Source organism: Nonomuraea sp. NPDC050540, from assembly GCF_044457485.1.
GTDB lineage: Bacteria > Actinomycetota > Actinomycetes > Streptosporangiales > Streptosporangiaceae > Nonomuraea.
The window spans coordinates 1-57,671 of the sequence record NZ_JBITHA010000016.1; the positions used below are offsets into that span (position 1 = coordinate 1).

Consider the following 57,671-nt stretch of genomic DNA (forward strand, 5'->3'; position numbering starts at 1 on the left):
AGCGAGAAAGGCCTCCGCTGGGGAGGCCGGCCCCTCGCATGGGCAGCCTGAAACCGTCCCTCAACCCGGCGATCATTTCCGGTCACAGCACTAGCCCCGTTTTCCGCACATGAGCGATCTTCAGCGGAGGTCTCGTGGATCGATGTCGAGGAGGTCCAGGAGATGGAGTTGGAGGTCGGTGGGTTGTGGGATGGCTGGGGGTGACTGGCCGGTGCCTGGGATCAGCCGGATACCGGCCAGCGCGTCGAGGATGAGCTTGCCGGTGGGTATGGCGGGTCGTCCGGCGTACAGGCCGTTGATCTTGGTCGCGCCGCGAGCTGCCAGGGCCTGACGGATCTGGCGTTCGATCAGGCAGAAGATGAGCAGGGCCAGGCAGATCACGGTGATCAGCGCGGCGATGCGGCGGTTGCTTTTCAGATACAGGCCGGTGACGGCCAGCGGCCCCTTGAAGGCCTGGTAGCGGTGCTCGACCGCTTCCTGGCCTTTGTAGTGGCGCAGTACCCGTCCGGCGTCGGCCTGATCCGCATCAAGGTTGGTCAGCAGGGCGTACCAGCCGTCGGTGGCGGCTTCGGCGTCCAGTACCTGCTGGTCGAAGTGCCGGCTGAGGGTGGGTTTGCCGGTGTCCGGGCTGGTAGCGGTGACCGCGCTCAGGTAGGTGCTCACCCGCCGGGCGCGGCCGATCGCGGTGATCCGGTCGCTGACGGCCTGCTCGTCGGGGTAGTGGCGGCTGCCCAGGCCGCGCTCCAGCCGGGCTGGATCCTCACCGGCCCGCGCCAGCTTCTTGGCCCGGGCGGCCTCGGCCGCGCGGGCGCGGGCCGAGGAGTGCACGAAGATCCTTCGCAGCCTCAGCACCGGATCCTTCGTGCGCGGCCCCGCCAGCGTCATGACGTCGTCACACACGTGCCAGACGCCACGCCGCTCGACGGGCTTGCCCGTGTCCCGGGCGGCGACACCTACACCTCGGTCTTTCCCCAGGTGGCGATGGCGGCGGCAGAGAAGACCGCGGCGCTGCTGCTGGGTGACGATCACAACGGGGCCACTGTTCGGCAACTCCACGCCTGACCAGGGCAAGTGAGAGGGCGGCCCCGTTCCGCTGAAATATCGGCGTAGCGGGGCCGTTCGTCATATGACGGAAGGGATGAACGGCATGATGATCATGGTGTGTACGGGGTTGGTACGGGCGAGCACGGTTGGAGCACGGAATGGCCGGAACTATGTTCTGTTCTGGTGACCAAGCGCATGTTTCCTTAGGTCAGCGTCATGATGTAAGCGCGCCCTGCAGGATTCGAACCTGCGACCGTCGGATTAGAAGCAAGATCGTCTAGTGTCTAGCCGTGTCCGATCGTGATTCTTTGTCCCGGTCCATGGTGATTGCAGTGTCGGGTCGTGACGCGCCCTGTCCCTAGGTGCCGGGACGGACGAGCACGGGCCGAGCACGGCGACCTACCGTTGGGGGTGTGGGGGGCGTTAGCCGACGTCGGCGTGCTGATCGGGCGAGTCATTCATGCGACAGGAAACTCGCTGGCTGCGTGATGTTGCCCGCGGGGCGGTAAACACGCCGACCGGGCCAACACTCGCCGGGCGGTGTAGCGTTCACGGTCGTGACCACCGTGTACCGTCCCGACACCGTCGGGGCCGATGATGCTGCGGTCAGTGACCTGGTCGATATCGTCTTCGCCGTCAGCACCCGCTGCGCCTGTCAACTGCGACTGCTGAGCGCGCCACTCGGTGAGGCCGATTTAGGCGACGGCGAGCTCCGGCAACTGGCCGTCGCGGCCGCCGAGCTTAGTGACGTGCTACGAACCCCCGGTCAGTCGATGAAGTTCAAGGAGAACGATCCCCGCGTCCCGCCTGCTTGATCAGATCTGGATCCGGAACGTTCTCCGTTGTCAGCCGTACCTCTCCGGCAAACATCGCGTACACGGCATGAACATCCAGGTCATCGCCACACGAGGCAGGAAGATCCTGTGGACCTCAGGCGCGCTACCGGGCAAGTCCCACGACCTGACCGCCGCCCGCATCTGGGGCATCCCGCGCGCACTCGATCACGCTGGGATCATCACCCTGGCCGACAAGGCCTACCAAGGAGCCGAAGGCCCGGTCCACTCCCCGTACAAGGGCAAGAACAAAACCGCGTCCCAAAAACGGGGCCAACCGCTTCGACGCCAGGCTCCGCGGCCCCGGAGAACACGCGAACGCCCAGAGGTGGAGCTGGAAGATCCTCCGGAACGACGCTGCAGCCCTTCCAAGGCTGGACACCTGTGCAAGCCATCGCTGTCCTGCGGAATCACCGAGTTGCGCAGGCAGCGTGAGGATGAAAAGCGTTCAATCTACTTTAAGGTCCAGTCTTTCCCAGTATGTGGCGCTCCTACCTTTGCAGGGAGGTTGCATATCGGGGTTTAGTGTCCAGTAGCAGTGCCCATACTGTCTCCCACACCCTCTGCACACTCCCACCCGAGTCCGAAGTCACCACCCAGCTACACAAAGCAACACAAGTGGTGACCACGCGACTCGAAGCCAGCTCACTAGGTCGCCACCGGCCCGGCCAGCGACGGTCATGGCATCGTCACAAGCTTGACTGCCCGGCTTCAGCGGTCTCGTCCGGCAGACGCAACCACCGATCCGGCGGGCCGACGACGGCTCGGGCGTCGGGCGGGCGCAGCCCGGTCTTGGCGCACATGTATGCCACGGCCTCGCCCTGGTAGAGGTATTCGGCGAGAATCTCGTCGGCCGTCAGGTGTCCGCCCGCGTCGCCGCCGCCGGGAAGTGTGTCGGAGTCCTCGATCTCCCCATCGCGGCTGACAAGCCCCTGGTCGCCGCTCTTGGGGTTGGCGAACAGGCTGTAGCAGACGGTTCCCTCGGACAACGGCAAGGTCACTTCGGGAGTGGAGGGGACGTATCCCCAGGGTTGGATGACGACGCATCCACCGGGTACGTCGGTGACGCCGACGATGCCCAGGTGGGCGTCGGGATCGGCCCAAGGATCCATGGTGGTGTCGTCCACCGGCCAGGCTTCCAGCCGCCGCGCAGCCTCGGCCGCGGTGAGATCCGCGACGCACGCCACCCCCATGTAGTCGTCGATGTCGGCCAGCGCGGCGATCAGCCGATGCGCCTGCGCCGCCGTCGCGGCCTCGTCCGGGGTCAGGCCGGGGTGCCCGGCGGGGACCGGGAACAGATCCGGGTTCGGACCGGCGAGCGCGAGCCGTCCAGGAGACCACCCGGCCATCATGGGCCGCCAGGGGTCCGCCCCGGCGGCGACCAGGGCACGGGCGTTGTCCAGGCGATGGGTGAACACCGCCGTCCACAGGGCGGTCCGGTCGTCGAACTCGGCGTCGACGTCAACGACGCGACGGGCCAGCTCGGCCACCGTCTCAGGCGTCCCCCATTCGGCCGCGAAGTGCAACGGCCTTCCCTCGTAGCCGCCGAAGGCGTAGACACCCGAGTCGGGGTCGGCGCCCGCTTCCAGCCTGGCGCGGATCGCTGCGAGGTCAGCCCATCCGTGCCCATCGATTCCGGACCAGCCCGCCGGTAGAGGCTCGGACATGACGCTCCCTCGGATCGGTATTTCATGGACGGGCACGATTATTCCGTATCAGAACGGTCCGCCTCGGCCCTCTGTCGAGTGACAGAGGGCCGAGGTCGGGGTTCAGCTTCTGGTTCTCACCAAGAAGGGGTCCTTGTCGGCGAGCCTATTTCGTGAATAGAACGTTCTGAGCCAGGTCCATCCGTGGTTCCTGTTCTGCAGGCCATTGATAGGTCTGACGGAGTAGTCGTTCCCCACCTTTCCCTGGTACGTGCTGGCGAAGGGGAACTCGTCACACTGCAGACCGGCCTGGGTGTAGTGCTGCACCCACTTCAGGCTCGGGTTCAGCTCCCAGTAGTACAGGTCGCATTCACCCTTCGTCAGATGGCCGTTCACCTGCCTCTCCCAGTTGAACTTCTTCCGGTTCTCATCCGCGTTCTTCTTGCCCAGGAGGCGGGTCAGCGGATGCGATCCCGCGACGTCGGCGTTGCCCGGGATGGTCTTGACCTGGCGCACGTTGTTCACCAGTTTGTAGGGCCAGGTGTTCTTGTTGTCCGGTGTCTTTAGGGCGTCGGCGATATGGTCGATGACCGCGTCCATGGGTTTCCCTGCCGCCGTCGCCGCGCTCTTCGACATCGTGAAGACGGGGGTGACGGTGAAGATGCAGGCGCCGGTGTGCACGCCATAGGTGTTGTTCGCCGCCGCTCTCACCGTGCTCGGTGGGTCCTCGTCCTCCTGCCCGAGGGTGAGCTCGTCACAACGGGTGGTCGGGGCGTACGCGTGGCTGGGACCACCACAGACGCGAGTCGTCCCGATGACCTTGCCCACGTCCAAGCCCATGTCGTCGAAGCAGCCGGTGTTCCACAGCGGGATCGCCTGCTTGTCCCAGGTTGTGTCGACCTCACCGTCCGAGTCCCACTCGTCCAGGGTGTTGTACAGCCGGGGACGAAGGGTGCAGGTGCTGACACGGTCGCTGTCGGGGTCGGAGTAGAAGCGGAAGAAGGTGTCACCGCTGGCCTTGAACTTGGCGATGCTGTCCCGGAACGTGTAGATACCGTCCGCGTACTCCTGCCAACCCTTGGCCCTCATCTGGTTGAGGACTGCAGGCGTGAGGTTGCACGTGGAGCCGCTTTCGCCCTTCGAGCTAATCACCAGGCCGATTCGGTACTCGTCGAGCTTGTCGGCCGGGATCTCCTTCCCGTCGAGGTACGCCACGATATTGCCCAGCCGGGTCCACATCGAGATCGTCTGCGGAGTAAGGCCCGTTCCGCCGACCACGCCCGTGCCGTCGGCGGTCCCCAGATAGGTGTGGTAGACGGTCGTGGCCTCCACGAGATAGCCGTCCTCCACCTGCGGCCGGACGTACTCTCCCTTCTTGATGTAGTCGCCTACGCCGATGAGCTTGCTCCAGCAGGCGTTGTAGCGGGAGGACTTCTGCCAGCCGAAGCTGGCGTTCGGTTGGGGCGCGTTACGGCGACCCTCCGAGCACATTTCCAGGCTCATGTGCTCATAGTCGAAATCGGCGTTCTGTACGGCGGCCGCCGCCTTCTTCGGAGTGCCTGCCTGGCCGGAGTCACCGAGATCGATCTTGACCGGCTGCCATTCCGTCCACGAGGACGCCGCGAAGGCCGACGCGGCGCGAGCACGCCATCGCACCCGCCACCCGTCCTTCAGCTTCCCGCCGGGCACCCGAGCGATTCCCACAGACCCAGTGGCGATCTCCGTGCTGCCGGACCAGATCCGGCCCTTGCCCTGCGACCGGGCGCCGGGGTCGTGCTCGACCTCGACTTCCACCTTGGAGTGCCGCGCCAACCGCCCGGACACCTTGACCATGAGCTCCGGAGCCGTGGTCGGTACGACGGCCTCCTCGGCCTTCGAGGAGCGGGTCCACACCTTGTCGATGGACAACGAGGCCTTGGCCGTACCACGTAGTTGCCGCGGTTGCACCGACCCGGCCAGGAACGTCCACCCGTAGGGCTCCTCGATGGCGTTGCCCGCCGTGTCCGAGGCGGCGGTGACCTCAGCCCAGTAGTAGAGGTCCAGCGGTTCGTCCGGGGTGAACGTCAGCACCGTGTTACGGGCGCTCATCGTGACGCTGCCGGGAACCACCTCGTCGTCGATGTCGGTCAGGACGAAGTTGACGCCGGTCACCGGCTCGCTGAAGGTGACCTTCACCGTGGCGTCGGCCGGCACGTCCTCGGTGCCGTCGGCCGGTTCCACAGCGAGGATCGTCGGCGGTGTCGTGTCCGAACCGGGAGGTGTCGTGGGAGTCGGGGTGGGACCGGCGTTGTCGGTGTAGGTCACCTTCAACGTCGGCGGATGGGCCTCGGCCTCCTCGGTTTCCGACGCGTGGAAGCCGCGGTCGTACTGCGGGGCGCTGGTGGATTCATCAACCCCGCGCACCATCAGGCCATGGTTGTCCTGGCCCGCTGCCCAGCCCCGCACGATGTCGGTCACCGGCCAGGTCCACGCGACATCGCTCGGCGGCGAATCGCCCACGCATCCGCCGGGGTCCTTGGCGAGCGCCTCGCCGTTGGTGGTGGTCTGCGGCTGATTGCGCCAGCTCAGGGTTTCGGCACTCCACGCCCCGGTGACCTGCTGCGCCTTGAGACCCGAGTCGGCGGCGCCACAACCGAAGGAAGCCGAATTCCACAGCTCCAGCTTGGCCTCGGTGATCGCCTTACCCGCCAGCGCCGAGGTATCGAACTTCAGATAGGTCCGCTCAATGGCCCTCGGAGCGCTGCTGCCGTACGCACCCGCCCACACCGTGGGGCCATTAGGGCCGACCGTCCCTTGGTCATCGAGCCAGGTGTCGGTCTGCACCGGCAACGTGATCGTCTTCGGAGCCGACGGCGCCTGGACCGTGGTGAAGGACCAGACGTGCGGGGTGGTCATGATGTTGCCCGCGGTGTCTTTGGCTTGGGTCGCTTCGGCGGTGTAGGTGGCGCTGTGGGCCAGGGGTTGTTGTGGTGTGAGGGTTAGGACTTTGTTGGTGCTGTCCATCGCCGTGGTGCCGGTGATGGTGGTGCCTTGGGAGTCTTTGAGGGTGATCTCCGCCTCGGACACCGGCTCGCTGAAGGTGGCCCGAACGGGTGTGGCGACCGGTACGTCGGCGGCGTTGTTGGCGGGGTCGGTCCCGGTCACCGTGGGTGCAGTCGTGTCGGGTGCCGCCGTGGTGAAGGACCAGACGTGCGGGGTGGTCATGATGTTGCCCGCGGTGTCTTTGGCTTTGGTCGCTTCGGCGGTGTAGGTGGCGCTGTGGGCCAGGGGTTGTTGTGGTGTGAGGGTTAGGACTTTGTTGGTGCTGTCCATCGCCGTGGTGCCGGTGATGGTGGTGCCTTGGGAGTCTTTGAGGGTGATCTCCGCCTCGGACACCGGCTCGCTGAAGGTCGCGCGCACAGGTGTGCTTACCGGTACGTCGGCGGCGTCCTTGGCCGGGTCGGTCCCGGTCACCGTCGGCGCGCTCGTGTCAGGTCCCGTTGTGGTGAACGACCAGGAATGCGGAGACATGGCGTTGTCCCACAGGTCCGTCGCACCGCTGACGGTCGCGGTGTACACGGTGCCGGCCCTCAGCGGCTGACCTGGTGTGAAGGTGACGGTGGCGTTGCCGTACTCACCGGTTTCGCCTGTCGTGGTGGCCACGACACCGCCGTCGGCGTCCTTCAGGACGAGGTCGGCGCCGCGTACGTCCTCATTGAAGGTGACGCTAACGGCGGTGTCAGTCGGTACGTCGCTCGCGCCATCAGCCGGCGTCGTTTCGACGACGGACGGCGGAGCCCCGTCACCGACGTCAGGGTTGGTGGGAGACTCGTCAGTCTCCCCCTCCAGCGGCAGCAACTCGGGGATGGTGTTGTCCGTCTCCGCGTACCGCTGGGTCTCGATCGCCCTGATCTGTTCGGTGCTGAGGACGCTGTTGTCGGGGGTGGCGAGCAGGACCTCCTCCATCGCCAGGGCCTCGCCGTACGTGGGGAAGGACGTCAGATCCCCGCTGGAGTTGAACACCACCCTGACGCGATCCGCAGGCGTGTAGTCGATGAACAACACCGGACCGCGTCCGTCTCCGCCGGTGTACTGGTCGGAACGGTATTGGCGCCAGTTGGCTCCGGCGGCGCCCTCGGTGGCGGCGCGGATCATCAGCCCGTAGTCCGACGTCCCGTCGGCCCACTGCTGCACGATGTCCTGGATCGAGTAGTACAACTCGCCGCTGCCCGAGCAGCCTGCCAACGTGGCGCTGTAGCCGCCGGTGTTGACCACCGCGTTGGTGCCGGTGCTGGACGGCTGGTTGGCCCAGGTCAAGGTGGAGTAGTGGTAGGCCGAGGTGAGTCGGCGCGCGACGATGCCCACGCCCACGCTGGTGCCGCACCCGTTGGCGTGGTAGTTCCACAACCGCAGGTCGGCGTCGTGGATGGTGGCGAAGTCCAGATGGGTGCCATTGATCACGTAGCGCAGGTAGGTGCGCCACAGTTCTCCATCGGCCGACTTCCCCGCCCGAAGCCAGGTGAACAGGGTCGCCGAGTTGGGGTACTGCACGCTGGAGACGAAGGTGTCGGAGGAGTCCCCCGCGCCGATCCACTCCCCGCTCATCGGCACAATCACCGGGTAGGCCACCGACGGATCGGCCAGGAAGACGGCGTCGGGGGTCAGCACCAGCGAGGTGTTGCCGGAGGCGTCGGTGGTCACCGAGGTGTCTACCTTGCCGATCCTGCCCTGTTCCGGCGACTCGATGGCCTTGGCGTCAACGGCCTGCGCCGCCAGCGGCCTGCTCTCCGCCGCGCCCTGCGCCGACATGAGCTGTGGCTTACCGTCACGGATGCTGTACGCCTTGCCGTCGGGCAGGTTAACGGTCAGCGGAATCTGTATCGGGCTCTTCGGACGCGTACGCAGCACGACGTCCTGAGCGAACCCGTTCGGGAGGGCGGTGAGTACCAGGTCGGCGCCCTCTGCCACCACATCCCGATAAGTAATCTTGTTTCCGTCCACGTTCGGCATAGGCAGCTTGCGGTTCCAGCCGATGGCGACGGTTCCGTCCTTGTCCTTGGCGGTGACCAGGGTCTTGTCACCCTCACCGCCGAAGGTCAGCGGAGTCTTGACCAGCTTGGCCCCCAGCGTGCCGTCGGACTTGGTCACGATCGAGGTGTCGACCGGCTGCCAGGACTTCTTGCCGTCCTTGCTGGACACTTTGAGCTGCACCGGCTCGGTACTCAGCTCAGCATGCAGCGTTTTGCCATCGGTGTTGGCCCACACCTTCATGGTTTCGGTGTAGTGCGAGGGTAAGGCGACCCGTTTGCCGGTCTTGACGGCTTTCGCCTTGGCCGCCACCATCTTCTCGTCCACCACGGGACTGCCGCCCCGCCGCTCTGAAGGCGCCGAACTCGGCGTAGGTTCGTGCTGCTCAGCCCAGGACGGAGCTGAGGCCATGCTCAGGGCCATAATCGCAGCCACAGCAGTGGCGGCGGCCCTCGCCAGGCGTCTTCTCCGATGCCTGGGGCCGGGTAAGTGCGGTGCTGTCTCCCCGTTTCGCACCAGCAGTGTCACGTAACACTCCTCTGCGCACAGCAGAGTGGCCATGTCGCCACGGCCACTCGAACGGATGTTCCAGACGCAGAGATATCATCCAGATCAACGCAAATAAAGGTCTTTGATCAAGCTGCCATTCGTGATAACCCCACGGGCAGGGCAGGAAGGGAAAGGCCTCTACCTGCTGCTCTTCCCGCGGCAGGTGGGCGAGCGTGCATCACCACGGATCAGACAACGATCGAAGCGCGCCCTGCAGGATTTGAACCTACGGACCGTCGGATTAGAAGCAAGATCGTCTAGTGTTTGGCTGTGTCCGGTGGTGATTCTTTGTCCCGGTCCATGGTGATCGCAGTGTCAGGTCGTGCCCGGCCCTGACACGGGGTGCCGGGACGGACGAGCACGGGCCGAGCACGGCGACCCATCCGGTGGCATCGCGGGGTCGTCCGACGTGGGGACGAGGCTGAGAGCTGCGACTCCGATCAGCGCGTGTGCTGGATCACCCCCACGCGCGGTTATGCTTCGGCGTTTCGTTCCATGGCATCCAGCTGGTGCCGGCCGACCCGCGCGTGGGGATCCTCCAGGGTTCGCCAGCGGGACGCTGTCCACCAGCAGGGCCGACACGCGCATTCATCACAAATACCACGGTAGTCCCTGCAATCACCCGTTCGGCAGCTGCTCTTCGGCATCCCTCTCTTATCCGTAGGTGCTGGCTGGTTCGAGCTCCCGGGTGCCTGTCACGTCCACTCGGTCTCCTTCAGTTCCTGTCGCGTCGTCTGATTGTGGGTGACGGTGAAATGCGTGTGAGTGATGCATCTGCCTTCCCCGCACAGGGAAATGCGGGCCGCCGTCATAGTCCGTAGCGGCGGGAGCGCCGTGGCGCGGCCTGTCAGCAGCTGGGGATGGCAGGCGTGGACGGCCTTTTGCCGCCAGGCGCTGATGGGGTTCCGTGGCGGTGGATGGAGTGGGACGCCAGGTAAGAGGGCGGTTCCAGCGAGGGCTGGGCGCCACCAGTCGGTCACGTTCCGTCATGAGGCGATGTTGTGGCCGGCCGATGGCGGAGGCATCTAGAAGAAATGTAGATCGCGCTCTTGTCGCGTTCCATGATCGGTTGTCCAATGACGAGAGGCCTGCGGAACGGTCTTGTGCGCTGTGGATGGTCCCGCGATGAGTCGACTGCCGCATATGTAACAGTATGTGACTGTTTAGTGCAGAATATGGCTCTTGAGGTGTTATAAGGCCGAAGTTAAGATTTGCGTGCTTATGTGATCTTTCTCTGAACCTCCGAGGCGGACGAGTGTTTCGTGCTGGGTGGTGAGGAGCCGTGTTCGCGCCCGTGTGTGTGGGGTGCCTCGCTGGTTCGGAGTGTGATGGCGTATGGGCCGCAGTGGTGGGCTGCCGCGTTTAGGCCGTGCGAAGGCGTGGCGGGCGGCGTTATTGGTGGCGCTGTTGCCGGGGTTGACGTTCACCACGGCCTTTCCAGTCTCGGCTGCTGTGGCGTCGGTGGCGGTCGTGGATGGCCGGGTGGTGCCGGACACGCCGGATCAGCAGCAGGGCTCGCCGCTCCCGTTACCGTCGCTGGTGGACACCGCCGCCACGACGAGCAGGGAGAAGACGGAGCCGTCGGAGCAGGATCCGCGTAAGCGTAAGGGCGGGTTGCCGGCCGAGGGCCGGCATGTGGAGGAGAATCCGCCGCAGGCGGTTGCGAAGAGTCCTGATGGCGAGGCGCGGCTGGCGGCGGTGTTGTGTGCGTCGTATCCGGCTTACAACTCCTCCAGCTCGTATGCGGGCCGGTCGCAGGTTTCTTATCAGCTGGGTATTTGGACGAGCCGGGTGGAGGTGCCCCGGTTCAAGCCGCCGGGTTCGACGTATTACGAGATCACCCCGGAGGGTGCGGGGATCGAGCGGCCGTATTGGAACCGGGAGGGGGATTGCGCGGATGGGCCGCCGCCGGACCCAGTGCGGTATCCGCCGACGTTCGATGACGTGTTCCCGGTCGATGAGATGTTGGTGGATTCGCTGACGCCGTTGCTGGTCGCGCACGCGTACGGCAACAACGGCGGGACCTACATTCGGTACACGTTCGAGGTGTGCGACAACGCCGACATGACCGGTGCGAGTTGTTTCACCTCCGGCCAGCTGGCCGGCGATGTCAACACCTGGCGGGTGCCTGCGGGCAAGTTGGTGTGGGGCAAGGAGTACTGGTGGACCATCTCGGCGCTGGATGTGTTCTGGTCGAAGACCGCCACGACGCCGGCGTTGTCGTTCACCACCGGGGTGCGGCAGCCAGCGATCGGCTCGCAGCTGGCCACTTCGGGGGTGGATGGGCAGGAGTTTCACCAGCTGCCCGGTAACTACACGACGTCGTTCACCGATGCTTCGGTTGCCACCGCGGGTCCGCCGCTGTCGATCGTGCGCTCCTACAACGCGATGGACCCGCGCCGGGACGGCATGTTCGGGGCGGGCTGGTCGACCCGGTTCGACATGAAGATCCAGCCGGAGTCGGTGGCGGCGGTGCCGACGCTGCTGCTGACCAACCCGGATGGGCGGCAGATCCGCTTCGCCTCTAGGGGTGATGGGTCCTATCAGCCGCCGCCGGGCATGTACGCGACGCTGGTGCAGACGTTCAAGGACGTGTGCACGGCGGGCACGTGTGTGAAGGAGCCGTCCGGGTGGCGGCTGATGGACAAGTCGTCCACCTCCTACCTGTTCGCCGCCACCGGCAAGCTCACCACGATCACCGACAACCTTGGGCGGGCTCAGGAGTTCGCCTATAGCGGTGATGGCAAGCTGGCCAGCGTGACCAGTCCGGGTGGCCGGTCGCTGAGCTTCACCTGGAACGGCGCGCACGTCGCCACCGTCTCCACCCCGCCGGTCAACGGCCAGCCGCTGACGTGGACCTACGTCTACCAGGGTGACCAGCTGAAGCAGGTGTGCTCGCCGACGGCGGCGCCGAACTGTGTCACCTTCGACTACACCGACGGCTCCCTGTATCGCAGCACTGTGCTCAATTCTGACCCGATCGGCTACTGGCGGCTCGGCGAGCAGACCGGCACCACCGCGGCCGACCTGGGCTGGGGCGCGGGCCCGGCCGCCTACTCCGGCGCCACGCTGAAGCAGCCGGGAGCGCTGGCCGGTACGGGTGACACGGCGGTGACCGTCTCGGGTAGCCAGAAGGTCGTGTTGCCCGAGCACGCGCTGGCACGGGTGGAGGACGCGGCCACGTTCGAGACCTGGTTCAAGACCACCCAGTCCGGGGTGCTGCTCGCGACTGGAGCAGCGTCGGAGGCTGGTTCGGGCCGTGTCTATGTGGGCACCGACGGTAAGCTGCGCGGCCAGTTACGCCGTGCGGGCAGTGGGTCCGGGATCGCGCCGATCACCTCTACTGGCGTGGTCAATGATGGGCAGTGGCATCATGTGGCGATCACCCTGTCCGCGGGGGAGCAGCGCCTCTATTTGGATGGCCAGCAGGTCGGCACGCTCGCCGGAGCCATCACGGGCGGCTGGTCCGCGGACGCAGAAGTCGGGTTCGGCCAGGTGGTGGGAGGAGAGTGGCCTGCCACACCCGGGACGGCCGGGGCGACGACGTCGTTCGGGTTCAGGGGTCAGCTGGACGAGGTTGCCGTCTATGCCAAGCCGCTGACGCCGGAAGATGTGCGCCTGCACTTCGAGGCGCGCGCGGCGGCGCCGTACAAGATGACCAAGATCACCCTGCCGTCCGGGCGGGTATGGGCCGCCAACGTCTACGACGCGGCCACCGACCGGCTCAAGACGCACACCGACAACAACGGTGGAACGTGGCAGATCAGCGCGCTCGACTATGCCAAGTCGACCGGGTTGTCGAAGGTGACGGTGACCGACCCCAATCTGAACACGATCGTCACCACCTACGATGCCTGGCGCGGCTACCGCGTCGTCTCGCGCGCGGACCAGTTGGGGAAGATCACCAAGTACACCTATGACACCGGCGGCTACCCGCGCGACGTGATCGACCCCAACGGCAACGTGTTCGGCCGCCAGTGGACCGCGCGCGGCAACCTGTGGGGCAAGGGATCGTGCCGGAGTAGGAGCCAGATCTGGTGTGAGTGGGAGTGGTTCGGCTACCACGAGAACGCCGCCAACCCGTTCGACCCGCTGAACGACAAGATGCACTCGCGCCTGGACCAGCGTTCCTCCAGCGCGCTCGACAACACCTACGCCACGCACTGGTCCTACAACGAGTACGGGCAGGTGAAGAGCGAGACCTGGCCCGACGTGGTCGGCGACCCCACATGGGGGATTGCCTACACCTACACCGACGGCACCGAACCGGCGATCGGCGGCGGCACCACCCCCAAGGGTCTGCTCAAGACCCAGCGTGACCCCAAGGGCGGCGAAACCCGCTACGCCTACACCGCCGCGGGTGACCTGGCCGAGGAGACGACTCCCAGCGGGCTGAAGACCGCCTACACCCACGATGCGCTCGGACGCGTCACTTCGCATGCGGAAATCTCCACCGCGCATCCGGATGGGGTGAAGACCACCTTCACCTACGACGGCATGAGCCGGGTGGCCACGCAGACCGGACCGGGCGTCCGCAATGAGATCAGCAACGCCACTCACACCATGCAGGCCCGCTACGGCTACGATGCCGACGGTAACGAGCTGTCGGAAACGATCGCCGATCTCACCGGTGGCGACCCAGACCGCACTACCAGTTACACCTACGACGCCTACGGCCGCTCCGCGACGATCACCGGCCCCGAGGGCGGTGTGTCCAAGCAGGAATGGTCCTCCGCGGGTGCGCTGGTCAAGATGACCAACGAACTCGGCACGGTGGTGGAGAACGGCTACTCCAAGCGCGGGGAGTTGCTCACGCGCACGCTCAAGGGCTGGACCGGCAGTCCGGTGGCGCCGCAGCCGGCCCGGGACGTGATCCTGGAGTCCTACACCTATGACCTCGCCGGCCGTCTCGCGGCTGAAGCCGACGCGATGGGCCGCAAGACGTCCTACACCTACTTCGATGACAACCTGCTATCCCAGGTCATCGGCGACGACGTCAAACTCAACGGCTCCACCACGGCCCGCGATGTCGTCCTGGCCTCGCACACCTACGACCTGGCCGGGAACCTGACCAAACGGGTCACCGGCGGCGGGAGCGCGGTCGCGGAACAGGTGGTGGACGCAGCCAACCGCATCACCTCCACCACCTTCGACCCGGCCGGGGTGAACCGCAAGACCGTCTTCGACTACGACCGCGCCAACCAGACCATCAAGGAAACCCGCACCGGCGCCGGGAGCACGAACAGCGAGATTACCGAGTACGCCTACAACCCCGCCGGGATCATGATCCGGCAGACCATCAAGAACGACGGCAACGATCTCGTCACCTCCTGGACCGTCGACGAGCGCGGTCTCACCCTCGACAGCGTCGACCCGCGCGGAAACGTCGCGGGCGCCGACCGGGCCGCCTTCACCACCAGCTTCCGCTACGACAACGTCGGCCAGCTGATCGAGACCAAGGCTCCGCCCACCCAGATCGAGAAGGCCGGAACGTCGACGCTCGCGCGCGCCACCTCCCGTTTCGGCTACAACGGCGCAGGCAACCAAACCCATGTCGAAGACGCCGAAGGCCGCCGGATCGGCGCCGGATACGACCGGGCGGGCCGCCGCACATCGCTGACCGGTGCCGCCTACACCCCGCCCGGTGGCAGCGCGCTCACGCCGACCTTCGGCTACAGCTACGACCCGGCCGGCCGCATGACGACGATCACGGATCCGCGCGGTCAGGTCACCTCGGCCGAATACGACGCTCTGGACAACCCGGTACGCGTCACCGACCCCGCTGCGCAGGGCCAGCCCGCCGGGCGCTGGGTTTCGGAATACGACCTGCTCGGCGAGCGGCTGGCCACGATCGACCCGACCGGAGCACGGAGCGAGGCCACTTACGACGGCCTTGGCCGCCAGATCACCGACACCACCATCGAGCGTCGGCCCACGGCAGCGGTGTTCACCACCAAGCTCGAATACAACGACGCGGGCTACCTCACCAAGACGATCCGGCCCGGCAACAAGGCCACCACCTACACGGTCAACGCCGCGGGCGAGGTCACCGCCGAGACCGACCCGCTGAACGACACCACCACCTACACCTACGACCCCGCCGGACGACCCACCAAGGCGACCGATCCCCTCGGCAACGCCACTGCCGGAGAATACGACCCGGCCGGGCGTCTGCGCACGGTGAAGAACCTCAACAGCGCAGGTAGCGTGTTGCGCTCGGTGAGCTTCGGCTACGACGCCGCCTACAACGTCACCGAGGTCACCTCAGGCGAGGGGTACATCACCCGCCGCAAGTACGACGCCACCGACCTGCTGGTCGAACTGACCGAGCCCGTCTCCGCCACCGAGTCCATCACCACCAGTTTCGGCTACGACGCCACCGGCGCCCGCACCCGCCTGACCGACGGCCGCGGCAACGCCACCTGGACCGGCTACAACACGCTCGGCCTGATCGAAACGCTCACCGAGCCCGCCACCCAGGCCCACCCCAACTTCGCCGACCGCACCTGGACCCACCTCTACGACGCCGCCGGCAACGAGACCGCGCTCCTCCAGCCCGGAGGCGTCCGCCTCGACCGGCAGTTCGACCACCTCAACCGCATCACCAAGATCAGCGGCTCCGGCGCCGGGATCGTCGCCCCCGACAAGACCTACAGTTACGACCTCGCCAGCCGCGTCACCACTGTCGGCAGCCAAGCCCTGGAATACAACGACCGCAGCCTGCTCACCAAACTCACCCCGCCCGCAGGCACCCCCACCACGTTCGCCTACGACGCCCTCGGCAACCCCACCCAGCGCGCCGACGTCACCGGCACCACCACCTACACCTGGGACAACGACAACCGGCTCAAGACCGTCACCGACCCCGTCAGCGGCCGCACCAACACCTACGACTACGACAAAGCCGACCGCCTGACCAGCCTCAAGTCCGCCAACCCCACCACCACCCAGACCTACACCTACGACGCCCTCGACCGGCTGGAAACCCACACCCTCAAAAACAGCAGCGGCGCCGAAACCTCCAAGATCGTCTACGGGTGGGACAAGGACGACAACCTCACCTCCAAGACCACCACCGGCATCGCCGGAGCCGGAACCAACACCTACGGCTACGACCGCGCAGGACGCCTCACCTCCTGGACCGCCCCCGGCGGCAACACCACCGCCTACACCTGGGACGCCTCCGGCAACCGCACCAAAGCCGGCGACAAGACCTACACCTACGACGAACGCAACCGCCTCACCACAGGCGACGGCACCACCTACGCCTACACCCCCCGGGGCACCCTGGCCAGCGAAACCAAGAACGGCACCACCAAACACCTCACCTTCGACGCCTTCGACCGCCTCATCAACGACGGCGACACCCTCTTCACCTACGACGACCTCGACCGCATGACCTCCCGCCAAGGGACCGGCGGCGAAACCCGCTTCATCTACGCCGGCCTCGACAACGACATCATCGCCGTCGCCGACCAAACCGGAGCCATCCAAGCCAAATACGGCCGCGACCCCTCCGGCGGACTCCTCAGCCTCCAAGAAGGCACCAACCCCGCCGTCGGCGCCCTCACCGACATCCACCACGACCTCATCGCCACCTACACCGGCACCGCCATCACCGCCTCCACCGCCTACAACCCCTTCGGCGAAGTCATCGCCCAAGACGGACCCAAACCCAAACTCGGCTACCAGAGCGAATACACCGACCCCGACACCGGCAAAGTCAACATGCTGTCGCGCTGGTACCAACCCGGCACCGGAGCATTCGCCTCCCGCGACACCTGGACCCTCAACCCCCAACCCTCCATCCAAGCCAACCGCTTCACCTACGCAAACGGCTCACCCCTCACAAACACCGACCCGCTCGGACACAAGGTGCGGATCGATAGTGGCGGTGGCGGCGGCGCCGCACCGCGGGCCAATGCCGGCATGGCACAGAGCCTCGGAGTGACCCCAGCCCAAGCCGCGGCGGCGGCAGCAGCGGCAGCGGCCAGAGCGGCAGCAGCAGCGAGGGCAGCAGTTCGGGCGGCTCAAGCAGCAGTGCGGGCAAAAACAACAGGTGCCAAGACGACAAATGGAACGGGAACCGGGGCGAAGCCGAACGGTAAGGGTGGGAGTAAGCCGCAGACGAAGCCCAGCACGAAACCGCAGGAGAACCTGCAATCTGAGAAAAACCTCTGCCGTACACGTCCCGGCGGCTGTGGACCAAAGAACACGGCCAAAACTCCAAAGCAGCCGCAAGGCAAGAAATGCAAGGTCAACTGCGGAAACCACACCCAGCCCAAACCGCCATGCAAGATCAACTGCGGCGGCACCAAGACCGACACCAAACCGAAGCCGGACCCCAAGAAGAAGGACGAAAAGGATCCAGAACCCTGCCGGGGCCCGAACTGCATCAGCAAGCAACCGGGTGATGGCCGGCGGCCAGGCCCCGACCTCAGCTGCGACGGTCTCTGCGACGGAGGGCGTCGGGGCGGAAGTCCAACCCGGCCCATCGAGAGTGTCAACTGGGACAGAGGCTCCGTCGGGATCGCCACGGACTTCGGCGTAGAGCCCGACGCTCCCGGCGAAATCATCCGATGCGACACACCCCTGAGATACACCGGCACCTGCAAAGACGGCTCCCACGCCGTAGAACAGCCCACCGACGTCGGAGTCGTGATCCCCGAACCGGACTACGGCGACCCGCCGCCACCCCCCATCTACAACTGCGACCCACCCAACAGCTTCGTCGCCGGAACCAAGGTCCTAATGGCTGACGGCAGCCACAAGGCCATCGAAGATGTAAAGGTTGGCAACCTGGTTATGGCCGCCGATCCGAGATCGGGTCAGAAGGAAGCCAAGGAAGTCACAACTCTGATCAGTGGCAACGGAGTGAAGAGCCTCGTCTCGATCAGCATCGATATCGATCCAAGTAGCAGAACCAAAGCCGACGCCATCACCGCTACGAGCAACCATCCGTTTTGGGTGGCAAACCTTCGCGAGTGGGTGAATGCCGGGAGCCTAGAGCCAGGCATGTGGCTTCAGACGGCGTCGGGCACCTACGTTCAGGTCTCAGCGATAAAGGCATGGGTTGCCACTCGACCCGTTCACAACCTGACAGTAGACGGACTGCACACGTACTATGTCGCTGTCGGTGGCGACTCAATTCTAGTCCACAATGACGAGTATCTGGACCTGTATCACGGCACGAGCAGGGAAGCTGCAGATAGCATTCGCAATAATGGGGTGGACCCAGGATTTCGGCCACGCCCTCGCGATTTCGGCAATGGGTTCTATTTGACAAAAGATAAATCCCAGGCTGAAACTTGGGCGCGAAACAGGTACGGCACGAACGGCGTGGTGCTGCACTTTCGTGTGCCGACGAGTGCAATTGTCGATCTAAATAGTAAAACATTCGGCTCTGGAAGTCCCGACTTGGCGGACTTCCTATACATGAACCGCACAGACTCCGGAACCCATCCCTATGATGTGGTCGAGGGGCCTATGCTCAGGAATGTGAAGCCATTTCTGGAGGGTGCTAGTCCTGTTCTATTCGGCCATCAGATCGTGTTCTTTGGCGATCGGGCGGCACGAATTCTTGATGGATGCATTCAGTAGGGTAGAATTCTAATGAGGAGATTTCTTCTAGCGGCCCATGGTCCGGTCTTCGAGTATCTGGAGCAGATCGCCGAAGAGATGATAGAGTCTTTCGGAATTCCATATCGTGAGGCCGTCGCTCGTGTTAATAATCATTGGGCTGATGCTGACATCACTGAAGTAGAGGATCTTATATTTCACGAACTTCCGGGATACTGGTCAATGATTATCTACTACCGCGAGGTTGAGGATTGGTCGCCTGAAGCTGACCGAGCCAACTGGCGCATTAAGCCAGCGCCACATGTTGACTCGCCCTCGTGGACGGTATAGACCGCGTACCGTCTCGGAATCCTGCACTCCTTCAGACTCGTACGAACCTAGGGAACATCCTCGCGTGCGCGGGTGTACTGCTCCGATACTCGTGCACATAGTCTGATCTGCTGTTTCGCCGGCTCTGTCAGGCGGCCTGGTGGTACTCGTTAATAGCTCCGCTGCGCACCCTTTCGGCACCTGCTACAGAGGATGAAAGCCTGAGGTGACATGGCGTGGTTGCGTGCTCATCGGCTGGTTCGGGAGTATGCCGGTGGGATGCGTTATCCGGATGGTGGTGGTCTGACCCCGGCGGCGCGAGCCAGGCGTGAACAGATCCGCTTGGAAGCTGCCGGGCCGCCGACACGGTCACGATCCTGCGCGCGCACCAGCGGCGTCAACGCGAGCAACAGCTCGCGGCGGGCGAGATGTGGAAGGGGACCGGGTTCGTGTTCACCCAGTCCGATGGGGATCGGCTGCACCCGCAGCATGTGTCCGACCAGTTCCTGTGGCTGGCCTACCTGGCGGGGTTGCCACCGATCCGGCTTCATGATCTACGGCATGGCGCGGCGTCGTTGATGCTGGCCGCAGGTGTGGAGATCAAGGTGGTTCAGGAGACTTTGGGGCATACCTCCAGCGCGTTCACCGCCGACACCTACACCTCGGTCTTCCCGCAGGTGGCGATGGCGGCAGCAGAGAAGACCGCGGCGCTGTTGCTGGGCGACGACGAGGGCCGAGGCGTTCTGCGGCAGCTTCGCGTGTCACCGGAGGGGACGGCCCGGCCGGGGGAGATGATGGCTTCGCTGCGCTGGCATCACGGCGGAGCGAAGCCGTCGTCATGTGGCGGATATGAGGAACGGTATGATGATCATGGTGTGTACAGGGTTGGTACGGGCGAGCACGGAATGGCCGGAGCTATGTTCTGTTCGGGCGGCCAAGCGCATGTTTCCGCAGGTCAACACCATGATTGAAGCGCGCCCTGCAGGATTCGAACCTGCGACCGTCGGATTAGAAGCAAGATCTTTTAGTGTCGCACTGTGCCACTGGGTGATGGTTCGTGCCATCTCAGCGCGTTATGCGTGTCCGGCAGTGCCAGGTTCTGATGGCGTGTGACGGGGCGGACGAGCACGCACCGAGCACGGCAGCCGTCCTATTCGATCATTGAACGCTTTTCATCCTCACGTTGCTGGCGCGACTCGGTGATTCTGCAGGACGGCGATGGCCTTGCACAGGTGGCCGGCCTTGGATGGGCTGCAACGTAGTTTCCGGAGGATCTTCCAGCTCTTCAGCTGGGCGTTCGCGCGCTCGCCGGGCGCGCGGAGCCTGGCGTGGGAGCGGTTGGCCTGCTTCTGGGACTCGGGCTTGTTCGTGCCCTTGTACGGGGTGCGGACCGGGCCTTCGGCTCCCTGGTAGGCCTTGTCGGCCAGGGTGAGGATTCCTGCCTGCTCCAACTCCCGCAGGATGCCCCAGATGCGGGCAGCCGTCAGGTCGTGGGTTTTGCCTGGCAGCGCTCCCGAGGTCCACAGGATCGTCCCGTCCGGGGTGGCGATGACCTGGATGTTCATGCCGTGTACGCGATGCTTGCCGGAGAAGTACGGCCGGTCGGCGGCGATCCGGTCGATGTGGATCAGCGTGCCGTCCAGCACCAGGTAGTGCAGGCCGTCGCGCTTGGCTCGGCGCAGTGCCTGTCCGAGTTTGGGTGAGCGCGCCGACAACAGCTTCACCGTCTCTTCCACCTACCGCCACGCGGTCGCCGTGGAAACTCCGAATCCGGCTCCGAGCTCCGGAAACGTGTCGCCTTTGCGCAGGTGGACCAGGACGAGCAGGGCCTGCTGTCCCGGGTTGAGCCGCCGCCAGATGGAGCCGATGGACTTGCGGTGTCGACGGATGAGGCCGGCCACGTAGTTCAGGATTGAACGCGACAAATCGACGGCAGCACGATAGAACAGCATCCGAGGCCCCTGGTTGTGACGGACGTGATTGTGGTGATCAACCCGTCTACCAGGGGTTTCGCCATGTCATCAGACGAATGTCGACCTTGCGATCATGCTGTGATCAGCAGTCACCGCACGGGGATGAAAACGGCTCATTGCATCGAGGCTTCCCGGAATAGACTTCGCGCTCCAGCCACGTCGGACCATCTATGGATGACGGTGGCAGACCCTTTCAGGCGGCGGCCTTTTCGAGTGCCGTCGATTTCGTGCAGGTGCAGTCAATCTCGCACCAGACGCCGGTGTGGTCGGGCTTGTGGGTGATGCCCCAGTCGCGGGAGAGGTGGTCCACAAGGAACAGCCCGCGCCCCCGGGTGGCCTCCGCGCTGGCCACGCCAGGCCGCGGCCTGCCCGCGCCACCGTGGTCGTGCACCTCGACGCGGACGGCGTCGGCCAGATGGGTGATCCGCACCTCGAAGTTGTCGTCACGGCTGGCGGCGGAGTGCTCGACGGCATTGGCGGCCAGTTCGGAGACGGCCAGGACCACGTCGTTCGCAGCAGGATGGCCGGCCACGACGCCGCCCACGAAATGACGCACGTGCCCGAGCTCTTCGAGCAGGGCCGGGAACTCTCGCATCTTGGTGCCGGTCATTCCCCATCGCCTCCGCAGGTGCATCAGCTCATACCGCCTGACACCTCCAAGGATGCCGATCCCGCTTGTCGGTTCCCTGCCACCCGCTTGCGGCTCACTGTCGGCAGGTCAAGCCCGCGCCCGGCCGCCTCGCCGGGCACGGAAGGCATCGGTCACGCCGACATCGCGGCCCACATTGAGGGATCTCCTGAAGGCGCTCTTCGGCAGGGCTCCGGGGTTCTCGTGGTTTCGGCCTTGGTGTCTGGTTCGGTTAGGTGATGCCGAGGGTCGTCAGGCAGCGTTGGGCCTGATGGGCGTTGTGTCGGTTGGCTTTGGCGATGTTGGTCCAGCCGTGGAGTTTGAGGATGCCGATGGCGATGGTGCGCAGAGCGGCCATGACGGCGGGTCCGTTGCCGGTACGGATCAGGCTGGCGTCCTCGCGGTAGGTCCGCCGCCGTGTGGCGGGGCCGGGGCTTTCTGATGATGGCGATGGCTTGGGCGGCGTGCGGGAAGGCCAGCCCGGCGGCGACGCCAGGACCTTGAGCTGGCGGCATTCGCTGCGGTCATGACCGTGGTGGTCCTCGCGGTGGGCGATGGACACCTGGCGCCACAACAGGCCCTTGAGCTGCCGATACAAGCTCGGCTGGTTCTTCACCACGAGGATGTAGTGGGCGTTCTTCTCTTCGACCAGGAAAGTGGCGTGCTCGCGCTGCGTATGCAGGGCATCGACCGTGATCACGGCGTCGGTCAGGTCCAGTGGGCGCAGCAGCGGGCAGAAGACGGTGATCTCGTTGCTCTTGCCGTCGACCTCGGCCTGGGCCAGCAGCGCCATCGTGCGGGCGGTGATCGCGGTCAGCACATGCCGGGCCCGGCCGGTGTCGCTGCCGTGCCGGGTGCCCCGCAGTGCCTTGCCGTCGACGGCGATATGACGCCGCCGGCGCCGACCCGCCGCCTGCCCGCCACCTGGCGGATCGACCGATCCTTGTCCTGGCCGGATGCACCTTGCTCCCGGTGGGCGGACAGATCGGCCAGCCAACTGCCGCACGCGGCCGCGAATGCGGTCGTGTCCAGGGTTTCCAGCAGATCACGCAGAGTCGACTCGTCCGGGATCTCATGCACGCGCCGCAGCGAGTTCCAGCGGATGCCCAGCCCCACCAGCACCATGTGGCGGCGGTCGTCGGGCGACTCGGCCCAGAAATGTCAGTGATGGACGCTATGGTCACCATCAACCCTGCGATCGGGTCGTAGGCGCCAGCCTCTTCTCCTCAACTCCGTGGGAAGGCACGTGCACCCTAACCAGAACTCGAAATTTCACCGCGCCCAGACGGCCGCACGTGCCGTCTACGATCTGGACGCTGCCGGCGAAGGGTATCTGCCGGAGGACAGCGAGGCCGCCGCCTGGGCTGTCGACTTCCTGGGCGAGCACATTCGGAACGCAGACAACATCACACACGAGATGGCTGACCGCAGCCGGTTAGGAGCTGCCAACCTATCCAACGACCGGCTCCAGTTCCTCTCGGAGATGATTCAGAACGCCGATGATGTCCAGGCTGCGGAAATCCGGATTTACCGAGGGCCGGACGGTCTGACCGTCTCGCACAACGGGCTACCGGTCAGGCTTGCGGATCTGCTGGCGATGGTCGCACCCTGGCGCAGCACCAAAACAGCTAACGCGGATCAGACCGGCAAGTTCGGCATCGGGCTGATGACCTTGGAGGCCATTTCTTCCGTACGCGAGGTGCACTCCAGCCCCTATCATGCCTGCCTCGACGGGTTCAGCATCGCGGCGATTCCTCCCCAGGACTTTCCCGAGGCGGTGGGCGATGACAGGTGGACTCTTTTCCACATTCCGCTCCCCGATGATGTCGCCACCGGTGACGAGATCCTCGCCTGGGTGCGTCGCTGGGATCATTCGGCGCTGCTCTTCCTCCGGAGCGTCTCTCGGATAGTGGTTCTGGATCAGGAATTCATGCAGGTGGCGGTCCTCGAGCTGGCGTTGCAGTCCCTCCCGCCGATCCAAGCGGCTCTGTCGGGTGAAGAACGCCTGGTGGAGCGCAAACGCGCCCAGGCCCCCGACGGACGGACTTGGATTCTTTACCACGGCGCCCCGCCGTCGCCCGCCGTTGAACGGCAGGGCAAGGCCAAAGGGGAGACCATCCCGATCACAGTTGCTCTCGCGGACGGGCACGAAGAAGCCGGGATGCTCTACGCAGGGCTCCCTCTTCTCGCCTTCCGCCACCCCGTGAAGGTCAGCGCCCCATTCGATCCGGTGAGCGCCCGGCAAGACCTGGCCGATACACGCTGGAACGCCGCCCTGGTTCCCATGATTGGCGAGATGTGGGTCGCCGCAGTAGCCGACCGATTCCACGATGCTCCCGCTGCGGCGTGGGCCCTTGTTCCCCGTAAGGACGAAGAGGAAGGGAGCACGGCAGCCGCAGTTTATGCGCTCGAGGAGGACCTGCTCGTACGCTCTCGCGAGGACCTTCCAGGCAAGGTCACGTTCGACACCCGTGAAGCTGGGCGGCTTTCCCTTTTGGAGAGCGCCCTCGAATCCCGTGCCCTGGAGCGGGCCGGTCTCCTGACCCCGGCTGAGATCGCCGCGCTGGCCGACCGCACAGCGATGCTCCCCTTGGAAGCGCGGGACCCGAGCGGTCGCTGGCGCAGCGTCATTGAGGACGAATGGGCATACTCTCCCGACGTGGAAGTCGCTGATGCGCTTCCACTATTGCAAGAGACCTCGCGACCAGTCGAGTTCGTGATCGCACTGACCGCGCTCGGCCTGACCGCGAAACTCGGAGATCACCTTCTAAAGCTGCCCTGTGTCGTCGATGCGGACGGTAACCGGCTTCGCCCCCCGTCCGCGCATGACGGCAGGGTTCTCACGCTGTGCCCGGCACCGCTGGCCGACGCCTTCGACTGGTCGGTACGGCTCCATGAGGCATTCAACACCGATTCCGAGGACGCCAGGAAAGTGCTGACCTGGCTACGCGAGGTCAGCCCCGTCATCGACACCGGTACCGCGGTGGAGGCAGTCCGCCGCCTAGCCGCCCTCGGCACGCAGACCGGGCGAGCACCGCAACAAGTCACGGATGAGCAACTCCATGCCTTGTGGAGCGCGCTTCCCAACGTGTCCGCGGCGGACTGGGACAAACTCGCCCCCGACGTTGGCCGCGCCATCGCCCTGCGCGCCCAAGTCTACGATGCGGAGGGGGCGACCAGCGAGGTGTTTGTCACGCCCCACAAGGCGTATCTGCCCAGTGCGTACGACCGGAACGCATTCTCCACCGCCGCGGCTGCCACACCGGAGTTGGCTTGGATCGACGCACGCTACGTGCAACTCCTCCGGTCGGAGACGCCGCGTCAAGGCATGAGCGTCACCCAGTTCCTCCGCAGTCTCGGCGCCGAAACTGCACCCCGGCTCCTGCCGCTGGCCTCCACTAGAGGTCCCTCATACAAGGACCCGCGAACTTATGCAAACGCATACATCCCAGGCAGCCCAGCCAGCGAAATCAGAGCAGAGGCCATTCGCAACCTTAAGCCTGGATTGACTCTCTACACGCTCAGCGATCGTCACTCGCCAGATCTGCGGCGTGTGCTGTTGGACATCGCGAACGAACGAGATGGTGAGCGACGACGCCGTCGCGCTGCTGCGGCCCTGCGGCTTCTCAACCAGCTCTGGAACCAAGAAGGCGCTCTCAGGCAGCCTTGGAACCGACGGAGCCCGTGGGAGGTCGACGTCGCTCATGCCTATAACGGCTGGCAGCGGGACGGCGCTGTCGCCGCTTTCTGGGTCTGGGAGGCTCGCACCATCGCCTGGCTCGACAACTTACGAGAAGTCCCCTGTCGACCGATGGACCTCGCTCTGCGCAGTCCGAGCAATGTTGCGGTTCTCGGCGAGGGACGCGAGGAATACCTCCACCCCGAGGTCAACATGCTTCCACGTCCAGAGGTCGCCGCTGAACTGGGGATACAAGGGAAGGCCGAAACACCCAAGCTGATCGAGCGGTTGCAATCCCTGCGCGAGCAGAACGGGACGGGCCAGGGGCCCGTGTCCGAGGAGACGGCCGCTCAGGCGCTGCTGGTCTATCGGGCACTGGCCGAGGTGGTCACGGTGGCGCAGAGGACGAGCAACTCGTCCTTCGGCTACGGTCGAACCACCGAACCAGAGATAGTCAAAATCATTAGGAACGCGCTCAGCGTCTCTGAAGGGCTGGTACTCACCCAGCATGGGTGGCGGCGCCCCGCAGTCGTCCGCCGAGGAGCGCAGATCTTCGGCGACCAGCTTCCCTGTGTCCTGGAGGCCAGTGGATGCGACGAGCTGTGGGAGACATTGAAGATCCAGCAGCCGTCCATCCACGACGCTATCCGCATCCTCCGCACCATCTCCAAGAAGCCTGTCACGCCAGGCAACGAACGAATTCACCTGGAGTGCCTACGGCTACTGGAGCACGACCTGGCCCAGACCCCACAGATCTCACCTGAGCTGGCAAAGAGCCTACGAAGGCTGCCGCTGCGGACTACCAGCGGTTGGACGACCCGCCGCCCGGTCTACGCGGTGTCCCACGAGGGGATCGCCCGAGAGCTGGGCCGGCACGTGCCTACCTGGCAACCTGGGATCGGTCTCGACCAGCTCCGAGAGCTGCAACATCGGGCGCACGTGCACGAGCGGGACGCCAGCGACATGGTCGTTGTCGAGACCTCCGTGCGGGATGGGTGGAGTGCCCCGACGGAGACTCAGCTCTTTCGGCTCTCGGTCAAGCACCTCCGCGACCAGCTGACGCGCCGGGCTACTCCACCCCCTGCCCCGGAAGTGAGCTGGGAATGGCTCGAGACGGTCGAGGTCTATGTCGTCCCGGATCTGGCCGTCCAGGTTAGCCTGGCGGATGGGCAGATGTCTCCGGCGCTGCCCGTGTCAGCGTTCCTCAACGGCGAATCCCCGATCCTCTATGTGCGCGGCGAACACGAACTCGCCCGCGTCAAGGGGGTCGGAGCCGCGATCGCCGCGTTGTTCTCCACGGACAGCTACAACATCGCCGCGACGTGGGTCGGGGCCTGGCAGGACGTCACGGACGACAACACATCTCGAGCGCTCACACTTCTGCCGACGACAGACCAGCCCGGGCGGCTCGAACAGGCGTCGCGAGCCGCCGAGCAACATGCGCAGCGCATCGAGCACGCTGCGGCTCAAACGGTCCCCGAGACAGAGCCCGAACTCGTTGCTCCGGTTGAGGAGCCGTCCGAGAACACCATGGAGATAGTTCCAGAGACGCCAGCATTCCCATCCCCTCCGCGACCAACGCCGTCAGACGACACACCGGAACGTCGGTTGATCGACCCTGCCGTCTTCCAGCCCATTGGTCTTGCCGAGCAGCAAGCGGCTACCGCACCGCACTCCACGTTCAACCGCCATGAGGGAAATGGCTCGCTCGTGACCCCCGGCCGCGGCTTCGGCGGGCATGCTCCCAACTACACAGCGGTTCCGCCGAGCTACACCGCAGGTGAGACCGAGACAGTGGCCTTCAACCTGCTCAAGTCATACCTGGAAGGCAAAGGGCTGACCGTTGAGGATCTACGGGCTGCCCGACGAGTTGGAGCCGACGCCCGTGACTCCGACCAGGTCTACTACGAGATCAAATCAGCTTCTGGGACGGAACCAGACGCCGTCACGCTCACCGATTACGAGTTTGAGCGGGCGATCTTGGAGCGGGAGAAGTACATCCTGGTTGTGGTTTCCGGGTTGGAGGACACCGGGCAGGAGTGCGCACCTCGATTTCGACTCATCGCCGACCCGCTGCGCATGCTGAGAGCTGAAGCCCTCGCGGGGGTACGGCTCACCGGAGTTCGCCGTCACGGACAAATCCTCTCCCTCTCCCGCATCGCCGAAGGAGATTCGGAGCTGGACGAATCCGCTTGAACTCTAGTGTGAGCGTCCATAGGAGCGGTCAACGACATTGTCTAACCCAGCCAGCCCACGCCATTCCTTTGATCCGATTGACGCACCGTTTCACCGTGTTGCGCTCCTTGCAGAGATCGGGATCATGACGGACCGGCCGACCGCGCAGCCCCCGGGCCTCCCCGCCGTAGGGACTCGCCCCGCCCATCAACAGCCCCTGGTGTGCCCGGTCGGGACTCCTCGCGGCAGCGCCGACCGCCTCACCCCGGAGCATCCCCGTACTCCGGACACCTGACCTGAGGTCACCCCTGATCGAATGCGAGCCCTAATCGCTAGGCGCGTGCTGGGGGCAGGCCGTAGCGGCTGACGGCCAGGTACGTCTCCGGCGTCGCCGCTTCGAGGAGCCCCTCGTCGCCTTCCAGGTCGAGTTCTGGCTCCTGGGGAAGGCGCAGCAGATCACTCCAATCGCTTGTCGCTCCCCGCTCGTAGGCGTCGCGGAGCCGGGGGCGTAGCTGGGGGCGGGCTTCCTCCTGCTGCGCGCGGAAGATCCGCCGCTGGGTGAGTCGCTGTTCCTCCTGAGCGTCGTCGCTGAGTTCCTGGATATCGGTCGGCTGGTCCTCGGCGCGCAGCCCCGGGGTGCGCCGAGCGATGGCAAGGTCTTCCTCGTGGAGGCGCTCGCAGGCGGCGAACAGCTTACGGGACATGCCGAGGTGAACCTCGGTTCCGGGAATACGGCAGGTGAGGAAGTCATCGAGGCCCATGGAACGGATACGGGCGCGCAGGGCGTACCGCTCGATGTGGCGCGCTGCTCCGCGGGCATCGGCCCGCATGGCGCGGGTGAGGTCGTCGTCTTCCAGGGGCGTGATCAGCCCGGAGCGCCGATGACGGGACGCGCGGTCGGCGGGAACGAGCACGGTGCGCAGTTGCGAGGCGGGAGCGGAGCGCAGCGCCAGGTAGGTGAGCATTTGGGCGCGGGCCGCGCCGATGAGCGCGTCGTCGCTGTCGCCGAGATGGTCTTCGAGGTTGCCCGGGCCGACCGCTGACTCGTCGGCCATGTCGAATCCGGCCGGGGTGCGCGGCGGCTGCCCGGGGTGCAGGTCGTGGTCGATGGTGAGGAAGAGATCGTCTCCGGGCCTCGCGCACGCTCCGACCAGGACGGTGCGGTGGGCGTACGAGCCGAGGATCTTGCTGCCGGCGGCCAGCTGCGCCCACCCCTTGCGGAGCGTGCCGAGACCCACGTCGCCCCCCTTGGCCTCGATCAACCAGTACAGGCCCTCTGCCTGGTGCTGCCCCCATAGGTCGGGTAGCTTCTCCTTCGGATCCCTGAACGTGTTGCGTAGAGCGGGGATCGGCCCGCCAAGTTCGAGGTGCTCGGTCTGGCCGAGGCCCAGCAGTGAGCGGCAGGCCCAGTCGGTCATCGTCATACCCAGCCGGTAAGAGGCTGCGTTCTTCGCGCTGCGCTCGGTGCCGTACGCGTACACCGGGTTCAGGGTCAGGCGCCGGCCCTTGGTGCCTGGTACGGGGTGCTTTGGCTTGACGGGGTGTGTGCCGAGATAGGCGTACAGCGGGGAAACCCGGGCGACGAGTTCCCCGTGCGCATACCGCGGCTGATTCTGCAAGTGCGGGGTGACGTCGCGACCAACCTCAACGGCGGCCTTGATGATCTCCCGCCAGGTGGTGGTCGAGACGTACCAGCCGTCGGTCGCCGGGAACCCGCCCGACCGCGCCCACAGCTCGTGCTTGGCCGTCCGCCACTGCCTCGTGGGCTTCCTCGCAGGTCCGTTACGGAAAAGGACCGGTACGTCGAAGCTGTCGGCGTAGGTGAGCGGTGGCTCGTCGGGGATGTGTGCGGGGATCATGTGGATCACTCTGGCACGGTTGGATCGCTTCCGGCACCGCGTATGAGGTTGCCGTCCGGTTCCCAGTGAGATCCATTCGCTTGGCCCACGCCGGAGTACAAGCTGGTGATGGTCGAGGCCTACGATGCGGCGACCGAGCCGGGGAGCCAAGGAGGCACTGCTGCGACGCGAGGGGCTGTATCACTCCCACATCATCGAATGGCGCAAGGCCTGCCGACGCAGGCGCACTGAACGCGCTGGCGGCCAAGCCGTCCGGCCCGAAGACGGCCAAGAGCGAAGCCGAGAAGGAGAACGAGCAGCTGCGGGCGCGGGCGGAGAAGGCCGAACACGAGCTGGCCAAGACCAAGGCCGCGCTGGAGATCATGGAAAAGTCCCTGATAGTGGCCCTGCGGCACGCCCTGCGTGAATACGAACACTTGCACCTACAACCAGCACCGAGCCCCAACCGCTCCGCTGGGTCCCGCCCCGGGCTCGGACACCGATCCAAGCGAATCACCGACCTGACCATACGCCGAAGAGGCCGGCTCGGCCGCGTCCTTCACGAGTACCCACATGCCACTTGACCTGCGCGGAAGGAATTTCGGCGGGCGCAGTCTCGTCTGAGACGCGGAGATCGGCGGCGAGGAACGAACTGCTGCCCATGAAGCTGAGGGCGGCGCCAATGGCCGTAATGGCGGCGGTTTGCTACTCGATGGTGCTTTCGGCAGGTCGAGGCGGTGATGGTTTCGGTTGTATTCCGAAGCTCACGAGTATTTCTGCCGGGATGGGGCGGATGGTGCTGTAGTCGCGTTCGTCATTTTCAAGGGGCGAGGGTTCTCTCACCGGACGTCGTATCTGGCGCAGTCCATTCCAGAGAGATCTCGCGCTGCTCTTGCCCGCGCTGCCGACTCGCGGCCGATGCCGGTTTCGCTGCCGGGGCACACTGAGGGCGCGCGTTCCAGTGGCCTTGCGCGCGAAGTGGATGCTGACGATGAGTGCGATCATCGCGACGAGCAGGCTGAGGACGGACGCGACCTTGTCAGCGACGTCGAGAGGGCCGAGCCAGGAGGGCATGAGGGCGGTCCTTGAGAGATCATGGGATGAGCAGGTTGATGGCGATATTGCATCCCAAGCGATGCGGGTGTGTCTCGTATGTGGCTCAACTGTGTTCGCCCAGTTTTCATGATCATTAGAGATGCGCCTGCCGATAGTCACATCCGCCCAGGTCACGACCATGTGAGGGTTTCGCGTGGCGGCGCGAACTCCAGCCTGTCCCGCTCGAAAACACGGTTTCGCACTGTGAGCTGGGGTTTCCCTGCGCGATCAGGACTGCGCCTGCGACCGTCATAACCAACCGTCGCAAGGTGTTGGTCTTGCCCCTCCCGGGCGTGCCGACCAGCGCGTGAGCTTCCCCCGTTCTCCGGACACTTGACCTGGGGACACCCCTGATCGAGTGCGAGCCCTAGCTGGCGCGTCTGTCGTCGCACACCGTGAAGAGTGGAGGTGGGACAGATGCCGAAGACTCGTGTGCAGGTCAGCAGGCGATGCGGCTGTGTGGATGCGGCAACGGGACGTCAGCGAGGCATGACATGTCCGCGTCTGCCAGCGGACGACGATCATGGCAGCTGGTATTTCACGGTGCAGGTACGCAGCTTGGACGGGCGGCGGCAGCGCGTCCGCCAGGGTGGTTACGCCGATCCCGAGGAAGCGCAGGCGGCAGGCCGCGCCCTGGCCGCTGCCGACCGCGACGGCGCGGGAGCCGGATGCACCGTCGGTGAGTGGCTGGCACGCTGGCTGGCCACCAAGGACGCCCTGCGGCCGTCAACCCGGCAGGGCTACGCCACACACATCCGCCTCTATCTCATCCCGCGGTTGGGACGGATCCTGCTCCACCAGCTCACCTCTCGCGACATCAACGCGCTGCTGGCAGCGTTGGCGTCCCGTCCCTCGCCGACCGGCCGCCGGTTGTCGCCCGCTACCGTGGTGCGGATCCACGCCACCTTGCGGACCGCGCTGAACGCGGCGGTCCGTGTCCGGCTGATCCCCCTCAACCCGGCGAACGGCGCCGAACTGCCCCATCCGCGGTGGCCGCATCCGGTCGTCTGGACCGCCGGGCGGACGGCCCGCTGGCAACAGGCGGGAGAGCGTCCGGGGTGGCGGTGTGGACCGAACAGCAGCTCGTGACCTTCCTGGCCGACGTCGGGCAGGACCGCCTGTACGCCGCTTGGTGGCTGGCGGCGCTGCGCGGACTGCGCCGCGGTGAGCTGGCCGGGCTGCGCTGGACGGATGTCGACCTGCAGGCCGCGGAGCTGGCGGTGGCGCAGCAGCGGGTGCACGCCGACGGCCAGGTCGTGGTCGGGCCACCGAAGAGTGCCGCCAGTTGCCGGGTGGTGGCCCTGGACACGGAGACCGTACGGGTGCTGACTCGGCACCGCGACCGCCAAGAGGAGCTGAGCTCGGCAGCGGGCACCCGCTGGCGGGACTCGGGATACGTGTACCGCGGAGGGTGCGCCGCTGCGGCCGGACTACCTCACCGGCCGGTTCCGCCGGCTGGTGGCCGCCTCTGGACAACCGCCGGTCCGGCTGCACGACCTGCGACACGGCGCCGCCACCCTAGCGCTGGCCGCACACCGATCTGAAAGTGGTGCAGGCCATGCTCGGGCACGCCAGCATCGTGCTCACCGCCGACACCTACGTCTCGGTGCTGCCGGAGGTCGCCCACAAAGCTGCCCAGGAAACGGCGGGGCTGGTGCTGAGAGCAGCGTCGAAGCTCAGGCGGGAGCTCAGCGTGTGACTCAGCTTTGCCTCATATCTGCCCCATGCCGTCCCAGCGCGCGGGCGCGGCTGGAGTTTCCGCGGGTGGAGTGGCGCGCCCTGCAGGATTCGAACCTGCGACCGTCGATCGGGGGGATGTCCTTGTGGCAGGCGGGCACCTTGGGGAGGGAGTGAGGGAGGTGTCAGTTCCTGCGCTGGTAGCCGCACCGTCCCTTCATGATGGCGGACCGCCCGACCGTATGACCCGCCGAAGCCCCTCCCGGCCCTCCGGTCCGTTCCGAGCCAGGCCGCCTGCAGCTGCGCGACCGCAGCCCCGAGCCGGGCCGCGCGCTCGCCCAGCTCGACCACCATCGCCCGCGTGTGCGCCAGCTCGCCAGCGTCCAGGTCGGTCACGGCTCGCCCGCACCCGCGGCCGACGTGGGCCCGCTGTTGGGCCCGCTGGTCGACGTCGACGCGTCGCTGTCCCAGGGACGTGACGGGCACAGCCGCGCCGGCGTGAGCGCGGCCGGACGCTGCGCCGGGCGGACAGCTCATCCCACGTCGGCCACCCCGCCTCCACCATCGATGCGGGCCGCCCGCTCGTCCAGCAGCGGCGGCGGCACCCTGCCGCCAGCCGCGCAGCCTTGGCTATGCCCGCAAAGTGGGCCCCCTCTACAGACTCAGCAGCCCGACGAGTCGGATGGTCACGATCACAACCATGACACAGGCCAAGAACCTCAGCATCCAGGACTTCACCGGCAGAAAGGCAGCCGCTATTGCGGGAATATAGGAAACGAACAAGAAAAGCTGCATGCCATTGACGACATCGTGATCGATTCCATATGTGTCCTCGCCGTTCCCACTAATGTCGTAAATGCCGAAGAGGAACGCCGGCAGCGCGATCAGTGCGCTGAAAATAAACGAGAGCAGCCACGCGAACCGCCACACAAGGAGAGCCACCCGAGGATCTCTGGGGCGATCGAGTGGCGGCCGCTTTCGGGTCCTGCTCAGAGGCACTAGTTGGCCACCGCCCCTCCAGGCCCTAGGACTGACTTAACCCAAGGGCGGTATTTCATATAGTCTCTCGCGTATCTCTGGGCGTCATCTGAAACCCAGCCCTTCGGCCCTCCATTGTAGTGCGCAGCGATGAACTTTTCTTCCACGTCGCCCCAACGCCTCGGGCTCTGATGGACGTCGGAGATGTACTTTGCGACGATGAACAGGTTGGCCGCTGGGTTTTGCAGGAGCGTTATAATCTGCTGTGCCAGATCTGTGGTGACCTTGGTGTACCCAAGCATGTAAGCCGCCACGCGAAGCTGCATCTGGACGGGGCCAAACGATGCCTTCAGGGCTCGGGTCATGCCTCCTTTCATGAATTCTTTGATGAATCCGGCGTCGTCGAAGAAGACCGGGTCTCCGCCAACTTCGTTATAGGCTATGCCGCCAAGAAGATGGTTGGGGATTCTAAAGTACGCCGCTGCGTGTGGGTGCCGAATATTGTGTCGCCTCATGCAACCTGGGCGTATTCGTGTAGGAGACCGCCGAGCCGGTCTCGTCGGGATACCTTGATGTGGGCGTCGACCGGATCGGGTAGCGCCCACAGCTGACTGGCCTGCTTCAGGGCCCGGTGCGGACGATACCGATTGAAGTAGGTCTCATACTCGGCGAGGACCTTGCGCAGGTGGCGTTCGTTCATGATGAGGATCCGATCGAGTAGCTCGCGACGTACGCTGCCCACCCACCGCTCCATGATCGCATTCATCCGAGGAGCCTGGGGCCCGGTGAACACCACGCGGATACCCGCGGTCGTGAACACCTCATCGAACAGAGCGGTGAACTTCTTGTCCCGGTCTCTGATCAAGAACCGGAAGTCACCGATCCGATCGCCCAGGCCGAGCATCAGGTTGCGGGCTTGCTGGGCGACCCAGTCGGCGGTTGGGTTCGCCGTGACCCCCAGCACGTGGACCCGCCGCGTGGCATGCTCGACCACAGCGAAGCAGTTCAGCCGCGCGAGCATGACCGTCTCCACGCTGAAGAAGTCACAGGCCAAGATCCCGGACGCCTGAGTCTTGAGGAACTGCGCCCAGGTCGGACCGCTGCGCCGGGGCGCTGGATCGAAGCCGGACCTCTTCAAGATCGCCCACACGGTGGCCGGGGACACCTTCCGGCCCAGGCCGGCGATCTGCCCGGCGATGCGCTGGTAACCCCAATCCGGATTTTCGGCGGCCAGGCGCAGCACCAGGGCGCGAAGAGTAGGCCGGACCGCTGGCCGTCCCGGCCCATGCCTGGGTAGGTCCAACGTCGCTTCACCAGGTCGGCGTGCCAACGCAGGAGCGTCCGCGGTGTGACGAACAGATGACATCGGCGGCATCGAGGAAGAAGCCGCGCCAGCGCGGAAAGGATCGCCCGGTCCGCCCACGACGGCCGGGGAACGGCGACCTGGCGGCGAAGCACAGCCAGCTGATGCCGCAACACTAAGATCTCTGCATCTTTGGACGCCTGCGATCGGGCGAGCAGCGCGATCCAGCCGAATACGCGTAAGACGATCAAGTACAGCAGCCGCAGAGCCATCCTGCGATCCTGCCGGAGCTGAGCCATCGAGCACAGCAAAACCCCAGATCAAACCCTGTGACAGAATAGTCGGCACCCACAGGGTGAGACTCCCGCCGCCGACTCTCCTTCGCCGAGCTCGACCGGCCACACACGCACTCGTGACCTTCATCGACCAGCACGCCGACGTGTTCGGTGTCGAGCCGATCTGCCGTGTCCTTACCGAGCACGGAAGGCCCGGGACCATCGCTCCCCACCACACAATGGTCCCGGGCAGCCTGCCGATCATGACGTCGCGGTCAGCACCTCGTGCCGAGGACCCGCCAACTGGTTCCGATACTCCTCGGCCAGCTCGTCCAGGTGCTCCAGCAGCTCGTCCGGATCCTGCTCCTCGATGAGTCGGCAGATCTCGTGCAGCGGGCCGAGCTCGGGGCGCGGCTGGCGTACCTCCTCGAACTCGGGCAGCACCATGCCCTCCATCGACGGCTCGGGCCCGACGGGCGGCGCTACCGGCAGCGCGGTCACGTTACCCGCACGCCGGTGCAGCGCACGGGTACGCAGAATGAACGCCTCCCACGCCGAGACCGCCTTGAGCCGCAGCAACCCGACCAGCTCATCCCGCAGCGTACGCAGGTCACTCCACGCGGACTCGTAACGGGCGATCATGACCTCCGCCCGGCGAGCCTGCCGCTGATAGGCCACCCGCTGCCAGAACAGCCGCCGCCGCGCCGCGCCGAGGGCGTCAGCCTCCGGATCGTCGGCCATGACCTTGGTCACGATGGCGCCGAGCGACAACATCGTGATCAGGAGCATGACCGAGAACAGCGGATATCCCTGCCGTGGCGGCACGGGGTACGCGGAGCGCAGCCCGGCCCAGACCGCGACCACCGTCAGCAGCATCCCCACGAACACGACGGGCAGACACCACCACAACAGCCGCACGACCCGGCCTCCGGGACGGAGGGTCGCCTCGCGCCAGGCACGCAGCGGGATGAGCAGCAGCGAGCCGCTCACCGCCAGCGCGACCGCGATCACCACGCCGGGCACCATCGGCACGATCCGCTCCCACAGGCCGAGCTGTCCCCCACCCACCGCGTCGCCCAGCGTGGCGGTCAGGAAGCGGAAGACCTGCATGAAGTACCAGGCGTCGAACGTCCCGACCGTGATCACCACGGGCCAGCGGATGACCCTCAGCCAGCGCGGTCGGCGCGAGCCCTGCGCCGCACGCGCGGCGGCGCGGGCGAAGCTGGCGGCCGCAGCGCGGACCGTGCCCGCTGCCAGCCACGTCTCCATGGCATTGAGCTGCCGACGAGCCCGCGCATGGGTGGTCTGCACAGTGTGACGCCGCTGCGCCAGGCGTACGTCACCGCGGATCGTCTCGTATCCGCTTTGCACGGAAGCGAGCAGCGCCCGCATCTCGGCGTTGTCGATCTCGGTGGGCCGGCGTTCCTCCGCCTCGTGGGCGGCAGTGACCAGGTCCCGCAGCCCGCAGGAACAGCCCGGCGAACACGACGAGGGAAAGGGATGACTCATTACTCACGATCCTCCGTAGATTACGACCTCTACCCGCCGGTTGCAGGCCATGGCGACCCGGTCGGCGACTCCGTCGCGGTACTGCGGCCTGCAGCGCGGCCGGCGTTCGCCGAAGCCCCGGGCTTCGAGCCTGGTCGCGCCCTTGGCCCGCAGCGCGGCGACCACGCTCGCGGCCCGGCGGTCGGAGAGTTTCTGGTTGTGCTCGGGGGTCCCCTCTGCGTCGGTGTGGCCGCGTACCTCGATGCGGGTGTGGTCGATCTGCTCGACATACTTCATGACGTCGGCAATGGCCTCCTGCGCCCGGGGCGCGAGCCGGTAGGAGTCCGTATCGAACAAGACCGACTCGGGAACCGTGATGACCGTCGGATCGCCCCGCTCCACCTTGATGGCGGGCATCTCGACGGCGGGGTCGGGCCTGGTCCCGGCCGCGCGGGACAGGGACAAGCTCTCGGGCGTCTTGGAGCTGGGCCGCAGGCAGGTCGCGCCGGTCGCCGCGCAGAGCCGCCACCACAGAGTCCGCAGCCACTTCTGCTGCGAGGGCCGTACGTCGGGCTGGCCCTGCGCGGGCTGGCCCAGGCCCAGCAGCTCCACCTGCACGCTCTTGTCCAGGGCGGGAATCTCGTGGCGGCAGGCCCGTACGACGTCGTCGATCGCCTTGTCGTCACCGATGGGCGCGGCCCGCAGATCGGCGCAGCCCATATTGCTCAGCCCGTCGGTCGCAATGACGATACGCTTGCTGCCTTTGATTTCGCCCAGTTCCTCGCCCGCCTCGGCGAGTGCGCGCAGGACGTCGCTCCCGACCGCCCCGGGGCTCTGCTCAAGGGCCTTGTCCAGGTCCCTGCGCAGGCAAACGGCCATGTCCTCGGCGGCGTAGCGGTTCTGGTGCTCGTTCGAGCTAGGCCCCGGCGTGAGCTTGCCCGCCTGCCAGCGTACGTCGCCGCCGAAGACCGCCGAGCGCAGCAACGTCCTGGTGGTGGTCGGCACACGCTCCACGAGCAGCTTGGCCCAGTCCTGCCGCTCGCGCCCGCGTGCGCCCACCGTGGACGCCGAGCGGTCGGCCATCAGCAACGTGACGCCGGGCACGTCGGCGGGGGTCGCAAGCTCGGTCAGCAGCTCGGCGCAGCGGCCCGCATCCGGCGCCGCCTCGGACGGCACGGGCGACGATGCGCCCGCGTCCCCGAGCAGTGCCGAGCAGCCGGCGAGCGCGAGTGTCAGGACGAGCGCAGAGAAGATGCGAACCCTCATGGCGCGGCGCCATCCCCTGGTGAGGAGAAAAGGGAGTCGGGGCCGGCGTCGGGCAGCTGCAGCCCGAGCAGCTCGTACGTCTTGCGCAGTGCCGAATCGCTGGCCACCGCGAACTCGAGCAGATCGAGCCGCTCGTGCCCGGTGGCGACCTGAGCCACCGTCTCGACCAGCCCCTGGGCCTCCTCCCTGCGGTCCTTGCGCAGCGCGAACAGCAACTTGGCCGACAGTTCGGGCTGCAGCGCCATGCTGACGGCGTACGGCGTCTTCCAGTCGGGCAGCCCGTCGGCGATGAAGTCCCGCCATACGACGCGCAACTCGCCGAGCCGTTCGGCTTCGAGAGTGCTCCGATCGTGCCGGGCTTCGACCTCGACCTGCTCTGCCACGTACTTGCGCTGCAAGGTCTTGATGTCGTCGTGCATGTCGACCCGTACGCGCGGGGTGCAGTTGAGCACCACCCCGTCCGGGTCGGGCACGGCGGCGAGCGCGGCCTCAACGGCGCCGCGCATGGCGGCCCCGACGGCCTGCTCGGCGTCGCCGGGCCGGTACGGGACGAACCGGCGGGCGACGGGCCTGGCCGCGGCTTTGATCTCTGCGTCGATCTCGGCGCTCCTGTCCTTAATCTTCTGCAGCAGCTCGTCCTGGGAACGGGCGCCGGTCGCGCACCAGCACAGCTCCGCGGTGACGAGGAAGTCGTAGGAGTCACCGCGTGCGGGCGTACCGAACGTGATCACCTTCGTGTGGTTGATCGTGATTCTGGCGTCGAGCACGGGTGGCGGCGTCGTCACCTCCGGCGGCACATGCCGCCGGTTGCGGAGCGCGGCCCACACGCCCGACAGCCACTGCCGGAGACCGCCACGCGGCCTGGAGGCATCTGCGTGCATTCGAAATACACGTCCTTTCAGGGAAAAGGGAGTCAGTTGCGCAGGGAGTCGGGGATGACCGTCAGCTGGCGCCCGTCCTGGAACTCCCAGAACGTGACGTGAAAGCGGAGCGTCCGCACTCGCTTGGCGTCGGCGGGTCCGCTGCCGGCGGCGATGTCGGTCAGTAGTCGCCTGACCAGTGCGTGGAACCGAAGCGCCTCGTCCGACCAGTCGTCCGGGTCGCCGGCGGCGGGCCAACGGCGGTCGGCCGTCTCGGCGAGGTTGATCAGGCGCCTGAGATGGGGCCAGGCGTTCACGGAGCGGTGCTCCTCGTTCAGCGCGTTGCGCCAGAGCTGCGCGACGTCGGCGCGGAACCTGGCCTGCCCGTCGGCCAGCTCCATGAGCATCGGCCAGCCGGGCAGCCCGCCGTCCTGCTTGCTGAGCCGGACCAGGCAGGTCGCGGCGCAGCGCCGCCAGCGCCAGAACGGCAGCCGCGTCCAGTCAGCCAGCTCACCGACCACTTTCTCGTACGCCCCGGCCAGGAACACGTCGAGGATGGCCTTCTCCACAATCGTGGAGAGCTCGCGCTCGGCCCTTTCCACGCCGCCGCGCCGCCTGTCCAGGCGCTGGAGGCGGCCGCCGGCGATCCTGCGCATAGCCTTGAGCGCCGAGTCGGGGTACTCTGCGCCGAGAAAGGTCCCGTACGCCGCCACCCCGGCCGCCTGCAGGCATACGTCGCGGCTGCGGACCCAATCGCTGACCAGCCCTCTGACGCGGCCAGCGAACCGACCATCCTCCGCGAGGGCCAGCGCCTCCAGCGTCCAGGCCACGGCCTGCCGGGTGCGGTATCCCCCGTCGGCGGCCCAGACGCGCAGCACCTCGCGCCGGATCACCTTGAAGTCGTACGTGGCGAGCCTGGCCATGGCCTGCGCGGCCTTGACGCGTACCCGCATGTCCTGGTGGACGGCGAGGTCCTTCAGCCAGGGCAGCAGCGCGCCGCGCAGCCCGACCTGTTCCTGCCAGGCCACCTCCAAGATCTTGGAGGCAAGGCGCGGATGCACAAGGTGCACGGTGTTCCCGTCGCCGCCACCGGCGGAGCGGATGTCCGCACAGGCAGACCAGTCGCTGATGGGAATGTCCTTGGTCAGGGACACACCCTGGAGCTTCGCCAGCCGCTCGCTTTCCGGCACAACCGTGCCGGCGTCGAGCCCGTCGAGGACCGCGCAGGCGATCAGGAACGTGCGCCGCTCGGAGGCCAGCTCCTTGCGTGCCTCGGCGATGGCCTCGGTGGGGTCGCGGTTCTGGACGACGTCCTCGGGGGTGCGACCCTCGTGTACACCGGCGATCAGCTCCAGGGCGTACGTGGCAGTCTCGCGGGGCGAGTGGCACCTGGCGAGCTCAGTCCGTACGACGGGCAGGGCCATCAGCCGATCAACCTCATCTTCGCCCAGGTCGGCCTGTAGGTAGCGGGCCAGCACCCGTTCGTTCGGTGGAGGTTCGTAGGTGACGACGTTCTCGGTGGTGACGACCGTGGAGCCAGCCGGCTGCGTGTCGGCCACGACGACGAGGACGCTGCCACGCTCCTTCAGGCTCCTGCCGACCTCCCCCAGCCAGCCAGCGCCGGGTGCGGACTCCCCACTGCCCAGGACGAGCACGAGACCGCTGTTCTTGGGGGCGGCGTCGCCGTGGAAGCCCTCCAACCCGGACTCGGCCTCGATCATGTGGACCCGGTCCGTGAGCTCGGTTGGGTCTTCGTGGACGGCCGAACTGGCAGGCGCCAGGTGCTCCATCACTGCGTACAGGGCAGTCGTGGTGCGGCCCGTGCCGCGTGAGCCGATCAGCGCCTGTACCGGGGCCGAGCCGAACCCGTCGAGCAGCGACGTACAGGACGGAGATCGCGCGTAGGTGCGGCGCAGGGCCCGCAAGGTCCGGGCGGGCAGCGGGCCGACGCGGGGCCGCGGCGACGCGCCTCCGCTGGCGAAGACGATGGATTGTGCCTGGTAGATCTTGCCGTGCTCGCCGTGCTGATGGGTGTCGCCGAACATCTCGCCCCGCAGGTTGGCGACGCGCATGTCGAACGCCTGCTGCTCGCCGTTGTCCCGTTCCTGCTCCTCGTCGGGATCAGCATCCTGTAACCGGGAGGCGGGCTCCTCGGGGTCGGCGGCGCCGATCTCAGGCTTGGGCTCCGGCTCGTCGGGCTCCGGCTCGCCGGGATCCTCTGGCTCGCCGGTGGTCTCTGGAGGAGGCTCTTCGTCGCTCACCTGTCCTCCCGGCCCTCGTGGAAGACCATGCTGCCGGCCTGGTAAATCCTGCCGTGATCGCCGTTCTGGATCGTGTCGCCGAAGACAGGCCCGGATTTCGCGGATTCTGCGTTCTTCGGGGAAAGGTCGGTAGCTTTCTCTTCGTTTATGAGGTATCGGTACAGCTGCGTAAGCCGCGGATCGACGTCGAGTCCCATTTCCTGTTTCCTTTCTGCGATACGCCGGTAAACGCTGAGCGCCTCGGGTACCCGGCCCGCCCGGGCGTAGGCGAGCATGAGCAGACGAGCCAGTTCCTGGTGGTCCCGCCCCGTTTCATCGGCGTTGGAAAGCCGGACCAGCTCCGGAATAAGCCGCTCGTGCCGCCCGCTCTCGAGCTCGATTTCGAGGCACTGGAGCAGCGCCTCGCGGTATTGGCTGCGCAGCGTGTTGCGTTCGTGTTCGGCCCAGTCACCTTTTAGCCCCGGCAGCGGCTCAGGACCGCACAGTTCCTCGACGCGGGGCCCCCATTCCTGCAGCGCCACACGAAAAAGCCGGGCGGCCTCAGTGTGGTCAGTGCCGAGCAGTTCCCGGGCGCGCGTCACCCGCTCCTCAAACCTGAGTGCGTCCACCCTCTCTGGGTTCACCTTCAGCAGATAGCCGGCCGCGACCTTGTCCAACGGGTCGGACAGGACCGCACGCAGCAAGCTCACGAGGGTCTGGATGTTCTGCGTGCGCACCTCACCGGGCCTGGCGTCGTCGAAGATCCGCTCGGTGAGCCTCATTTCAGAGACGGGCTTGCCCTTCGCCAGGAGCAGCACGGCCAGCAGCCGAACCAGTTGCGGACGCTTAATGTCGATCACCTCGCCCTCGGTGCGCGCGCCGATCCGCTGCAGCAACTCGTACGTAGTCACAGACACCTTTCGTTTACCTTTTATACGGCATTCGGAATTCCCGATAACGGGAGACAGAAAGAAGCAGAACGCACAGCACCCAAAAGATCAACGGGAGTTCAGCCCTAAATAATCGTTCGTAACAGCGGAAATCCCGCCAGGCAATTCACGGAAAGGAAGCTCCGATGAGCGAGCTCACGAACGGCAAAGACGGGTTCACGAGCGCCTGCGAGGGCGGCAACTGCATCCAGGTCAAGGCGGCCGAGTACGTCCAGGTCCGCATCTCCACCAACCCGGAAGGGCCGGTATTGCTGGCCACCCGGGACGAGTGGACCGCCTTCGTGACGGGCGTGAAGCTCGGCTGGTTCGACACCATCTGACCGGGAACCGGGAGCGCCGTGGCCCGTGGCCCGCGGCGCTCCCGCATGCCCCCGCGTCACGGGCCGGCCTTCATCTCGGCCGAGAGCTCCGCGAGGAACGCACGAGCGTCATCCTCGAAGATCGCCATCTGCCGCAGGAGCGACCAACGCGTCAGGTAGAGAGCGACGCTGTCGGCGTCTTGGACGGTCAGGTTCGCGTGGACGGTCTCGACGGTGACGACCGTCTCGCTACCGTCCTCATCGTCCGGGACCTCGAACACCACGAAGGCGTGCGTGGAGTTGGCCACCGCCTCCACCGCCAACGGGATGACACCGATGGAGACGTTCTCCAGCGTGCTGAGCGAGAAGATCCGGTCGAGCTGGGCCATGAGCAGCCTCGGAGGGCCGGGCCGCCAGCGCAGCGCCGCCTCCGTGACGAGGAACTCGAACGTCCTGTCCTCCTCGAACAGCACGAGCTGGCGGTCCATACGGCCCATGAGCGAGAGCGAGGTGTCGCCTCCCCCATGTGAACGGTGGAACATGGCCAACACCTGCTGGGCGTACGCGGCGGTCTGCAGCAGGCCGGGCACCACCGAGGGCTGGAACGTGCGGATCGTGCGGGCCAGGCTTTCCAGCTCCTGTATGTCGTCCTGCAGGTGGGCCCGGCCCCGCAGTGCCGACTGCCAGGTGTGCACCTCGGTGAACGCGGCCTCGGACAGGGCCGCCAGCAGCTCCCTGGTCTCCTCGGAGACGTTCAAGGCACCCACCCACGCCGCGACCTCGGACGCGGTGGGGATAGCCGCCCCCGACTCGATACGGGAGACCTTGGACTGGCTGATGCCGATGCGTTGTGCCAGTTCACGCCCACTCACGCCAGCCTGGTCACGCAGACTGCGAAGTTCCGTGGCGAGCCGTTGCCGCTTCGTACGCAAGAACACCCCCTACCCACCGTTCTGATTCAGACGATTTATCATGATTCACCCAACCGACACGCGCCGCCATAGCCGAAGTGGAGATCCATATTGCAAAATCGCTGGCCGCACCGAGGGAACGCCTTGGGCAGTCGAGGTTGCACGCGCGCCTGCAATCGGGCATTGCCCACGCTAGCGGCAGCAACCATGCATTGTCATGAATTATGCATATCTGGTATGGGTCAAATACCAGATGTTGAAGCCGCTAGGCGATCCACTCGCCGACCTCCCAGGGCTGGACGAGCACTGCGCCTTCCGATAACCACATCCGCCCAGGTCATGCCCCCTCTACTGGCTGCTGCTCCTTCCGCCGCACACCGTGGGTGTGAAGATGGGGCAGATGGCGAAGGCCCGTCAGCGGGGCGTGCAGTGTCCGCGCCTGCCGGTGGATGGCGATCACGGCAGTTGGTATTTCGCGATGCAGGTACATCGCCTGGAGGGGAAGGAGGGGGCCTCCGGGCTGCCGCCGATCCGGCTGCACGACCTAAGATACGGCGCCGCGACACTAGCGCTGGCCGCGCACACGGATCTGAAGGTGGTGCAGGCGATGCTGGGGCATGCCAGCATCGTGCTGACCGCCGACACCTACGTCTCGGTGTTGCCGGTGGTGGCTCACGAAGCCGCCCGGGAGACGGCCCGGCTGGTGCTGTCCGCCGCGTCCGTGCTCGGGCGGGAGCTCAGCGTTTGACTCAGCTTTGCCTCATATTTGCCCCATGCCGCCGTCGGCCGTGACCGCGGCTGGTGTTTCCGCAGGTGGAGAAGCGCGCCCTGCAGGATTCGAACCTGCGACCGTCGGATTAGAAGTCCGATGCTCTATCCAGCTGAGCTAAGGGCGCTCCCGCCTTATTGTGCATGATCCGGCGAGTTGTCACGCACTCGATTTGCCCGTGTCACTCGGTCAGTCCGATCACCGCCCACATGAACAGCGTGCCCGCCAGCGTAGCCGCCAGGGTCAGGCCGGTGGATCGGCGGGGGGTGTGGGCTTCGGGGAGGATGTGGGAGGTGGCCAGGTACAGGAGGAAGCCGGCGAACAGGCCCAGGTACGCACCCAGCAGGCCCTTGGGGATGGGGAGCAGTGTGGTCAGGGTGGCGCCGGCGATGGGGGCCACGGCGTCCAGGGTGAGGAGGATGATGGCGCGGCGGCGGGCGTTGCCGTACAGCGTGGTGAGTGTGTAGGTGTTGAAGCCGTCGGTGAAGTCGTGTGCGATGACGCCGATGGCCACCGCTACGGCGAGGGCGGTGTCGGTTTGAAAGGCGGCGCCTATCGCGGCGCCGTCGAGGAAGCTGTGGACCACCAGGGCGCTGCCGGCCACCAGGCCCATGCCGGCGTGGGTGTGGCGGTGGGCGGCGTAGTCGCCTTCGTGCGTGTCGTGCATGGCTACGGCGCGTTCCACGATGTGGACGGCCAGGAAGCCGGCGGCGAAGGTGAGCATGGGCAGGGGGACGCCGTGCAGGGTGACGGTGTCGAGGGAGAGGGCTTCCGGCAGGAGGTCGAAGGCTACGACGCCGAGCATGACGCCGGCGGCGGCGCCCAGGACGAGGTTGCGGCGTTCGCGGACGCGGTGTGCGACCAGGCCGCCCAGGAGCGTCATGAGGAACGCCACTACGGACAGCAGGATCGGCATACGGGCCACGGTATGGGCAGGCGGCGCCGGGGCGGTGGTCCGACACAAAAAGCCAGGCGGGATCGGTCTAAAGGGGTCTAAGATGCCGTTGCATGGTCGCGACGCTCCTGCATGAGACACCGCTGCGGGGCGGGGACGTGACGGACGGGGTGGTTCGGGTCGGGGATACGGTCCGCCGTCCGAAAAGCTCGTCCACGCCCGCCGTGCACGCCCTTTTGCGGCACCTTGAGGCCTCGGGGTTCGCCGGGGCGCCTCGGGTGGTGGGGTTCGACGAGTTCGACCGTGAGGTCATCACTTACATTCCGGGTAGCTGCGGGCTTACCGCGCACAACGCGGCCGAGGATGGGTTGCGGAGCCTCGCGGAGCTTTTGCGGAAGTTTCATGACGCCACCGAGGGGTTCTCCGCCCAGGGGTGGGTTGAGGGGTCCAATGATGACAGGGCGCCGGAAGTCATCGGGCATTGTGACTTACGGCCGGAGAACACGATTTTTCATCGTGGCCGCGCCGTCGCGCTGATCGACTTCGACCAGGCCAGGCCCACGACGCGGCTGTTCGACGTGGTCACCACGCTGCGCCACTGGGCGCCCATCGCCGATCCGCTCGACCGCCATCCGCTCCTGCGGGGAGCGGACGGTGGTGCGGACGTGGGTGCTCGGCTGCGTCTTTTCTGCGACGCGTACGGCCTGCCGCCCCGAGACCGGCGCCGCCTGCTCGACCTGGCCAGGCTCCGCTTCCACCGCAGCTACGACGTGATGCGGAAGCGGGCGGACCAGGGCGGCGCCTGGGCGGCGATGTGGGCCGGCGGCGCCGGTGAGCGCATCCGCCGGGCGGCCGCCTGGCTCGATGTGCACGAAGATGAACTCCATGCACATCTGGTCTAGATCCGCGGGTATCGCGCTCGGTGTCGCGCTTGACGCCATGTTCGCGGATCCGCGCCGCGGACATCCGGTCGCGTTGTTCGGCCGGGCCGCGTCCGCTCTGGAGAGGCGCCTGTACGGCGACGCCCGCCCGAACGGCGTGGCCCACGTCGCCCTGTGCGTGGGCGCGGCCGCCGGCGTCGGCATCCTGGCGGAACGCGTGCGCCACCCCCTGGCCCGCACCGCGCTCACCGCGGCGGCGACCTGGGCGGTGCTCGGCGGTACGACGCTGGCCCGCGAAGGCGCCCATCTGGCCGGCGCCTTGGAGGACAAGGACGTCGAGCGGGCCAGGCGGCGCCTGCCGCACCTGTGCGGGCGCGACCCGTCGGAGCTGGAGGAGCCGGAGTTGGCCAGGGCGACGGTGGAGTCGCTGGCCGAGAACACCTCGGACGCCGTGGTGGCGCCGTTGTTCTGGGGTGCGGTGGCGGGGATTCCCGGCTTGCTGGCCTATCGGGCGATCAACACGTTGGACGCGATGGTCGGGCATCGTTCGCCCAGGTACGAGCGGTTCGGCTGGGCGGCGGCGCGGCTGGATGACGTGGCCAACTACGTTCCGGCGCGGGTGACCGGGCTGATCACCGTGGCGGTGGGGCCGGATCGGGCGGGGGCGCTGGCCGTACTGAAGAAGGACGGGCATCGGCACCCGAGCCCGAACGCGGGACGGTGCGAGGCGGCCTTCGCCGGCGCGCTCGGGGTGACGCTCGGCGGCACCAACGTGTACGGCGGGCGGACGGAACACCGTCCGACCATGGGCGACGGCCGCGCGCCCGAGGTCGGGGACATCAGGCGCGCGGTCCGGCTGACCAGGGCGGTGAGCTTCACGGCCGCCGGGCTGGCGGTGCTGGCGGCTATGCGTCCCTGGCCTCGTCGAGGACCTTCTTGGCGTCCCGTTCGAAGGAGGCCCGCGCGCCCAGCGTGATCAGCCCGCCGAGGACCATGGGCACGATCAGCACGTACATGCCGCCGGCCAGGGAGCCGAGCCGGTCGGAGAAGATGCCCACGATCAGCGAGCCGAACGCGCCGCCCGCGGTCGTGAACACCTGCAGGACGGCGAAGCCGAGCCCGCGCGAGCCCGCCCCGACCACGTCGGCCAGGCAGGCGGTCATGTTCGGGATGGCGATCGACATGAGCGAGCAGGCCAGCAGGGTGAGCGCGGCCATGGCGAGCAGGGAGTTCATGGAGAGGGCGGCGGCGAGCACCGCGGCGCCGATCGTGATGCCGCCGCCGCCGGCCAGCAGCCGCCCGCCCTTGACGGTGCCGTGCCACTTGCGGCCGAGCCACGAGCCGACCAGGGTGCCGACGAGCGTGCCGGCGACCGTGATCAGGCCGCTGTAGGAGCCGGCGGTGGCCGGGGTGGCGGCGAACGCGCGCACCATCAGCGTGGGCAGCCAGAAGAAGATCCCGGCCAGGCCGAGCGTGAGCAGGGCCAGGCCGACGCAGACGAACATCAGCGTCGGATTGCGCAGCACGAGGCGGAACTGCGGCCAGAACGGCTGCTTCGGCGCCTTCGGCGGGGAGGCCGGGGTGGTGCCGCCCGCGACCAGCCGGTCGAGTTCGCCGCGTCTGGGCTCGCGCAGCATCCAGCACAGGATCGCGGTGAGCACGCCGGGGATGACCATGACGAGGAAGGCGTTGCGCCAGCCCATGGCCTGGCCGAGCACGCCGCCGAGCAGGGTTCCGATGCCGCCGAGGTAGGTGGTGACGCGCGTGAGCCCGTACGCCTTGGCGCGTGAGAGCGGCGGATACCAGTCGGCGAGCAGGCTGCCGGCGGCGGGGTTGTCGATGTTCTCCGCGGCGGCCAGGAAGACGCGCATCAGGTAGAACATGGCGAATCCGGTCGCGAGGCCGGAGCCGAGGGTGGCGATCGCCCAGCAGAAGACGACGACGGCGAGGATGCGGGTGCGGTTGTAGCGGTCGGCGAAGTACCCGGCGGGCAGGGCCACCAGCGCGGCGGCGAGGGCGGCGGCCGTGGGGATGGATCCCGCGGCGGTGTCGGAGAAGCCCCATTCCGCCTGGACCAGAGGGAGGACGCCCGACAGCAGGTTGTACTCGATGCGGTCGACCAGGCCGACGATGAACAGGACGACGAGCGGCGTCCAGCCGTACGGCGCGCGGTCCTGTGCGTTGATCACACCGGTTCGTGGTGATCCGAACGTCCCGACCATGCGGCACCTCTCTTAGAGCGACGTTCTAGGAGATTGTTCTAGAAGGGCGGTGCGCTGTAAATGGGGCACGTGTGAAAAAATGCCGCGGTGAAGGGTGCGTTGTTGGTGGCGGGGACGACGTCGGACGCGGGCAAGAGCGTGGTGACCGCCGGCATCTGCCGGTGGCTGGTCCGCCAGGGTGTGAAGGTGGCGCCGTTCAAGGCGCAGAACATGTCCCTGAACTCCTTCGTCACCGCCGGGGGCGCCGAGATCGGGCGGGCGCAGGAGGTTCAGGCGAGGGCGGCGCGGCTGGAGCCCGTCGCGGACATGAACCCCATCCTGCTCAAGCCGGGCAGCGACCGGCGCAGCCAGGTGGTCCTCATGGGCCGGCCGCTGACGGACGTGGACGCGCTGGAGTACGGGGCGCTCAAGGACATGCTGCGGGAGAAGGCCCTGGAGTCGCTGGAACGGCTGCGCGCCGCCCACGACGTGGTGATCTGCGAAGGGGCGGGCAGCCCGGCCGAGATCAACCTGCGCGCCGGTGACATCGCGAACATGGGCCTGGCCAGGGCGGCGGGGCTGCCGGTCGTGGTGGTGGGCGACATCGACCGGGGCGGGGTGTTCGCCGCCTTCTACGGGACGGTGGCGCTGCTGGACGCCGCCGACCAAGCCCATATTTCCGGATTTATCGTCAATAAGTTCCGCGGAGCGGTCGAACTCCTGCAACCCGGGCTGGACACCCTCCACACGCTGACCGGACGCCCCGTCTACGGCGTGCTGCCCTGGCTCGACGGGCTCTGGCTCGACGTCGAGGACTCCCTGGCCCTGGACAACCGCCGCGTCGTCACCCGCGGCCCGTACGGCAGGCAGACCCTGCGCGTGGCCGTGGTCAGGCTGCCCCGGATCTCCAACTTCACCGATCTGGACGCCCTGGCCGCCGAACCCGGCGTGGTCGTCCGCTTCGTCACCGACCCCGCCGAACTGGACGACGCCGACCTCGTGGTGCTGCCCGGCTCCCGTGCCACGGTCTCCGACCTCGCCTGGCTGCGGGAGAACGGGCTGGCGCGTGCCGTACAGGAGAGAAAGGGACCGGTGCTGGGCATCTGCGGTGGCTTCCAGATGCTCGCCCGCGACATCCACGACGGCGTGGAGTCCGGCGCCGGCCACGTCCCGGGGCTCGGGCTACTCCCGGTGACCGTCACGTTCCGGCCGGAGAAGACGCTCGCCCGTCCCACCGGCCTGGCCTACGGCCAGCCCGTGAGCGCCTACGAGATCCATCACGGCGTGGCCACCGTCGAGGGCGGCGAGCCCTTCCTGGACGGCTGCCGCGTCGGCGACGTCTGGGGCACCACCTGGCACGGCGCCCTGGAGAACGACGGCTTCCGCCGCGCCTTCCTCGCCGACGTGGCCGCGCGCGCCGGGCGCGCCTTCGCCCCGGATCCCGGCGTCAGCTTCGCCGCACTGCGTGAGGAGCGCCTGGACGCCCTGGGCGACCTGGTCGAACGGCATCTGGACGTCGGCGCGATGATGCGCCTCATCGAGCACGGTCCGATCGACGCTCCGCTTCTGCCTCCGGGGGGTACCAGGCGTCCCGGGACGCCAGGTGGAGGATGAGGGCGGCGATGTTCCAGGCGTCGTCCTCGCCCCGGTGGTGCCGGCCTTCGAGCGGGAGTCCCGCGATGGTCAGCGCCTGGGCCATGCCGGGGCGTTTGCGCAGCCCGTGGGCCGCGGTGAAGGGCAGCTTGGCGTTGGTGTGGTCGCGGGAGAAGGGGTAGCGGGTGCCGGTGGCCGCGCACTGACGGGTGAACTGCTTGCGGTCGTAGTCGCCCCAGCTCGCCCAGGGGCGCGATCCCGCCCGGTGGTCGGCGGCCAGGACACGGCAGGCCTCGGCGAACGGCACGCCCTGCCCGACCTCGTCCTCGGTCAGGCCGGTCAGCTCCGTGCAGAACGGGCCGACGGTGGAGCGGGCCGGCTTCACCACGATGCCGTGCCTGCTCACGCGCTCGCCGGCCGCCAGGTCCACGACGGTCAGGCCGATCTCGATGATCTCGCTGACCATGCCCGGCGGCGGGGAGCCGGGCCAGCAGGTCGCCTCGACGTCCACGACATTGAGGAAATGGTCCATGGCAGGCCAGCGTAGAAGTCCTCCTACGGCTGGCGCACCTGATATCCGGCGGCGCGGAAGTGGAAGGAGGCCCACGAACGGTAGGGGCGCCACGAGTCGGCGATCTTCCGGTAGGCGGTGGGCGGGGCGTCCTCCGGCAGGCCGTACGCCTCGCGCAGGATCGCGAACAACCGGGGCTCGTCACCGGGGAAGGCGTCCGGCGCGCCCGCGCCGCGGATCAGGATGAGCCCGGCCGTGAACGGCCCGACGCCGGGCAGCGTCCGCAGTTCCGCGAGCGCCTCGGACGGCGGCAGGGCGCGCAGGTGCTCGGTGGTGAGGACGCCGTCGAGCGCGGCCCTGGCCAGGTCGTGGATCCACTCCTCCTTGCGTACGGGCAGGCCGAGCCCGCCGGCCTCCACCAGGGAGATCGGGGGAGGGAAGGCCACGCAGGGGTGGCCGCCGACGTCGAGCGTGGCGCCGTACCGCTCGGCGATGCGCTGTTTGACGCGCGCGGCGACGTGCATCGAGGAGCGCTGCACGATCACCGCCCAGCACGCCGCCTCCCACGGGCTCCAGAAACACACCGGGCGCAGCCCGGGACGCAGGCGCAGGACGTCGCCGAGCACCGGGTCGGCGGCGGCGAGCGCGGCGAAGCCGGTGCCGTCGACGTCGAGGGAGAGGATGCGGGCGATCTCGGCGCGGATCGCCGGGCCGGCCGGGCGGCTGGTCTCCACGGCGACGCCGCCGGGCGCCGCGCGCACGCTCACGCCGATGGGGCGCCAGTCGGACTCCGCGTTGTAGGCGAAGCGCAGGGCCGTGCCGTCGCTGGGCGCGAGCGTGCTGGTGGCGGGCCAGTCCTCGACGAAGCGCAGGGTCTCGGCGAAGTCGAAGGGGCCCTCGGCGGCGAGGGTGAAGCCGTGCGTGCTCATACGGACATGGTAGTAAGCTCCCTGAATTGGGATTTCACCAGCAGGGAATGAGGAATTGTTGATGGACGGTGACCGGGAATTCGTGCAAAAGGAGCTGCAGCGGCTCCGTGACAGTATCGACAATCTCGACGCCGCCCTGGTGCACCTGCTCGCGGAGCGGTTCAAATGCACGCAGGAAGTCGGGAAACTGAAGGCGGAATACAGCCTGCCGCCCGCGGATCCCGAGCGCGAGAAGCGGCAGATTACGCGGCTGCGCAGCCTGGCGGAACAATCGAAACTCGACCCGGTATTCGCGGAGCGCTTTCTCAATTTCATCATCGCCGAAGTCGTGCGTCACCACGAGCTGATCGCGAACAACCGGGCCCGCCGGTCCTAGCCTGCCACCTTCTGGGCGGCGATCCAGTTGTCGATGCACTCCCATTGGTCGTAGAGCCAGCGGATGCGTTCCTCGCGTTCGCGCGGGATCTCCGCGGCCGGCACCCGCCACCACTGGGCGGTGATCTTCGCCTCCAGGGGGAGACGGCGCCAGATGTCGCCGACGGTGACGAGGTCGTCGAGGCCGGTGTGGGCGACGAAGATGACGTCGGCCGACGGGCAGGCCTCGATGGCCGCGATCGCGCCGCCCGGCCGGGGCGGCAGCAGGTGGTCGAGGCCGCGCGCCCGCTCGGCCTCGGCGGCCAGGCCCTTCTCCTCCAGGCGGCGGATGGCCAGGCGCCGGCGGCGCGGGGTGAAGTTGCCGCCTTCGGGGAAGATGACCAGGGCGTCGTGGTCCTCCATGGTCGAGGACAGGCGGGTGATCTCGTCCAGGATGCCGCTCTCGGTCACCCGGCGCGGGACGAACGCGTTGGGCAGGCGGTTGACGAGGACGTCCAGCGAGGGGTCGTACTGCAGGGCCGCCTTCATGACGATGCGCGGCTTGCGCCGGTACAACGCCAGCAGGTGGTGGACCAGCAGGAAGCTGTCGCCGGGGCCCGCGTGGCGCGAGAGCACGATGACCGGGCGGGTCAGCCGGGCGGCCTGCTCCTGTTCGGTCAGCGGGGGTTCCGCGATGGTGACGGTCAGGCGGAAGACGCGTTCCGCGGTGCCGTACACGCGGGCGAGAAACCATTTGATCAGCGCGTAGTGGCGCGTCTGGAACTCGTCCCTGCGCAGCCGCCCGCCGAAGCCCGCGGCGACCCACAGCGCGAAGCAGGCCAGCAGCGCGCCGCACTCCAGCACCAGCCACGCCGCCGCGAACCAGATGAGCCGCACCCCGCGCCGCTGCGGCGGCGGCAGGCGCAGCGAGGCCACCGCCACCACCACCAGCCAGAACGGCAGCGTGACGACCACCACGACGGTCAGCACGATGACCAGGGGCGCGAGGATGAGGCGCCGCAGAATGCGTGGGGGCACGCCCTCATCCTCCTCTTGAAGCCAAATATCGGGAAGAAGCCTTGTAAGCGCGCTCGACATAAGCCGAAATAAGCGAAGCGTCCCGATAGCGGAGCGGAGAGACCGGCTCCGGCGCGCCCGCCGGCAGCACGTGCACCTCCACGCCTGGCGGCAGGTTCGCCATCTCCTCGGCGAACCGGTGCCGCCGCGCGATCTCGAAGGCCACCATCCCCACCTCCCACGGCCGCGTCGGCGCGCTGAGCGGGCGCTCGATCCGTCCGACATGAAGCACGAAAACCCGACGGGCCCCCAGATGTACGGCCCGCCCGACCGGAATGCTGTGCACGAGCCCCCCGTCGAAGAAGTGCTCACCGCCCACGTCAACCGGCGGCAGCAACCCCGGCACAGAGCACGAGGCGAGCACCGCGTCCACCAGCGGCCCGCCGGTGAACCAGTGTGCCGCCGCCCTCTCCACCGAGGCCGCCACGCACTGGAACGGCACCGCCAGATCCTCGATCCGCTCCACCCCGAGCGTGGCCGCCAGCATCCGCCGCAGCGGTCCGGCCGGATGCAGGTGGGTGCCGGTCCTGGCCAGGGTGGACAGCCGCGAGACCCATGAGCCGGCGAAAGCCGTACGGACCACGTCGGACGACCACAGGGTGGTCAGCCGTTCGACCGCGCGGTCGGGGTCGGCGGCCAGCACCGCGCCGTTGATCGCGCCGATCGAGGTGCCGAGCACCACGTCGGGGCGCACGCCCGCCTCGTCGAGCGCCCTGAGCATGCCCACCTCGTGAGCGCCGAGCAGCCCGCCGCCGCCGAGCACGAATGCCGTCTCCACGAAGGCAACATTATTGCCGGAAGCCGGAAACCAAGCAGTCTCCGCGACTGCCGGACTCGTGCGATGACGACGGCCCGGCGGCGGAGGAGCATCCGGGACATGACAGCAGTCGTGGAGGCCGAAGGGCTGACGAAGTACTACCGGGCGCGCCGCGGCCTGGAGGATCTGACGCTGGAGATCCGTCCCGGCGAGGTCTTCGGCTACCTGGGCCCGAACGGAGCAGGGAAAACGACCACCATCCGCCTGCTCCTCGACGTGATCCGGCCGACCAGGGGCACGGTCCGGGTCCTCGGGTACGGCTCCCGCGAGCCCGCCGCCCGCGCCAGGATCGGCTACCTGCCCGGCGAACTGGTCCTGGAGGGCCGCGAGAAGGCCCGCGACTACCTGCGCTTCCTGGGCCGGATCCGCGGCGGCGTGCCGTCCAAGCGGATCGGGGAACTGGCCGAGCGGCTCGACGCGGACCTGTCGGTGCCGATGCGCAAGCTCTCCAAGGGCAACAAGCAGAAGGTCGGGCTCATCCAGGCGTTCATGCACGAGCCGGAGTTCCTGATCCTGGACGAGCCGACCAGCGGACTCGACCCGCTGCTGCAGCGGGAGTTCCTGTCGATGGTGCGCGAGGTGCGCGTGTCGGGGCGGACCGTGCTCATGTCCTCGCACGTGCTGGCCGAGGTGGAGCAGGTCTCCGACCGGGTCGGCATCGTACGGGAGGGCCGCCTGGTCGCGGTGGAGGACGTCGCGGCGCTGCGGGAGAAGGCGGTGCGCCGGGTGGAGCTGCACTTCGACGCGCCGGTGCCGCCCGAGGCGTTCGCCGGCCTGCCGGGGGTGCGGGAGCTCAGCGTCCGCGGCGCCGCGCTGGCCTGCACGATCGACGGCCGTCCCGACGCGCTGATCAAGGCCGCCGCGCGCTTCACCGTCGTGCACCTCGTCAGCTCGGAACCCGACCTCGAAGAGATCTTCCTGACCTACTACAGCGAGGCGTCATGATCGCCAAGGCTCTGGGCGAGTACCGCAGGTCGCTCGTCGGCTGGTCGGTCGGCATCAGCCTGTTCCTGACCATGTACATCAGCATCTACGCCAGCCTGCGCGAGGACCCCGAGACCCTCAGCAGGCAGGCGCTGGCCAAGTCGCCGGGGGCGCTGCGCGACATCATGGGCGGCATGGAGGACATCGCCACCGCCTCCGGCTACCTCCAGACCGTGGTCTACCAGCTGCTCGTCCCGATCATGTTCATCGTGTGCGCGATGATCCTCGGCAACCGGGCCATCGCCCAGCCCGAGGAGTCCGGCACGCTGGAGCTGACGATCACGCTGCCCGTCGACCGCAGGCGGCTGCTGCTGGAGCGCTACGCCGCGATGGTCGCGGCGCTCCTCCTGGTCGCGGCGATCACCTTCGCGGTCCTCGTGGCCGTCGCCCGGTCGATCGACCTCGGCGTCGCCGTGGACCGCATTCTCGCCGCGCACACCGGAGTCTTCCTGCTCGCCGTGTTCTTCGGCACGGTCACGGTGACCGTGGGCGCGGTGACCGGCCGCAAGGCCCCGGCCATGGCCGCCGTCGGCGCGTGGGCGGTCGCCGGCTACATGGTCGTGACCGTCGGCAGGAACGTCGAGGCGATCTCCTGGCTCAAGTGGCTCTCGCCGTTCCACTACTACGCCGAGGGCAGGCCCGTCTACCAGGGGCTGCCCACGTGGGACTACGTTGTGCTGGCGGGGGCGGCGGTCGTGCTGGCGCTCACCGCGGTCCTCGCCTTCGACCGGCGCGACGTAGGAGTCTGACGGGCAGATGGACGAGCCGCTGCGGCGCCTCGTGGCCGAGCACGCCGCCGCGGGGCGGCTGCCGGGCCGCGCGGCCGTCGAGGAGTGCCGCGCGATCGGCGAGAGCGCCGCCGTGCGCGGCGTCCCGCTGCGCGTGCTGGTGGACGACGCGCTCGCCGCGGCCGACGGTACGGCGGCGCCCGCGCTGCGCCGGCTGGTCGCCGCGCTGATGGACGGCTACGAGGCGGCCCAGCACGCCGCGCTGCGCAGCGAGGAAACGGCCCGCAAGGAGTTCGTGGACGACCTGCTCCAGGGCCGCGCGGAGCGCCTGGCCGAGCGGGCCGAGCACTTCGGGCTGCGCCTGGCCGAGTCGTACGTGGTGGCCGTGGCCAGCGGCATGGAGGACGGCGACCAGGACCGGATCGAACGCGAACTGGTCGCCAGGTTCGGCTCGCACAACATCCTGGTGGCCGCGCGCGAGTCCCTGCTGGTGTGCGTGTCACCGGCGACGCTCCCGGCCGCGGTGGGGGAGTTCACCCACCACGTGCGGGCCAGGTTCGCGCCCGGCTGGCGGGTGGCGGTCGGGCGGGCGCAGCGCGGTCCGGGCGGCGTCGTCACCTCCTTCAGGGAGGCCGAGCGGGCGCTGGAGCTGGCGGGCCGCCTCGGCCTGGCCGCCCCGGTGGTCAAGGCCGCCGACCTGCTGGTCTTCCCGGTGCTCCTGCGCGACAGGGCCGCCATCGAGGACCTGGTCAGCAGCGTCCTCAGCCCGCTGCTCGGCGCGCGCGGCGGCCACGAGCCGCTGCTGGAGACGCTGGCGGCCGTCTTCGCCGTGCATGGCAACCAGGCGGCGGCCGCGCGCCGGCTCGGCGTCAGCACCAGGACCGTCACCTACCGGCTGGAGCGCATCCGCCGCCTGACGGGCTTCTCACCGGACGAGCCGACGCAGCGGTTCACGCTGGAGACGGCGGTGCTGGGGGCGCGGCTGCTCGACTGGCCGCCGGCGTGATCAGCTGAGGTCCCGACCCGTCCTCGCCGACCAGGTGGCAGGCCACCGACCCGCCCTCCACCCGCCGCAATACCGGCTCCTCGGTACGGCAGCGCGCCTCCGCCACCGGGCACCGCGTATGGAACCGGCACCCGGAAGGCGGATCGGCGGGCGAGGGCAGCTCTCCGGAGAGCACCACGCGGGTCCTGGCCCGCTGCGCGTCGGGATCGGGCCAGGGCGAGGCTGACAGCAGCGCCTGCGTGTAGGGGTGACGGGGCGCGGCGAGCACTCGGCCGCTCTCCACGATCCGGCCCAGGTACATGACGGCCACGGTGTCGGCCAGGTACTCCACGGCCGACAGGTCGTGGGTGATGAACAGGCAGCCGAAGCCCAGGTCGCGCTGCAGGTCGGCGAGCAGGTTGAGTACGGCGGCCTGCACGGAGACGTCCAGCGCGCTGGTCGGCTCGTCGGCGATGAGCAGGTCGGGCCCCGAGACCAGGGCGCGGGCGATGCCGACGCGCTGGCGCTGGCCGCCGGACAGTTCGTGCGGGAAGCGGGCGGCGATGCGGGCGGGCAGGCCGACCTTCTCCAGCATCTCGTGCGCGCGGGCCGCCCGCTGCCGTCCCGGCACGCGCTCGCTGCCGACGCGCAGCGGCTCGGCGACGATCTCGCCCACCCGGAAACGGGGGTCGAGCGAGCCGGCCGGGTCCTGGAAGATGATCGACACCTTGTGGCGGTGGGGGCGCAGGCGCCGCCTGCTCAGGGTGGTCACGTCCACGCCGCCGAGCAGGATCCGGCCGGAGGTGGGCTGAAGGAGCCGTACGACGCAGCGGCCCACGGTGGACTTGCCCGAGCCGCTCTCGCCGACGAGCGCGACCACCTGGCCGCGGTCGACGCGCAGGCTCACTCCGTCGACCGCGCGTACCCGGCCGAAATGCAGCACCAGATCCTCTACTTCACACAACGCACTCATATTTCGGCCCTTATGCAGGCGACTTCGTGGCCTTCGCGACTACGGAGCCGAGGGCGGTCCGTCAGGCACTCGGGTACGGCCAGCGGACACCGGTTGGCGAACGTGCACGCGTCGGGCGAGCCGGACAGCACGGGGACCATGCCGGGGATCTCGGTCAGCCGCCGGCCGGTTCCGGCGGGCACCGCGCCCAGCAGGCCCCTGGTGTAGGGGTGCAGGGGACGAGTGAAGATGGCGCGGGCGGTGCCCGACTCGGCGACGCGGCCCGCGTACATGACCACGACGCGGTCGGCCGAGTCGGCCACCACGCCCAGGTCGTGGGTGATCAGCAGGACCGCCGTGCCGAGCCTGGAGCGCAGGTCGCGCAGCAGGTCGAGGATGGCCGCCTGGATCGTCACGTCGAGCGCCGTGGTCGGCTCGTCGGCCACGATCAGCCTGGGGCCGCAGGCCACCGCCATCGCGATCATCACGCGCTGGCGCATGCCGCCGGAGAGCTGGTGGGGATAGTGGCCGAGGCGTTCGAGCGGACGCGGGATGCCGACCAGGTCGAGCAGTTCCGCGGCCCGGCGCGCGGCGGCCTTCCTGGAGGAGGAGGTGTGCGCGCGGACCGCCTCGACGATCTGCCTGCCGATGGTGAAGACCGGGTTGAGCGAGGTGGCGGGCTCCTGGAAGACGTAGGCGATGTCCTTGCCGCGCACCGAGCGCAGCAGGTGGGCGGGGGCGCCGACCAGCTCCGTGCCCTCGAAGCGCACCGAGCCGGTCACGGCCGCGGTCGGCGGCAGCAGGCCGGTCAGCGCCATCGCCATGACGCTTTTGCCGCAGCCCGACTCGCCCACCACCGCGAGCACCTCGCCGGGCCGCACGTCGAAGGAGACGCCGTCCACGGCCCGCACCGGTCCGTCCTCGGTGCGGAAGCCGACCGACAGATCGGACACCTCGATCATCGGCGGCTCTCCTTCGGGTCGAGGGCGTCGCGCAGCCCGTCGCCGACCAGGTTGAAGGCGAAGGCGACCAGCAGGATCGTGATGCCCGGCACGACCGCGGTCCAGGGCGCGGTCGAGCTGTAGGACTGGGCGTCGGAGAGCATCGTGCCGAGGCTCGGCACCGGCGGCTGCACGCCCAGGCCGAGGAAGGAGAGCACGGACTCCCCGATGATCGCGATCGGGACGGCCACCGTGGCCTGCACGATGATCGCGGAGGTGGCGTTCGGGAAGACGTGCCGGGTGACGATCCAGCCGTCGCGGGCACCGGCCGCCACGGCGGCGTCCACGTAGTCGAGCGCCTTGATCCGCAGGGTCTCCGAGCGGGTGACCCTGATCATGCCGGGGATCTGGGTGATGCCGATGGCCAGGGCGGCGTTGGTGAGCGACGGCCC

At 67.5% G+C, this 57,671-nt stretch carries 44 protein-coding genes, 1 tRNA gene and 1 pseudogene (1 of these 46 running past the window's edge); 18 read left to right on the forward strand and 28 right to left on the reverse strand.

Annotation, left to right across the window (positions count from 1 at the left end; translation table 11 throughout):
* Positions 1-120: 120 nt before the first annotated feature.
* The gene (locus ACIBI5_RS40175) at positions 121-900 is read right to left on the reverse strand and encodes a hypothetical protein (RefSeq protein WP_397254836.1); all 780 of its coding nucleotides are present in this window, start codon (positions 898-900) and stop codon (positions 121-123) included.
* On the opposite strand from ACIBI5_RS40175, the gene ACIBI5_RS40180 reads away from it, so the two are divergent.
* The 3 genes from ACIBI5_RS40180 to ACIBI5_RS40190 all read left to right on the forward strand — a co-directional run bounded on the left by ACIBI5_RS40180 (position 901) and on the right by ACIBI5_RS40190 (position 2,403).
* A complete protein-coding gene (locus ACIBI5_RS40180; RefSeq protein WP_397254838.1) occupies positions 901-1,062 on the forward strand; it encodes a hypothetical protein in 162 nt (53 codons plus the stop codon). It abuts the gene before it with no gap.
* 539 nt (positions 1,063-1,601) lie between these two features.
* Positions 1,602-1,859: a hypothetical protein gene (locus ACIBI5_RS40185; protein WP_397254840.1), complete on the forward strand. Its 258-nt coding sequence runs from the start codon at positions 1,602-1,604 to the stop codon at positions 1,857-1,859.
* Positions 1,860-1,869: 10 nt separating this feature from the next.
* A complete protein-coding gene (locus ACIBI5_RS40190) occupies positions 1,870-2,403 on the forward strand; it encodes a transposase family protein (RefSeq protein ID WP_397255289.1) in 534 nt (177 codons plus the stop codon).
* A gap of 163 nt (positions 2,404-2,566) precedes the next feature.
* Here ACIBI5_RS40190 and ACIBI5_RS40195 read toward each other — a convergent pair whose 3' ends face one another.
* Positions 2,567-3,544, reverse strand: a complete 978-nt coding sequence (locus ACIBI5_RS40195) for an ankyrin repeat domain-containing protein (protein ID WP_397254841.1) — start codon at positions 3,542-3,544, stop codon at positions 2,567-2,569.
* Positions 3,545-3,646: 102 nt separating this feature from the next.
* Entirely contained in the window at positions 3,647-8,857 is a 5,211-nt protein-coding gene (locus ACIBI5_RS40200) for an Ig-like domain-containing protein (RefSeq protein ID WP_397254843.1), read from the reverse strand.
* 1,557 nt (positions 8,858-10,414) lie between these two features.
* Here ACIBI5_RS40200 and ACIBI5_RS40205 point away from each other — a divergent pair.
* Both ACIBI5_RS40205 and ACIBI5_RS40210 read left to right on the forward strand, forming a co-directional pair.
* Positions 10,415-18,679, forward strand: coding sequence for a LamG-like jellyroll fold domain-containing protein (locus tag ACIBI5_RS40205; RefSeq protein WP_397254845.1), 8,265 nt, complete (start codon positions 10,415-10,417; stop codon positions 18,677-18,679).
* Positions 18,680-19,416: 737 nt separating this feature from the next.
* Positions 19,417-19,938 carry a tyrosine-type recombinase/integrase gene (locus tag ACIBI5_RS40210; RefSeq protein ID WP_397254847.1) on the forward strand — a complete coding sequence of 174 codons (522 nt, stop codon included), beginning with the start codon at positions 19,417-19,419 and terminating at the stop codon, positions 19,936-19,938.
* 207 nt (positions 19,939-20,145) lie between these two features.
* Here the strand turns inward: ACIBI5_RS40210 and ACIBI5_RS40215 are convergent.
* The 4 genes and pseudogenes from ACIBI5_RS40215 to ACIBI5_RS40230 all read right to left on the reverse strand — a co-directional run bounded on the left by ACIBI5_RS40215 (position 20,146) and on the right by ACIBI5_RS40230 (position 22,693).
* A pseudogene (locus ACIBI5_RS40215) lies at positions 20,146-20,919 on the reverse strand (transposase family protein).
* A 214-nt stretch (positions 20,920-21,133) separates the two neighbouring features.
* On the reverse strand, positions 21,134-21,550 hold the full coding sequence (locus ACIBI5_RS40220) for an ATP-binding protein (protein WP_397254849.1): 417 nt from the start codon (positions 21,548-21,550) through the stop codon (positions 21,134-21,136).
* A 250-nt stretch (positions 21,551-21,800) separates the two neighbouring features.
* A complete protein-coding gene (locus ACIBI5_RS40225) occupies positions 21,801-22,454 on the reverse strand; it encodes an ISAs1 family transposase (protein ID WP_397255291.1) in 654 nt (217 codons plus the stop codon).
* Positions 22,382-22,693, reverse strand: coding sequence for a hypothetical protein (locus ACIBI5_RS40230; protein ID WP_397255301.1), 312 nt, complete (start codon positions 22,691-22,693; stop codon positions 22,382-22,384). The genes ACIBI5_RS40225 and ACIBI5_RS40230 overlap by 73 nt, the downstream gene beginning before the upstream one ends.
* A 109-nt stretch (positions 22,694-22,802) precedes the next feature.
* Between ACIBI5_RS40230 and ACIBI5_RS40235 the strand changes: the two genes are divergently transcribed.
* On the forward strand, positions 22,803-27,443 hold the full coding sequence (locus ACIBI5_RS40235; RefSeq protein WP_397254851.1) for a sacsin N-terminal ATP-binding-like domain-containing protein: 4,641 nt from the start codon (positions 22,803-22,805) through the stop codon (positions 27,441-27,443).
* Positions 27,444-27,754: 311 nt separating this feature from the next.
* Here ACIBI5_RS40235 and ACIBI5_RS40240 read toward each other — a convergent pair whose 3' ends face one another.
* Both ACIBI5_RS40240 and ACIBI5_RS40245 read right to left on the reverse strand, forming a co-directional pair.
* On the reverse strand, positions 27,755-29,281 hold the full coding sequence (locus tag ACIBI5_RS40240) for a hypothetical protein (protein WP_397254853.1): 1,527 nt from the start codon (positions 29,279-29,281) through the stop codon (positions 27,755-27,757).
* Between the two features lie 684 nt (positions 29,282-29,965).
* Positions 29,966-30,334, reverse strand: a complete 369-nt coding sequence (locus ACIBI5_RS40245) for a hypothetical protein (RefSeq protein ID WP_397254855.1) — start codon at positions 30,332-30,334, stop codon at positions 29,966-29,968.
* Between the two features lie 564 nt (positions 30,335-30,898).
* On the opposite strand from ACIBI5_RS40245, the gene ACIBI5_RS40250 reads away from it, so the two are divergent.
* Genes ACIBI5_RS40250 through ACIBI5_RS40260 form a run of 3 tightly spaced genes read left to right on the forward strand, consistent with a single transcriptional unit; the run spans position 30,899 to position 32,054 of the window.
* Positions 30,899-31,444, forward strand: coding sequence for a hypothetical protein (locus ACIBI5_RS40250; RefSeq protein WP_397254857.1), 546 nt, complete (start codon positions 30,899-30,901; stop codon positions 31,442-31,444).
* Entirely contained in the window at positions 31,414-31,899 is a 486-nt protein-coding gene (locus tag ACIBI5_RS40255) for a hypothetical protein (RefSeq protein WP_397254859.1), read from the forward strand. The genes ACIBI5_RS40250 and ACIBI5_RS40255 overlap by 31 nt, the downstream gene beginning before the upstream one ends.
* Positions 31,900-31,913: 14 nt before the next feature.
* Positions 31,914-32,054, forward strand: a complete 141-nt coding sequence (locus ACIBI5_RS40260) for a hypothetical protein (RefSeq protein WP_397254861.1) — start codon at positions 31,914-31,916, stop codon at positions 32,052-32,054.
* Between the two features lie 632 nt (positions 32,055-32,686).
* Here the strand turns inward: ACIBI5_RS40260 and ACIBI5_RS40265 are convergent.
* From ACIBI5_RS40265 to ACIBI5_RS40300, 8 genes are read right to left on the reverse strand one after another with little or no spacing between them, the layout of a single operon-like run.
* Entirely contained in the window at positions 32,687-32,974 is a 288-nt protein-coding gene (locus ACIBI5_RS40265; RefSeq protein ID WP_397254863.1) for a hypothetical protein, read from the reverse strand.
* Between the two features lie 56 nt (positions 32,975-33,030).
* Entirely contained in the window at positions 33,031-33,525 is a 495-nt protein-coding gene (locus ACIBI5_RS40270; RefSeq protein ID WP_397254865.1) for a hypothetical protein, read from the reverse strand.
* Entirely contained in the window at positions 33,522-34,853 is a 1,332-nt protein-coding gene (locus ACIBI5_RS40275) for an integrase core domain-containing protein (protein ID WP_397254867.1), read from the reverse strand. The genes ACIBI5_RS40270 and ACIBI5_RS40275 overlap by 4 nt, the downstream gene beginning before the upstream one ends.
* A complete protein-coding gene (locus tag ACIBI5_RS40280; protein ID WP_397254869.1) occupies positions 34,850-36,097 on the reverse strand; it encodes a hypothetical protein in 1,248 nt (415 codons plus the stop codon). Before ACIBI5_RS40280 ends, ACIBI5_RS40275 begins: the two co-directional genes overlap by 4 nt.
* A 3-nt stretch (positions 36,098-36,100) precedes the next feature.
* The gene (locus ACIBI5_RS40285; RefSeq protein WP_397254871.1) at positions 36,101-37,342 is read right to left on the reverse strand and encodes an OmpA family protein; all 1,242 of its coding nucleotides are present in this window, start codon (positions 37,340-37,342) and stop codon (positions 36,101-36,103) included.
* Positions 37,339-38,223, reverse strand: coding sequence for a hypothetical protein (locus ACIBI5_RS40290; protein ID WP_397254873.1), 885 nt, complete (start codon positions 38,221-38,223; stop codon positions 37,339-37,341). Before ACIBI5_RS40290 ends, ACIBI5_RS40285 begins: the two co-directional genes overlap by 4 nt.
* Positions 38,224-38,255: 32 nt before the next feature.
* Complete coding sequence (locus tag ACIBI5_RS40295) at positions 38,256-40,463, reverse strand: hypothetical protein (protein ID WP_397254875.1); 2,208 nt, start codon at positions 40,461-40,463, stop codon at positions 38,256-38,258.
* Positions 40,460-41,353 (reverse strand): BTAD domain-containing putative transcriptional regulator, encoded by an 894-nt coding sequence (locus tag ACIBI5_RS40300; RefSeq protein WP_397254877.1) that lies wholly within the window; start codon positions 41,351-41,353, stop codon positions 40,460-40,462. The genes ACIBI5_RS40295 and ACIBI5_RS40300 overlap by 4 nt, the downstream gene beginning before the upstream one ends.
* Before the next feature lie 164 nt (positions 41,354-41,517).
* Between ACIBI5_RS40300 and ACIBI5_RS40305 the strand changes: the two genes are divergently transcribed.
* Positions 41,518-41,712, forward strand: a complete 195-nt coding sequence (locus tag ACIBI5_RS40305) for a DUF397 domain-containing protein (RefSeq protein WP_397254879.1) — start codon at positions 41,518-41,520, stop codon at positions 41,710-41,712.
* Positions 41,713-41,768: 56 nt separating this feature from the next.
* Here ACIBI5_RS40305 and ACIBI5_RS40310 read toward each other — a convergent pair whose 3' ends face one another.
* On the reverse strand, positions 41,769-42,629 hold the full coding sequence (locus ACIBI5_RS40310) for a helix-turn-helix domain-containing protein (RefSeq protein ID WP_397254881.1): 861 nt from the start codon (positions 42,627-42,629) through the stop codon (positions 41,769-41,771).
* A gap of 373 nt (positions 42,630-43,002) precedes the next feature.
* On the opposite strand from ACIBI5_RS40310, the gene ACIBI5_RS40315 reads away from it, so the two are divergent.
* A complete protein-coding gene (locus ACIBI5_RS40315; protein WP_397254883.1) occupies positions 43,003-43,350 on the forward strand; it encodes a tyrosine-type recombinase/integrase in 348 nt (115 codons plus the stop codon).
* Between the two features lie 74 nt (positions 43,351-43,424).
* Here the strand turns inward: ACIBI5_RS40315 and ACIBI5_RS40320 are convergent.
* Positions 43,425-43,498, reverse strand: a tRNA-Arg gene (locus tag ACIBI5_RS40320).
* 54 nt (positions 43,499-43,552) lie between these two features.
* Positions 43,553-44,287, reverse strand: a complete 735-nt coding sequence (locus ACIBI5_RS40325) for a ZIP family metal transporter (RefSeq protein WP_397254885.1) — start codon at positions 44,285-44,287, stop codon at positions 43,553-43,555.
* A gap of 92 nt (positions 44,288-44,379) precedes the next feature.
* Here ACIBI5_RS40325 and ACIBI5_RS40330 point away from each other — a divergent pair, with 92 nt between their 5' ends.
* Complete coding sequence (locus ACIBI5_RS40330; RefSeq protein ID WP_397254887.1) at positions 44,380-45,168, forward strand: phosphotransferase; 789 nt, start codon at positions 44,380-44,382, stop codon at positions 45,166-45,168.
* Positions 45,152-46,123 carry a cobalamin biosynthesis protein gene (locus ACIBI5_RS40335; protein ID WP_397254889.1) on the forward strand — a complete coding sequence of 324 codons (972 nt, stop codon included), beginning with the start codon at positions 45,152-45,154 and terminating at the stop codon, positions 46,121-46,123. Before ACIBI5_RS40330 ends, ACIBI5_RS40335 begins: the two co-directional genes overlap by 17 nt.
* On the opposite strand, the gene ACIBI5_RS40340 is transcribed toward ACIBI5_RS40335, so the two are convergent.
* Positions 46,053-47,336, reverse strand: coding sequence for an MFS transporter (locus tag ACIBI5_RS40340; protein WP_397254891.1), 1,284 nt, complete (start codon positions 47,334-47,336; stop codon positions 46,053-46,055). The genes ACIBI5_RS40335 and ACIBI5_RS40340 overlap by 71 nt on opposite strands.
* Before the next feature lie 120 nt (positions 47,337-47,456).
* Between ACIBI5_RS40340 and ACIBI5_RS40345 the strand changes: the two genes are divergently transcribed.
* Positions 47,457-48,962 (forward strand): cobyric acid synthase, encoded by a 1,506-nt coding sequence (locus ACIBI5_RS40345; RefSeq protein WP_397254893.1) that lies wholly within the window; start codon positions 47,457-47,459, stop codon positions 48,960-48,962.
* On the opposite strand, the gene ACIBI5_RS40350 is transcribed toward ACIBI5_RS40345, so the two are convergent.
* Together ACIBI5_RS40350 and ACIBI5_RS40355 are read right to left on the reverse strand one after the other, a co-directional pair.
* Entirely contained in the window at positions 48,883-49,473 is a 591-nt protein-coding gene (locus ACIBI5_RS40350; RefSeq protein WP_397254895.1) for an exonuclease domain-containing protein, read from the reverse strand. The genes ACIBI5_RS40345 and ACIBI5_RS40350 overlap by 80 nt on opposite strands.
* Positions 49,474-49,496: 23 nt before the next feature.
* On the reverse strand, positions 49,497-50,381 hold the full coding sequence (locus tag ACIBI5_RS40355) for a DNA-3-methyladenine glycosylase family protein (RefSeq protein WP_397254897.1): 885 nt from the start codon (positions 50,379-50,381) through the stop codon (positions 49,497-49,499).
* Between the two features lie 61 nt (positions 50,382-50,442).
* Between ACIBI5_RS40355 and ACIBI5_RS40360 the strand changes: the two genes are divergently transcribed.
* Positions 50,443-50,757 carry a chorismate mutase gene (locus ACIBI5_RS40360; protein WP_184959739.1) on the forward strand — a complete coding sequence of 105 codons (315 nt, stop codon included), beginning with the start codon at positions 50,443-50,445 and terminating at the stop codon, positions 50,755-50,757.
* Here ACIBI5_RS40360 and ACIBI5_RS40365 read toward each other — a convergent pair.
* Positions 50,754-51,773, reverse strand: a complete 1,020-nt coding sequence (locus ACIBI5_RS40365; RefSeq protein WP_397254899.1) for a 1-acyl-sn-glycerol-3-phosphate acyltransferase — start codon at positions 51,771-51,773, stop codon at positions 50,754-50,756. The genes ACIBI5_RS40360 and ACIBI5_RS40365 overlap by 4 nt on opposite strands.
* Before the next feature lie 4 nt (positions 51,774-51,777).
* Positions 51,778-52,590 (reverse strand): patatin-like phospholipase family protein, encoded by an 813-nt coding sequence (locus ACIBI5_RS40370; RefSeq protein WP_397254900.1) that lies wholly within the window; start codon positions 52,588-52,590, stop codon positions 51,778-51,780.
* A 99-nt stretch (positions 52,591-52,689) separates the two neighbouring features.
* Here ACIBI5_RS40370 and ACIBI5_RS40375 point away from each other — a divergent pair, with 99 nt between their 5' ends.
* The 3 genes from ACIBI5_RS40375 to ACIBI5_RS40385 are packed head-to-tail and all read left to right on the forward strand — an operon-like array spanning position 52,690 to position 55,347.
* Complete coding sequence (locus ACIBI5_RS40375; RefSeq protein WP_397254902.1) at positions 52,690-53,574, forward strand: ABC transporter ATP-binding protein; 885 nt, start codon at positions 52,690-52,692, stop codon at positions 53,572-53,574.
* Positions 53,571-54,362 carry an ABC transporter permease subunit gene (locus ACIBI5_RS40380; protein WP_397254904.1) on the forward strand — a complete coding sequence of 264 codons (792 nt, stop codon included), beginning with the start codon at positions 53,571-53,573 and terminating at the stop codon, positions 54,360-54,362. The genes ACIBI5_RS40375 and ACIBI5_RS40380 overlap by 4 nt, the downstream gene beginning before the upstream one ends.
* Before the next feature lie 7 nt (positions 54,363-54,369).
* Positions 54,370-55,347, forward strand: a complete 978-nt coding sequence (locus ACIBI5_RS40385) for a PucR family transcriptional regulator (RefSeq protein ID WP_397254906.1) — start codon at positions 54,370-54,372, stop codon at positions 55,345-55,347.
* Here the strand turns inward: ACIBI5_RS40385 and ACIBI5_RS40390 are convergent.
* The 3 genes in view from ACIBI5_RS40390 to ACIBI5_RS40400 are tightly spaced (each overlapping or abutting the next) and all read right to left on the reverse strand, a layout consistent with a single transcriptional unit that may run on beyond the window.
* Positions 55,292-56,299, reverse strand: a complete 1,008-nt coding sequence (locus ACIBI5_RS40390) for an ABC transporter ATP-binding protein (RefSeq protein WP_397254908.1) — start codon at positions 56,297-56,299, stop codon at positions 55,292-55,294. The genes ACIBI5_RS40385 and ACIBI5_RS40390 overlap by 56 nt on opposite strands.
* Positions 56,296-57,240, reverse strand: coding sequence for an ABC transporter ATP-binding protein (locus tag ACIBI5_RS40395; RefSeq protein ID WP_397254910.1), 945 nt, complete (start codon positions 57,238-57,240; stop codon positions 56,296-56,298). The genes ACIBI5_RS40390 and ACIBI5_RS40395 overlap by 4 nt, the downstream gene beginning before the upstream one ends.
* Positions 57,237-57,671 carry the 3' portion of an ABC transporter permease gene (locus ACIBI5_RS40400; RefSeq protein WP_397254912.1) on the reverse strand. 387 nt of this gene lie beyond the right edge of the window, so 435 of the gene's 822 nt are visible here — the last part of the coding sequence; the start codon falls outside the window, past its right edge; its stop codon occupies positions 57,237-57,239. The genes ACIBI5_RS40395 and ACIBI5_RS40400 overlap by 4 nt, the downstream gene beginning before the upstream one ends.

What these genes read in the sequence shown, in the direction of transcription:
- ACIBI5_RS40330 (WP_397254887.1), top strand. Translation starts at nt 44,380, where the DNA reads ATGGTCGCGACGCTCCTGCATGAGACACCGCTGCGGGGCGGGGACGTG.
- ACIBI5_RS40270 (WP_397254865.1), bottom strand. Translation starts at nt 33,525, where the DNA reads ATGAGGCGACACAATATTCGGCACCCACACGCAGCGGCGTACTTTAGA.
- ACIBI5_RS40220 (WP_397254849.1), bottom strand. Translation starts at nt 21,550, where the DNA reads ATGACCGGCACCAAGATGCGAGAGTTCCCGGCCCTGCTCGAAGAGCTC.
- ACIBI5_RS40350 (WP_397254895.1), bottom strand. Translation starts at nt 49,473, where the DNA reads ATGGACCATTTCCTCAATGTCGTGGACGTCGAGGCGACCTGCTGGCCC.
- ACIBI5_RS40315 (WP_397254883.1), top strand. Translation starts at nt 43,003, where the DNA reads ATGGCGAAGGCCCGTCAGCGGGGCGTGCAGTGTCCGCGCCTGCCGGTG.
- ACIBI5_RS40355 (WP_397254897.1), bottom strand. Translation starts at nt 50,381, where the DNA reads ATGAGCACGCACGGCTTCACCCTCGCCGCCGAGGGCCCCTTCGACTTC.
- ACIBI5_RS40280 (WP_397254869.1), bottom strand. Translation starts at nt 36,097, where the DNA reads ATGAGTCATCCCTTTCCCTCGTCGTGTTCGCCGGGCTGTTCCTGCGGG.
- ACIBI5_RS40395 (WP_397254910.1), bottom strand. Translation starts at nt 57,240, where the DNA reads ATGATCGAGGTGTCCGATCTGTCGGTCGGCTTCCGCACCGAGGACGGA.
- ACIBI5_RS40335 (WP_397254889.1), top strand. Translation starts at nt 45,152, where the DNA reads ATGCACATCTGGTCTAGATCCGCGGGTATCGCGCTCGGTGTCGCGCTT.
- ACIBI5_RS40260 (WP_397254861.1), top strand. Translation starts at nt 31,914, where the DNA reads ATGCTCGGGCACGCCAGCATCGTGCTCACCGCCGACACCTACGTCTCG.
- ACIBI5_RS40290 (WP_397254873.1), bottom strand. Translation starts at nt 38,223, where the DNA reads ATGCACGCAGATGCCTCCAGGCCGCGTGGCGGTCTCCGGCAGTGGCTG.
- ACIBI5_RS40360 (WP_184959739.1), top strand. Translation starts at nt 50,443, where the DNA reads ATGGACGGTGACCGGGAATTCGTGCAAAAGGAGCTGCAGCGGCTCCGT.
- ACIBI5_RS40275 (WP_397254867.1), bottom strand. Translation starts at nt 34,853, where the DNA reads ATGATCGGCAGGCTGCCCGGGACCATTGTGTGGTGGGGAGCGATGGTC.
- ACIBI5_RS40195 (WP_397254841.1), bottom strand. Translation starts at nt 3,544, where the DNA reads ATGTCCGAGCCTCTACCGGCGGGCTGGTCCGGAATCGATGGGCACGGA.
- ACIBI5_RS40375 (WP_397254902.1), top strand. Translation starts at nt 52,690, where the DNA reads ATGACAGCAGTCGTGGAGGCCGAAGGGCTGACGAAGTACTACCGGGCG.
- ACIBI5_RS40240 (WP_397254853.1), bottom strand. Translation starts at nt 29,281, where the DNA reads ATGATCCCCGCACACATCCCCGACGAGCCACCGCTCACCTACGCCGAC.
- ACIBI5_RS40325 (WP_397254885.1), bottom strand. Translation starts at nt 44,287, where the DNA reads ATGCCGATCCTGCTGTCCGTAGTGGCGTTCCTCATGACGCTCCTGGGC.
- ACIBI5_RS40230 (WP_397255301.1), bottom strand. Translation starts at nt 22,693, where the DNA reads ATGGTGCTGGTGGGGCTGGGCATCCGCTGGAACTCGCTGCGGCGCGTG.
- ACIBI5_RS40245 (WP_397254855.1), bottom strand. Translation starts at nt 30,334, where the DNA reads ATGCCCTCCTGGCTCGGCCCTCTCGACGTCGCTGACAAGGTCGCGTCC.
- ACIBI5_RS40205 (WP_397254845.1), top strand. Translation starts at nt 10,415, where the DNA reads ATGGGCCGCAGTGGTGGGCTGCCGCGTTTAGGCCGTGCGAAGGCGTGG.
- ACIBI5_RS40305 (WP_397254879.1), top strand. Translation starts at nt 41,518, where the DNA reads ATGAGCGAGCTCACGAACGGCAAAGACGGGTTCACGAGCGCCTGCGAG.
- ACIBI5_RS40285 (WP_397254871.1), bottom strand. Translation starts at nt 37,342, where the DNA reads ATGAGGGTTCGCATCTTCTCTGCGCTCGTCCTGACACTCGCGCTCGCC.
- ACIBI5_RS40385 (WP_397254906.1), top strand. Translation starts at nt 54,370, where the DNA reads ATGGACGAGCCGCTGCGGCGCCTCGTGGCCGAGCACGCCGCCGCGGGG.
- ACIBI5_RS40380 (WP_397254904.1), top strand. Translation starts at nt 53,571, where the DNA reads ATGATCGCCAAGGCTCTGGGCGAGTACCGCAGGTCGCTCGTCGGCTGG.
- ACIBI5_RS40390 (WP_397254908.1), bottom strand. Translation starts at nt 56,299, where the DNA reads ATGAGTGCGTTGTGTGAAGTAGAGGATCTGGTGCTGCATTTCGGCCGG.